At 54.0% G+C, this 55,493-nt stretch carries 66 protein-coding genes; 15 read left to right on the top strand and 51 right to left on the bottom strand.

Annotated features, from left to right (window positions below; all coding sequences use genetic code 11):
- The first annotated feature begins 194 nt into the window (after positions 1–194).
- Positions 195–3,047, top strand: coding sequence for an excinuclease ABC subunit UvrA (gene uvrA / locus IEV29_RS10220; protein ID WP_188381210.1), 2,853 nt, complete (start codon positions 195–197; stop codon positions 3,045–3,047).
- Between the two features lie 101 nt (positions 3,048–3,148).
- On the opposite strand, the gene IEV29_RS10215 is transcribed toward uvrA, so the two are convergent.
- The 5 genes from IEV29_RS10215 to IEV29_RS10195 form a co-directional block, all read right to left on the bottom strand.
- On the bottom strand, positions 3,149–4,066 hold the full coding sequence (locus IEV29_RS10215; protein WP_188381209.1) for an AEC family transporter: 918 nt from the start codon (positions 4,064–4,066) through the stop codon (positions 3,149–3,151).
- A gap of 79 nt (positions 4,067–4,145) precedes the next feature.
- Positions 4,146–5,045, bottom strand: a complete 900-nt coding sequence (locus IEV29_RS10210; protein ID WP_188381208.1) for an alpha/beta hydrolase — start codon at positions 5,043–5,045, stop codon at positions 4,146–4,148.
- Between the two features lie 59 nt (positions 5,046–5,104).
- Positions 5,105–6,640 carry an ArnT family glycosyltransferase gene (locus IEV29_RS10205; protein WP_188381207.1) on the bottom strand — a complete coding sequence of 512 codons (1,536 nt, stop codon included), beginning with the start codon at positions 6,638–6,640 and terminating at the stop codon, positions 5,105–5,107.
- Between the two features lie 72 nt (positions 6,641–6,712).
- Positions 6,713–7,090: a DMT family transporter gene (locus tag IEV29_RS10200; protein WP_188381206.1), complete on the bottom strand. Its 378-nt coding sequence runs from the start codon at positions 7,088–7,090 to the stop codon at positions 6,713–6,715.
- A 10-nt stretch (positions 7,091–7,100) separates the two neighbouring features.
- Positions 7,101–8,621, bottom strand: coding sequence for a UbiA family prenyltransferase (locus IEV29_RS10195; RefSeq protein WP_229726346.1), 1,521 nt, complete (start codon positions 8,619–8,621; stop codon positions 7,101–7,103).
- Positions 8,622–8,974: 353 nt separating this feature from the next.
- Between IEV29_RS10195 and IEV29_RS10190 the strand changes: the two genes are divergently transcribed.
- From IEV29_RS10190 to IEV29_RS10155, 8 genes are all read left to right on the top strand, one after another.
- A complete protein-coding gene (locus IEV29_RS10190) occupies positions 8,975–10,000 on the top strand; it encodes a KpsF/GutQ family sugar-phosphate isomerase (protein ID WP_188381204.1) in 1,026 nt (341 codons plus the stop codon).
- Between the two features lie 3 nt (positions 10,001–10,003).
- Positions 10,004–10,570: a KdsC family phosphatase gene (locus tag IEV29_RS10185; protein ID WP_229726345.1), complete on the top strand. Its 567-nt coding sequence runs from the start codon at positions 10,004–10,006 to the stop codon at positions 10,568–10,570.
- Entirely contained in the window at positions 10,567–11,163 is a 597-nt protein-coding gene (gene lptC, locus IEV29_RS10180) for an LPS export ABC transporter periplasmic protein LptC (RefSeq protein ID WP_188381203.1), read from the top strand. The genes IEV29_RS10185 and lptC overlap by 4 nt, the downstream gene beginning before the upstream one ends.
- A gap of 34 nt (positions 11,164–11,197) precedes the next feature.
- Positions 11,198–11,752 carry a lipopolysaccharide transport periplasmic protein LptA gene (gene lptA, locus IEV29_RS10175; RefSeq protein ID WP_188381202.1) on the top strand — a complete coding sequence of 185 codons (555 nt, stop codon included), beginning with the start codon at positions 11,198–11,200 and terminating at the stop codon, positions 11,750–11,752.
- Positions 11,752–12,492, top strand: a complete 741-nt coding sequence (lptB, locus tag IEV29_RS10170) for an LPS export ABC transporter ATP-binding protein (protein WP_188381201.1) — start codon at positions 11,752–11,754, stop codon at positions 12,490–12,492. The genes lptA and lptB overlap by 1 nt, the downstream gene beginning before the upstream one ends.
- A 17-nt stretch (positions 12,493–12,509) precedes the next feature.
- Positions 12,510–13,991: an RNA polymerase factor sigma-54 gene (locus IEV29_RS10165; RefSeq protein ID WP_188381200.1), complete on the top strand. Its 1,482-nt coding sequence runs from the start codon at positions 12,510–12,512 to the stop codon at positions 13,989–13,991.
- A gap of 93 nt (positions 13,992–14,084) precedes the next feature.
- On the top strand, positions 14,085–14,438 hold the full coding sequence (gene hpf, locus IEV29_RS10160; RefSeq protein WP_188381199.1) for a ribosome hibernation-promoting factor, HPF/YfiA family: 354 nt from the start codon (positions 14,085–14,087) through the stop codon (positions 14,436–14,438).
- A gap of 159 nt (positions 14,439–14,597) precedes the next feature.
- Complete coding sequence (locus IEV29_RS10155; RefSeq protein WP_188381198.1) at positions 14,598–15,689, top strand: enoyl-CoA hydratase/isomerase family protein; 1,092 nt, start codon at positions 14,598–14,600, stop codon at positions 15,687–15,689.
- A gap of 42 nt (positions 15,690–15,731) precedes the next feature.
- Here IEV29_RS10155 and IEV29_RS10150 read toward each other — a convergent pair whose 3' ends face one another.
- Genes IEV29_RS10150 through IEV29_RS10120 form a run of 7 tightly spaced genes read right to left on the bottom strand, consistent with a single transcriptional unit; the run spans position 15,732 to position 23,625 of the window.
- A complete protein-coding gene (locus IEV29_RS10150) occupies positions 15,732–16,892 on the bottom strand; it encodes a deoxyguanosinetriphosphate triphosphohydrolase (RefSeq protein WP_188381197.1) in 1,161 nt (386 codons plus the stop codon).
- Between the two features lie 17 nt (positions 16,893–16,909).
- A complete protein-coding gene (gene aroKB, locus IEV29_RS10145) occupies positions 16,910–18,571 on the bottom strand; it encodes a bifunctional shikimate kinase/3-dehydroquinate synthase AroKB (RefSeq protein WP_188381196.1) in 1,662 nt (553 codons plus the stop codon).
- A gap of 59 nt (positions 18,572–18,630) precedes the next feature.
- Positions 18,631–20,733, bottom strand: coding sequence for a type IV pilus secretin PilQ (locus tag IEV29_RS10140; RefSeq protein WP_229726344.1), 2,103 nt, complete (start codon positions 20,731–20,733; stop codon positions 18,631–18,633).
- Positions 20,730–21,263 (bottom strand): pilus assembly protein PilP, encoded by a 534-nt coding sequence (locus IEV29_RS10135; RefSeq protein WP_308632722.1) that lies wholly within the window; start codon positions 21,261–21,263, stop codon positions 20,730–20,732. Before IEV29_RS10135 ends, IEV29_RS10140 begins: the two co-directional genes overlap by 4 nt.
- Positions 21,260–21,919: a type IV pilus inner membrane component PilO gene (locus tag IEV29_RS10130; RefSeq protein ID WP_188381195.1), complete on the bottom strand. Its 660-nt coding sequence runs from the start codon at positions 21,917–21,919 to the stop codon at positions 21,260–21,262. The genes IEV29_RS10135 and IEV29_RS10130 overlap by 4 nt, the downstream gene beginning before the upstream one ends.
- A gap of 15 nt (positions 21,920–21,934) precedes the next feature.
- Positions 21,935–22,555: a PilN domain-containing protein gene (locus tag IEV29_RS10125; protein WP_188381194.1), complete on the bottom strand. Its 621-nt coding sequence runs from the start codon at positions 22,553–22,555 to the stop codon at positions 21,935–21,937.
- Positions 22,552–23,625 carry a pilus assembly protein PilM gene (locus IEV29_RS10120; RefSeq protein WP_188381193.1) on the bottom strand — a complete coding sequence of 358 codons (1,074 nt, stop codon included), beginning with the start codon at positions 23,623–23,625 and terminating at the stop codon, positions 22,552–22,554. The genes IEV29_RS10125 and IEV29_RS10120 overlap by 4 nt, the downstream gene beginning before the upstream one ends.
- Before the next feature lie 319 nt (positions 23,626–23,944).
- Between IEV29_RS10120 and IEV29_RS10115 the strand changes: the two genes are divergently transcribed.
- On the top strand, positions 23,945–26,296 hold the full coding sequence (locus tag IEV29_RS10115; RefSeq protein WP_188381192.1) for a penicillin-binding protein 1A: 2,352 nt from the start codon (positions 23,945–23,947) through the stop codon (positions 26,294–26,296).
- A 63-nt stretch (positions 26,297–26,359) separates the two neighbouring features.
- On the opposite strand, the gene cyaY is transcribed toward IEV29_RS10115, so the two are convergent.
- Positions 26,360–26,698 (bottom strand): iron donor protein CyaY, encoded by a 339-nt coding sequence (cyaY, locus tag IEV29_RS10110; protein ID WP_188381191.1) that lies wholly within the window; start codon positions 26,696–26,698, stop codon positions 26,360–26,362.
- A 26-nt stretch (positions 26,699–26,724) separates the two neighbouring features.
- Between cyaY and lptM the strand changes: the two genes are divergently transcribed.
- Positions 26,725–26,955 carry an LPS translocon maturation chaperone LptM gene (gene lptM / locus IEV29_RS10105; protein ID WP_188381190.1) on the top strand — a complete coding sequence of 77 codons (231 nt, stop codon included), beginning with the start codon at positions 26,725–26,727 and terminating at the stop codon, positions 26,953–26,955.
- Between the two features lie 5 nt (positions 26,956–26,960).
- A complete protein-coding gene (gene lysA / locus IEV29_RS10100; RefSeq protein WP_188381189.1) occupies positions 26,961–28,247 on the top strand; it encodes a diaminopimelate decarboxylase in 1,287 nt (428 codons plus the stop codon).
- Between the two features lie 48 nt (positions 28,248–28,295).
- Here lysA and msrQ read toward each other — a convergent pair whose 3' ends face one another.
- From msrQ to IEV29_RS10075, 5 genes are all read right to left on the bottom strand, one after another.
- Positions 28,296–28,922 carry a protein-methionine-sulfoxide reductase heme-binding subunit MsrQ gene (gene msrQ, locus IEV29_RS10095; RefSeq protein ID WP_188381188.1) on the bottom strand — a complete coding sequence of 209 codons (627 nt, stop codon included), beginning with the start codon at positions 28,920–28,922 and terminating at the stop codon, positions 28,296–28,298.
- Between the two features lie 42 nt (positions 28,923–28,964).
- A complete protein-coding gene (gene msrP / locus IEV29_RS10090) occupies positions 28,965–29,945 on the bottom strand; it encodes a protein-methionine-sulfoxide reductase catalytic subunit MsrP (RefSeq protein ID WP_188381187.1) in 981 nt (326 codons plus the stop codon).
- 136 nt (positions 29,946–30,081) lie between these two features.
- Positions 30,082–31,233, bottom strand: coding sequence for a c-type cytochrome biogenesis protein CcsB (gene ccsB / locus IEV29_RS10085; RefSeq protein ID WP_188381186.1), 1,152 nt, complete (start codon positions 31,231–31,233; stop codon positions 30,082–30,084).
- A gap of 127 nt (positions 31,234–31,360) precedes the next feature.
- A complete protein-coding gene (locus IEV29_RS10080; protein WP_229726343.1) occupies positions 31,361–33,487 on the bottom strand; it encodes a cytochrome c biogenesis protein ResB in 2,127 nt (708 codons plus the stop codon).
- Between the two features lie 128 nt (positions 33,488–33,615).
- Complete coding sequence (locus IEV29_RS10075) at positions 33,616–34,278, bottom strand: c-type cytochrome (protein WP_188381185.1); 663 nt, start codon at positions 34,276–34,278, stop codon at positions 33,616–33,618.
- A gap of 161 nt (positions 34,279–34,439) precedes the next feature.
- On the opposite strand from IEV29_RS10075, the gene yihA reads away from it, so the two are divergent.
- The 3 genes from yihA (at position 34,440) to IEV29_RS10060 (ending at position 37,542) form a co-directional block, all read left to right on the top strand.
- A complete protein-coding gene (yihA, locus tag IEV29_RS10070) occupies positions 34,440–35,132 on the top strand; it encodes a ribosome biogenesis GTP-binding protein YihA/YsxC (RefSeq protein WP_188381184.1) in 693 nt (230 codons plus the stop codon).
- 226 nt (positions 35,133–35,358) lie between these two features.
- Positions 35,359–36,369, top strand: a complete 1,011-nt coding sequence (gene hemB, locus IEV29_RS10065) for a porphobilinogen synthase (RefSeq protein WP_188381183.1) — start codon at positions 35,359–35,361, stop codon at positions 36,367–36,369.
- Positions 36,370–36,456: 87 nt separating this feature from the next.
- A complete protein-coding gene (locus tag IEV29_RS10060; protein ID WP_188381182.1) occupies positions 36,457–37,542 on the top strand; it encodes a magnesium transporter CorA family protein in 1,086 nt (361 codons plus the stop codon).
- Positions 37,543–37,607: 65 nt separating this feature from the next.
- Here the strand turns inward: IEV29_RS10060 and IEV29_RS10055 are convergent, their stop codons facing one another.
- From IEV29_RS10055 to IEV29_RS09895, 33 genes are all read right to left on the bottom strand, one after another.
- Positions 37,608–38,246 (bottom strand): peroxiredoxin, encoded by a 639-nt coding sequence (locus IEV29_RS10055; protein ID WP_188381181.1) that lies wholly within the window; start codon positions 38,244–38,246, stop codon positions 37,608–37,610.
- A gap of 110 nt (positions 38,247–38,356) precedes the next feature.
- Positions 38,357–40,093, bottom strand: a complete 1,737-nt coding sequence (gene dsbD / locus IEV29_RS10050; protein ID WP_229726403.1) for a protein-disulfide reductase DsbD — start codon at positions 40,091–40,093, stop codon at positions 38,357–38,359.
- A 91-nt stretch (positions 40,094–40,184) separates the two neighbouring features.
- The gene (cutA, locus tag IEV29_RS10045; RefSeq protein ID WP_229726342.1) at positions 40,185–40,496 is read right to left on the bottom strand and encodes a divalent-cation tolerance protein CutA; all 312 of its coding nucleotides are present in this window, start codon (positions 40,494–40,496) and stop codon (positions 40,185–40,187) included.
- A 229-nt stretch (positions 40,497–40,725) separates the two neighbouring features.
- A complete protein-coding gene (gene rplQ, locus IEV29_RS10040) occupies positions 40,726–41,121 on the bottom strand; it encodes a 50S ribosomal protein L17 (RefSeq protein WP_188381179.1) in 396 nt (131 codons plus the stop codon).
- 135 nt (positions 41,122–41,256) lie between these two features.
- Positions 41,257–42,234 carry a DNA-directed RNA polymerase subunit alpha gene (locus IEV29_RS10035; protein WP_188381178.1) on the bottom strand — a complete coding sequence of 326 codons (978 nt, stop codon included), beginning with the start codon at positions 42,232–42,234 and terminating at the stop codon, positions 41,257–41,259.
- A 93-nt stretch (positions 42,235–42,327) separates the two neighbouring features.
- Complete coding sequence (gene rpsD / locus IEV29_RS10030) at positions 42,328–42,951, bottom strand: 30S ribosomal protein S4 (RefSeq protein ID WP_188381177.1); 624 nt, start codon at positions 42,949–42,951, stop codon at positions 42,328–42,330.
- A gap of 171 nt (positions 42,952–43,122) precedes the next feature.
- Entirely contained in the window at positions 43,123–43,527 is a 405-nt protein-coding gene (rpsK, locus tag IEV29_RS10025) for a 30S ribosomal protein S11 (protein WP_188381176.1), read from the bottom strand.
- A gap of 40 nt (positions 43,528–43,567) precedes the next feature.
- A complete protein-coding gene (gene rpsM, locus IEV29_RS10020) occupies positions 43,568–43,933 on the bottom strand; it encodes a 30S ribosomal protein S13 (RefSeq protein WP_188381175.1) in 366 nt (121 codons plus the stop codon).
- 27 nt (positions 43,934–43,960) lie between these two features.
- Positions 43,961–44,074, bottom strand: coding sequence for a 50S ribosomal protein L36 (gene rpmJ / locus IEV29_RS10015; RefSeq protein WP_012081231.1), 114 nt, complete (start codon positions 44,072–44,074; stop codon positions 43,961–43,963).
- A 39-nt stretch (positions 44,075–44,113) separates the two neighbouring features.
- Positions 44,114–44,332, bottom strand: a complete 219-nt coding sequence (gene infA / locus IEV29_RS10010; protein ID WP_005663428.1) for a translation initiation factor IF-1 — start codon at positions 44,330–44,332, stop codon at positions 44,114–44,116.
- Between the two features lie 24 nt (positions 44,333–44,356).
- The gene (gene secY / locus IEV29_RS10005; RefSeq protein ID WP_188381174.1) at positions 44,357–45,688 is read right to left on the bottom strand and encodes a preprotein translocase subunit SecY; all 1,332 of its coding nucleotides are present in this window, start codon (positions 45,686–45,688) and stop codon (positions 44,357–44,359) included.
- A gap of 27 nt (positions 45,689–45,715) precedes the next feature.
- Positions 45,716–46,147 carry a 50S ribosomal protein L15 gene (gene rplO, locus IEV29_RS10000; RefSeq protein ID WP_188381173.1) on the bottom strand — a complete coding sequence of 144 codons (432 nt, stop codon included), beginning with the start codon at positions 46,145–46,147 and terminating at the stop codon, positions 45,716–45,718.
- Between the two features lie 26 nt (positions 46,148–46,173).
- The gene (rpmD, locus tag IEV29_RS09995; protein ID WP_229726341.1) at positions 46,174–46,353 is read right to left on the bottom strand and encodes a 50S ribosomal protein L30; all 180 of its coding nucleotides are present in this window, start codon (positions 46,351–46,353) and stop codon (positions 46,174–46,176) included.
- A 10-nt stretch (positions 46,354–46,363) separates the two neighbouring features.
- Complete coding sequence (rpsE, locus tag IEV29_RS09990; protein WP_188381171.1) at positions 46,364–46,882, bottom strand: 30S ribosomal protein S5; 519 nt, start codon at positions 46,880–46,882, stop codon at positions 46,364–46,366.
- Between the two features lie 12 nt (positions 46,883–46,894).
- Positions 46,895–47,257: a 50S ribosomal protein L18 gene (rplR, locus tag IEV29_RS09985; RefSeq protein ID WP_188381170.1), complete on the bottom strand. Its 363-nt coding sequence runs from the start codon at positions 47,255–47,257 to the stop codon at positions 46,895–46,897.
- A gap of 9 nt (positions 47,258–47,266) precedes the next feature.
- Positions 47,267–47,800 carry a 50S ribosomal protein L6 gene (gene rplF, locus IEV29_RS09980; protein ID WP_188381169.1) on the bottom strand — a complete coding sequence of 178 codons (534 nt, stop codon included), beginning with the start codon at positions 47,798–47,800 and terminating at the stop codon, positions 47,267–47,269.
- 10 nt (positions 47,801–47,810) lie between these two features.
- Complete coding sequence (gene rpsH / locus IEV29_RS09975) at positions 47,811–48,206, bottom strand: 30S ribosomal protein S8 (RefSeq protein ID WP_188381168.1); 396 nt, start codon at positions 48,204–48,206, stop codon at positions 47,811–47,813.
- A gap of 14 nt (positions 48,207–48,220) precedes the next feature.
- The gene (gene rpsN, locus IEV29_RS09970; RefSeq protein ID WP_188381167.1) at positions 48,221–48,526 is read right to left on the bottom strand and encodes a 30S ribosomal protein S14; all 306 of its coding nucleotides are present in this window, start codon (positions 48,524–48,526) and stop codon (positions 48,221–48,223) included.
- 7 nt (positions 48,527–48,533) lie between these two features.
- Positions 48,534–49,073 carry a 50S ribosomal protein L5 gene (rplE, locus tag IEV29_RS09965; RefSeq protein WP_188381166.1) on the bottom strand — a complete coding sequence of 180 codons (540 nt, stop codon included), beginning with the start codon at positions 49,071–49,073 and terminating at the stop codon, positions 48,534–48,536.
- A 6-nt stretch (positions 49,074–49,079) separates the two neighbouring features.
- Complete coding sequence (rplX, locus tag IEV29_RS09960; protein ID WP_188381165.1) at positions 49,080–49,394, bottom strand: 50S ribosomal protein L24; 315 nt, start codon at positions 49,392–49,394, stop codon at positions 49,080–49,082.
- Positions 49,395–49,403: 9 nt separating this feature from the next.
- A complete protein-coding gene (gene rplN, locus IEV29_RS09955; RefSeq protein ID WP_188381164.1) occupies positions 49,404–49,772 on the bottom strand; it encodes a 50S ribosomal protein L14 in 369 nt (122 codons plus the stop codon).
- A gap of 216 nt (positions 49,773–49,988) precedes the next feature.
- Positions 49,989–50,261, bottom strand: coding sequence for a 30S ribosomal protein S17 (gene rpsQ, locus IEV29_RS09950; protein ID WP_188381163.1), 273 nt, complete (start codon positions 50,259–50,261; stop codon positions 49,989–49,991).
- Positions 50,261–50,452, bottom strand: coding sequence for a 50S ribosomal protein L29 (gene rpmC / locus IEV29_RS09945; RefSeq protein ID WP_188381162.1), 192 nt, complete (start codon positions 50,450–50,452; stop codon positions 50,261–50,263). The genes rpsQ and rpmC overlap by 1 nt, the downstream gene beginning before the upstream one ends.
- Positions 50,453–50,464: 12 nt before the next feature.
- Positions 50,465–50,884: a 50S ribosomal protein L16 gene (rplP, locus tag IEV29_RS09940; RefSeq protein WP_188381161.1), complete on the bottom strand. Its 420-nt coding sequence runs from the start codon at positions 50,882–50,884 to the stop codon at positions 50,465–50,467.
- Positions 50,885–50,886: 2 nt separating this feature from the next.
- Positions 50,887–51,714: a 30S ribosomal protein S3 gene (gene rpsC / locus IEV29_RS09935; RefSeq protein ID WP_188381160.1), complete on the bottom strand. Its 828-nt coding sequence runs from the start codon at positions 51,712–51,714 to the stop codon at positions 50,887–50,889.
- Positions 51,715–51,723: 9 nt separating this feature from the next.
- Positions 51,724–52,056, bottom strand: a complete 333-nt coding sequence (gene rplV / locus IEV29_RS09930) for a 50S ribosomal protein L22 (RefSeq protein WP_188381800.1) — start codon at positions 52,054–52,056, stop codon at positions 51,724–51,726.
- Positions 52,053–52,328 (bottom strand): 30S ribosomal protein S19, encoded by a 276-nt coding sequence (gene rpsS, locus IEV29_RS09925; protein WP_007875308.1) that lies wholly within the window; start codon positions 52,326–52,328, stop codon positions 52,053–52,055. The genes rplV and rpsS overlap by 4 nt, the downstream gene beginning before the upstream one ends.
- A 10-nt stretch (positions 52,329–52,338) precedes the next feature.
- Positions 52,339–53,166, bottom strand: a complete 828-nt coding sequence (gene rplB / locus IEV29_RS09920) for a 50S ribosomal protein L2 (RefSeq protein ID WP_188381159.1) — start codon at positions 53,164–53,166, stop codon at positions 52,339–52,341.
- Entirely contained in the window at positions 53,166–53,483 is a 318-nt protein-coding gene (rplW, locus tag IEV29_RS09915; RefSeq protein WP_188381158.1) for a 50S ribosomal protein L23, read from the bottom strand. Before rplW ends, rplB begins: the two co-directional genes overlap by 1 nt.
- Positions 53,480–54,100: a 50S ribosomal protein L4 gene (gene rplD / locus IEV29_RS09910; protein WP_188381157.1), complete on the bottom strand. Its 621-nt coding sequence runs from the start codon at positions 54,098–54,100 to the stop codon at positions 53,480–53,482. Before rplD ends, rplW begins: the two co-directional genes overlap by 4 nt.
- A 3-nt stretch (positions 54,101–54,103) precedes the next feature.
- Positions 54,104–54,766 carry a 50S ribosomal protein L3 gene (gene rplC, locus IEV29_RS09905; RefSeq protein WP_188381156.1) on the bottom strand — a complete coding sequence of 221 codons (663 nt, stop codon included), beginning with the start codon at positions 54,764–54,766 and terminating at the stop codon, positions 54,104–54,106.
- A gap of 209 nt (positions 54,767–54,975) precedes the next feature.
- The gene (gene rpsJ, locus IEV29_RS09900) at positions 54,976–55,308 is read right to left on the bottom strand and encodes a 30S ribosomal protein S10 (RefSeq protein ID WP_188381155.1); all 333 of its coding nucleotides are present in this window, start codon (positions 55,306–55,308) and stop codon (positions 54,976–54,978) included.
- Between the two features lie 81 nt (positions 55,309–55,389).
- A partial coding sequence (locus IEV29_RS09895) for an EF-Tu C-terminal domain-related protein (RefSeq protein WP_507763460.1) occupies positions 55,390–55,493 on the bottom strand: 104 nt, incomplete at its 5' end.

Here is a 55,493-nt window from a genome sequence, read left to right as displayed (position 1 = left end):
TAGGTTGTCATCAAAAGCAGAGGAATCAGGCAGTTGCCGCAGTAACAACGACTTTTAATGCAAGAAAAGCATGCGCAACGAGGCTTTTACGAGGCGCTTTAAAACCCGTTATAGTATCAGGTTGACTCGCCGTAACCGGCTTGGCACCTTCACAAAAGGCGCCTGCCATCGAACCAGCCTGACTGAAAGAGTGAATGGAAGAAATTCGTATCCGGGGTGCGCGTACGCACAACCTGAAGAACATCAATCTGGACTTGCCCCGCAATAAACTGATCGTGATCACCGGCCTGTCCGGCTCGGGCAAATCGTCTCTTGCGTTTGACACCTTGTATGCAGAAGGCCAGCGTCGCTATGTCGAATCGCTGTCTGCTTACGCGCGCCAGTTCTTGCAGTTGATGGAGAAGCCGGATGTCGATCTGATCGAAGGCTTGTCGCCCGCCATTTCGATCGAGCAGAAGGCGACGTCGCACAACCCGCGCTCCACGGTCGGCACCGTGACAGAAATCCACGATTATCTGCGTCTCCTGTACGCCCGTGTCGGCACGCCTTACTGCCCGGATCATCCGGAAAATCCGCTGGCCGCGCAGTCCGTTTCGCAAATGGTTGATGCCGTACTGGCGATGCCGGAAGACACCAAGCTGATGATCCTGGCACCCGTGGTGGCCAATCGCAAGGGCGAACACCTCGATCTGTTCGAACAGATGCAGGCGCAGGGTTTTGTCCGGTTCCGCGTACAGAGCGGCACCGGCAACGCGCATATCTATGATGTCGATGCGCTGCCAAAACTCAAAAAGGCTGAAAAACACACGATCGATGTCGTCATCGATCGCGTCAAGGTGAAAGCCGATATCAAGCAACGTCTGGCAGAAAGTTTCGAGACCGCGCTGCGTCTGGCAGAAGGTCGCGCACTCGCCGTCGAAATGGATAGCGGTACCGAACATCTGTTCTCCAACAAGTTCGCCTGCCCGGTCTGCGGCTATGCGTTGCAGGAACTGCAACCACGCCTGTTCTCGTTCAACAATCCGATGGGTGCCTGCCCTGAATGCGATGGTCTCGGTCATATCGAATTCTTCGACCCGAAGCGCATCGTCGCCTTCCCCAATCTGTCTCTGGCCAGCGGCGCGGTCAAGGGTTGGGATCGGCGCAATCAGTTCTACTTCCAGATGCTGACGGCAATTGCCGATCACTATCAATTCGATATCGATCTGCCGTTCGAAAAATTGCCAGAGAAAGCGCAAGAAGTCGTGCTTTACGGGTCCGGCAAGGAAAAACTGCCGTTCAGTTATATCAACGACAAAGGCCGTGCCGTCATTCGCGAACACGAATTCGAAGGTGTGGTGCACAACCTGCAGCGGCGCTATCGCGAAACCGATTCGATGGCCGTCAAGGAAGAACTCGCCAAGTTCATCAATGAGAAGGAATGCCCGAGCTGCGCAGGTGCACGACTACGTGTGGAAGCACGTAACGTCAAGGTCGGCACCGGCAAACAGCAACGCGCAATCTATGAAGTGGCGGCTACGCCATTGCGCGACACGCTGGAATTTTTCCAGAAGCTGAAGCTGACCGGCGCAAAGAAGGAGATTGCCGATCGCATCATCAAGGAAATCGTTTCGCGCCTGACCTTCCTCAACAACGTCGGCCTCGATTACCTGTCGCTTGAACGGAGTGCCGATACCTTGTCCGGCGGTGAAGCGCAGCGTATCCGCCTGGCATCGCAAATCGGCTCGGGTCTGACCGGCGTCATGTATGTGCTCGACGAACCGTCGATCGGCCTGCATCAGCGCGACAACGACCGCCTGATCGCCACATTGCAGCATCTGCGTGACATCGGCAACAGCGTGCTCGTCGTCGAACACGATGAGGATGCGATCCGCTGTGCCGACTACGTGGTCGATATGGGCATCGGTGCCGGCGTGCACGGTGGTGAAGTGATTGCCGAAGGTACGCTGAAAGACATCCTGAAGAACAAGAAGTCGCTGACCGCGCAATACCTGAATGGCACCCTGTCGATTGAAGTGCCCAAGAAACGCACTGCACCGAATCCGAAAAAGCAGTTCGTCATCACAGGCGCTACCGGCAACAATCTGAAGAATGTATCGCTCGAACTGCCAGTCGGCTTGCTGACCTGCGTGACGGGCGTGTCGGGCTCGGGCAAATCGACGCTCGTCAATGACACGCTGTATCTGGCAGCCGCGCGCCATCTGTACGGTTCGCAAGCAGAGCCAGCCGCACATGAATCGATCAGCGGTCTCGAACATTTCGACAAGGTAATCTCGGTCGACCAGGCACCGATTGGTCGTACCCCGCGCTCCAATCCGGCAACTTACACGGGCCTGTTCACACCGATTCGCGATCTGTTTGCAACCGTCCCTGCTGCCAAGGAACGCGGTTATTCGGCCGGTCGCTTCTCGTTCAATGTCAAAGGCGGTCGCTGCGAAGCCTGTCAGGGCGATGGCGTGATCAAGGTGGAGATGCACTTCCTGCCAGACGTCTATGTCCCATGCGATGTCTGCCACGGCAAGCGCTACAACCGCGAAACGCTGGAAGTCGAATACAAGGGCAAGAACATCACCGAAGTGCTCGACATGACGGTGGAAGCGGCGCATGAATTCTTCCAGCCGGTACCGGTCATTGCGCGCAAACTGCAAACCTTGCTCGATGTCGGCCTTGGTTACATTCGCCTTGGCCAAAGCGCCACCACGCTTTCCGGCGGTGAAGCACAACGCGTCAAGCTGTCGCTCGAATTATCCAAACGCGATACCGGCCGCACGCTCTACATCCTCGACGAACCGACTACCGGTTTGCACTTCCATGACATCGCCCTGCTGCTCAAGGTGATCCACCGTCTGCGCGATCAAGGCAACACAGTCGTCATCATCGAGCACAATCTGGATGTCATCAAAACGGCTGACTGGCTGATCGACATGGGGCCGGAAGGTGGCGCTGGTGGTGGACAAGTCATCGGTGCCGGTACGCCAGAGGATCTGGCAAAGAATGAACGCAGCTTTACCGGCAAGTATCTGGGGCCATTGTTGAAGAAAAAATAAATGGTCTTGCCATGACAAAAAGCGAGCCTCATGCTCGCTTTTTTATTTTCAGTATTCCCGAACTAATCCGGATTCAATAGCGCCGCGATCAACCACCTGATTCAGACAGGCAACCCCATCCACAAACCAATTGGCACAAAGATCAGTGCAGCCAGATTACCGAGCAGAACGATGGACGCCACCTTGTCCGGTTCCTGCTGATATTGCTCGGCCATCATGAAACAGAACACCGCCGGCGGCAGTGCAGCAAACAAAAACATCTGTCCGCGCTGCTCCGCCGTCAGGCTGACGACATGATCAAGCAACCAGGCAATGATCAAGCCCCCCAACGGACAAACGATGGCACCCACCAGACCGATATGCCAGCTTTTGAGACGGACATCCATCATCCGCACGCCCAGCGCAAACAGCATGAGCGGAATGCATGCGTCGCCCAGCATCTTCATGGCAAGAAACAGAGGCGTGGGTAAAGGGATATGCACGATGGCGAACAAGGTGCCGACGATCATCGCAATCATCATGGGATTGGCCAGAAACTTCCAGCGCGAAACATGACGTTCGCTTTGTCGCTTGCCACTCTCCAGAATCTTGATGCCCACGGAAAAATAAATCAGATTACATGCCATGAACAAGGCGACTGCCGAGCCCAGACCGCTTGCGCCAAATGCCAGCACTGCCAGCGGCAATCCCATATTGCCGCAATTGTTGTACATCATTGGTGGCACAAAGGTACGGATGTCGTAATCAAACAGGCGCGCTACCGGCCAAGCAAGCAATCCTGATCCCAGCGAAATCAACGCACCTGCCATGATCAGCATGCCGTTATGCGCGATGTCAAAGTCCTTGGCGGCCAGCGCTGTAAAGACCAGCAACGGACACAAGACATCCATGCTGACCCGATTGACTGCCGTCATATCCGAACGCACTGTTTCGCCACGCAGGCGCGCATAGCCGTAACCTAGCGCGATGATGGCAAAGACCGGCAAGATAATGCCGAGTATGCGTTCGAAGATTTCCATTCATTGATTCCTGCAACAGGAAAAAAATGCCGGATGCGGGAGCCCCATCCAGCAACAGCAGGCATAGCTTATTGCATATTCATTGCTTGAGGGATGCGCCGGACCGACGACCGCCATCCGTCTTGACGAACCGCTCAATCTCTTCCAGCGTGGGGGCAAGCTGCCTGAATGGCCAGGCGAGGCTGGCAATCAGGCTTGCATGTCCGACATTGTTGAAATAAAGCTCACGAACCGGGACCCCGGCAGCACGCATCTTCTCCGCCAGTCCGCCCGTATTGCGCTTCGGATCAACCAGCTCGTCCTTGCTGGCCGCCATCAACAGGGCAGGCGGGGCCTTGCCAGTCACATGACGAATGGGTTGCGAATCAGGCGGCGAATCTGGATGAAAGAAAACCGGCTTCACATCCGGATTTTCTATCGGCAAAAAATCATAGGGCCCGGCCAGGCCAATCCAGCCACGCAATACAGAGGGCGATAGCGACATCTTGCCTAACCAGCGTTTGTCGAGCGCAATCATGGCAGCGTTGTAGGCTCCAGCGCTATGCCCCATCACATACACTTGCCCGGGGTCGCCACCAATATTTTTCGATTCGCGAATAGCCCATGCGACTGCGGCCGCACCATCTTCGACAAAAGATGGATAGCGCACTTGCGGATAAAGCCGGTAGTCAGGGATGACTGCAATCATGCCGCGTGAAGCAAGCGCCTCGCCAACGAAGGCATAGTCACGGCGATCACCGGCATTCCAGCTCCCGCCATAAATGAAAATCACGATCGGTGCCGGCGCTTGCCTATCCTTTGGCGTGTAGACGTCCAGCTTCTGGCGCGGATCGTCGCCAAATGCCACATCACTTCTTTTGCTATAGGTATTCGACGTTGTGACAGCGTTGAGTACCTTGATCGGCGCGCACGCTGTCAAACCGCCCATGACGACCAGTGCGGAAATAACGATCAACGCTGTTTTAGTAAAAGCAGGCATCTATGGGCGTTTCAATGTTTGTGCATCCATTAAAACAGATGCATGCGCACCTCGGTCAATCAACGGATGATTCGAGGGAAATCGTAACGTTCAAGGAAGCCGCATCCGTACATCGGCAAAAAGTTCGGGATGCGATAGTACTGCTGCCAGACCGATTTCAGAATGCGCTCACGGAATACATCGTAATTGAAATCCTTGCCATCGGCATACCAGAATGACACGCCATCGACCTTGAACTCATGCACCGTCACGGATGAAAAGTAAGGTGCCAATTCCTTTACATTAATCGCACGACGATCAAAGATGCGAATTGGCTTGCCGGCATACTCGCGAAAATCAACAATCAGGTCATCCTGACGGGCGTGATACTTGCCCGGACCAAAGGTCGGCAGATACTCATCGGCGTGGTACGACAGAATGGCAGAAGGCGTAAAAAACCGCCCCATGATCTTGCCGTCTGCAGGCAGATCCTTGCGCAAGAAGTTAACGATGCTTTTTGTTTCGCGATGAAACACGATATCGTCATGCAGCGCAAAACCCTGCCACATCGATGTTGGTGCAATCATCAACGCCACCATGACGGCAAGTGGCGGCAGCGAATACAAGGCCGACCAGATTGCATAGCGACGCAGGTCGCCGGCCCCCGTAATCAAACCGGCAAACAGATACAGAAATGGCATGAAGCCCAGCACCCAATGCAGCCCAATGGATTTTTCCTGCGACATGAAGAGGAAGATGGCAAACGGCACGACAAATAACGTGACGAGCACGCCGTGCTGAATCAGCAATCGCCCTGCTCGCAACACACGCCATAAGACCCATGGCGTAATCAGATACAACATCATCACCAGATATTGCACGATCGTTTCCCATGACCAGTGGGCACCTTCATTGCGATTGACCAGATTGAACATCACGTTGGTCCAGCAGTGATAGGCATTGAATACCATCGTGAGCGCAAACAACGGCGCAGAAAACGCGGCGATGATGATCAGGTTGATCCAGCCACGCCACGAACGACAGAAGTACACAAAGTAAGCAATCGCCAGCAGACCGGCAAAATACTTGGACAGCAAAGCGCAACCCAGAAACAAGCCCGTCGGCACAAACCACCAGCGCTTGCTGTCATGCACGCCACGTACAAAGCAATAGCCGGAGAGGAACATGAAGAAAATCAGCGGCGTATCGGTGGTCACCAGATTCAGCAACAGCGTGAATGGCAGCAGCAGGAAAACCGATCCCAGCCACCATGCCGCCCCTTCCTGCGATACCGGCAGCATGCGACGCAACAGGTCGACCATGCCGAGTGCAATCACGCTCCATAATAGAACGGTAAAGAAGCGCACCGACAAGGTCGATGACGACACGCTATTGAGCAGATAAATCCACCAGCCGATCATCGGTGGGTGGTCGGAATATCCCCAGGCCGGATGCACACCCAGTTGATAGAAATACGCCTCGTCACCCGTCATCGGGAACATCGCTGCCAGCCACAACTTCAACAGCAGCGTCACGATAAAGACGCGCCAGAAAATCTTGCGTGCGTGTTGCGGGTCAGCGTCGGCATACAACGCGCGCGTCAAATCCAGTTTCATTTGATTCTTTCAAAACTCTTTAATCGGCCCCATGCAAACGCTTGATGATGCGTCCGGACCGGGTTTTACTTACTATGCTTTTACTGCCAGAACGAGTACACCGGCGATCACCAGCGCTACGCCCGCAATCTTGTAGAGGCTGACAGATTCGCCAAGGAGGAAGATCCCGGCCAATGTCGTCAGAACGACACCCAGCGAAATCAGTGGATAGGCCATGCTGACCTCCAGCTTGCCCAGCACCAGCAACCACAGGCCGGCGCTCGCACCAAAGCAAACCATGCCCCCCCAGATCAAGGGACTCGTCACGGCTAGCCAGAATACCGATGGCAAGCCATGCGTCATCGCCTGTTGCATCGCCGGAGCCGACATCCCCATCTTGAGCAGCACCTGTGCCGTAGCCGTCAGGCAGACACAGAACAATGCCAGTCCCCATGCACCCAGCTGACTCATACCGCAATCCTCATTTCCAGCCCCCGATCGAGGCAATCAGCGCCACAACGGCAGCCAGGAATCCCACCACCCAGCTCGCGCGATCGGTAATGGCAAACAGCAGCGGATCGTCGTGGATTTCCATACGCGAAATTTTCAGCCACAGGCGCATGATCCAGAACAGCATCAGCGGCAAGATCAGCCACAGAATGTCTGAATGCGGATAAAGCTGCCCGTTGTCCTGGCGGTCGATATACAGCGCCAGCAGCATGACAGCGACAAAACCGCTCGCGATTCCCATCGAAATCAGATATTGCAAATCACTGGTGCGATAACCACGACCAGCCGCCGTGGTACGGCCATCTTCATTCATGAATTCCAGTTCTGCACAACGCTTGACCAGCGCCAGACTCAGGAACATGAACAGCGACACGGCGAGCAACCAGTTAGAGATCACGACATCGCTGACTTCACCGCCCGCGATGATGCGATGCGTATACAAAGATGCCAGAATCAGCACGTCGACAATCGCGATCTGCTTAAGGCGTGCCGAGTAAGACAAGGTCACGACCACATACAAGACCATCAAAAGAAAGAATGGCAGCGAGATCCAAAAGGCCAGCAGGAATGACAACGGCAACAACGTGCCGACCAGGCCAAGACCAAATGGAATCGATAATCGCGCCGAAGCAAATGGTCGCTTGTGTTTGCGCGGATGTGCGCGATCCGATGCCAGATCAAACAAATCGTTGATCACATAGGTTGCCGACGCACACATGCCAAACGCGATAAAGGCATACAAGGTCATCAACCAGCGATCCGGATTGAGCTCATGCGCGGCCAGCAAGGGCACGAAAATCAGACCGTTCTTTGCCCATTGGTACAAACGCAGGGCCTTGAATGTCAGCAGTAACGGGACTGGATGTGGATCAATCACCATTGCTGGCGTGCGCAATGCCTGCGCACGACGCACAATCGCGGGAGAAGCATTGACGACGATGACTTCCGCAGCGTGCGCCCAGACCGCCAGATCCGGTGCCGCATTGCCCGCATAGGCAAACCCACCATCACCGGCATCGGCCTGAATCGCCTGTAACTTGGCGCGCGATTTGAGATTGAGCGTCGTATCGCTCCCCAGTACCGCATCAAAAATACCCAGATGAGCAGCGACCTGCCGCACCAATCGACGATCGGAAGCGCTCGCCAGCACCAGTCGCCGGCCACGCGCATGCTGCTCTCGCAACCAGCTCAACAAGGTGTCGTTATAAGGGAGCAGCGACACGTCCAGTGCAACCCGCTCGGCAATCTGCGCCTTTAAATAGCCGCGACCACGCAGCAGCCAACCCAAACAGGCAAACAGGTAAAAAGGATTGCGTTTGATCAGCAATAAAAAAGACTCGAACAGCAAATCGCTGTAGGTCAGCGTGCCGTCGAGATCGACATAGACCGGCAAGCCGACAGGGTTGGCGGCAACGCCTTGCGAGCCATCCACCTGGGTGGAAGCCTGCATGCGCGCAACAGGACGCGGAGATGTACCTGGGGAAACGCTCAAATCACCACCTGGAAGCAAAGGTTAGGTCTGAAGGAAAGACAGGTCGGTTTGTATCGCGACGCCTGCCGTCGCTGTCGCAACAGGAAAGAGCCGTGCTGCGATTCCATGTTCCATGGAGGTGCCAGTCCGACCTTGCTTCAGGCAAAAGCTGACTGGCTGGCAATTTTCCGATTTCGTACGCATAGCGTCAACCTTTGCCGCGCTGCGCCACTGTGTCGTCAGACAGCGCATGTTGCCAAGACGCGTCGTCGCTCACCCTTTGCCCGCGATCTTCTTCATTTCTGTCGACGTCATTCTATTTAGTTTATGTCTGGCAGGTTTTTTGCTTTATGAATTCAGCTATACTTTGGGGCATGACCGCTCCAAAAGCTCCTATTCTCCCTTCCGGTCTCGACGCAACGCGTGCCGAGCGAGCCTTGCGATATGGGCGCGAGACGCTGCAAATCGAGGCCGACGAGATTCTTTCCTTGAAGCAACGCATGGAGGGCGACAGCGCACCTTTCCTGCGCGCCGTCGATTTGCTGTTGCATTGTGAAGGCCGCGTCGTCGTATCCGGCATCGGCAAATCCGGCCACATTGCGCGCAAGATTGCCGCAACGCTGGCATCGACCGGTACACCCGCCCTGTTTGTCCACGCGGCAGAAGCCTCGCATGGCGATCTTGGCATGATTACCGCCAAGGATGCACTGATTGCCATTTCCTATTCCGGTGAAGCGGGTGAATTGCTGGCCATCGTGCCCATCATCAAGCGCATGGGCGCCAGCCTGATTGCCATTACCGGCAACAACAACTCCAGCCTGGCCAAGCTTGCGGACGTGCATTTGAACGCCAGCGTGCAGAAGGAAGCCTGTCCGCTCAATCTCGCGCCAACCGCAAGCACGACCGTCACGCTTGCGCTCGGCGATGCGCTGGCCGTGGCCCTGCTGGATGCACGTGGTTTTGGCGAGGAAGATTTCGCGCGCTCACACCCGGGCGGCGCCTTGGGTCGTCGACTATTGACCCATGTGCGTGACGTCATGCGCACCGGCGACGCCATCCCGACCGTGTCGGCCGACGCTACCGTCTATGCCGCCTTGCTGGAAATCAGCCGCAAAGGCATGGCGATGACCGCCATCGTGGATGCAGAAGGTCGTGCTATCGGGGTGTTCACGGACGGCGATTTGCGCCGCTTGATTGAAAACGTGCAGGATTTTTCCAAACTGACGATTGCCGAAGTCATGCATCGCGGGCCGCGCAGCGTGCAACCGGAACAGCTGGCGGTCGAAGCTGTCGAGCTGATGGAACAATTCCGCATCAATCAGTTGCTGGTGACCGATGCCGACAACCGTCTGGTCGGCGCTTTGCACATCCATGATCTGACCCGCGCGAAAGTAATCTGAGTCATGACAGCCTCCCCGTCGCACGCCACCGCTAATGACATACACATGGCCGACGCCATGCGTCGGGCGCAACGCATACGCCTCATGATTTTTGATGTTGACGGCATCCTGACCGATGGCAGCCTGCACTTCAGCCCGGATGGCGAAGTCATGAAGACCTTCAACGTCCTTGATGGTCATGGCATCAAGCTGCTGCAGCAATCCGGCGTTGCGACGGCCATAATCAGTGCTCGCCAGTCTCCCATCGTACTCAAACGTGCGACTGACCTGGGTGTACAACATGTTTTTCAGGGCGCACACGATAAACGCGCCATCTTTGAATCGCTGTTGAACAAAACCGGCATGCAGGCGGAAGATTGCGGCTTTGTCGGTGATGACGTCATCGATCTGCCCATTCTGTTGCGCGTCGGCTTTGCTGCCAGCGTACCGAACGGTCACGCAGAAGTGCAATCGCGCGTGCACTACATCACCAGCGCTCACGGCGGTCGCGGCGCCGCACGCGAATTGTGCGACCTGATCTTGCGTGCGCAAAACAACTACGAGGCGGCGCTCGCGCCGTATCTGGCATGAAGGCAGTACGCCCGGCAAATACCATGCGGCTCGTCATTCTGGTCGTCCTGGCCGCGAGCCTTGCGCTCGGCAGCTTGTGGCTGGTCGAAGTCATGCGCCGCCAGACGGAAGACATCATGCCGGCTGCCGCACGCACCGACCCTGACTTCTACGTCGAAAAATTCAATTTCGTCCGCATGGACAAAAATGGCGCTGCTCGCTACAACGTGACTGGCACGACGATGCATCACTTTCCTGGCGATGACTCGTACCTGATCCAGAACCCGGTAGTGCACAGCTACGGCGTCGATCGTCCGCCGATGGTCAGCCGCTCCAAGCGCGCCACCATTCAGAACAACAATACCGAGGTGCACATGTATGACGATGTGCACATTGATCGTCCGGCGTCTGCCAAGGCACAACGCTTTCAGCTAACGACATCCTATTTGCTGTTATTGCCGGATGAAGATGTCATGAAGACACCCAAGCCCGTCACCCTGCAGCTTGGTGGCTCGACGCTCAATGGCGTTGGCATGGTTGCCAACAATGCCACGGGCGAGTTCAAGTTGTCTGGCGATGTCAGAGGCATGTATCAACCAGCGACAAGAAACTGACCCGCACGTTTGCGCTTACTCACCAGAGAATGATATGAATCGATTTCTGCCCGCTCTTATCCTCGTCGCCCTCTTCGCTGGCAGCGCTGCACATGCAGAAAAGGCGGATTCCACCAAGCCGACCAACGTCGAAGCCAACAAGATGGAATACGACGATGTCAAACAGATCAACACCTTCACCGGCAATGTGGTACTGACACGCGGCACAATCCGCATGACCGCAGGCCGCATGGTTGTGAGGCAGGATCCGGAAGGCTATCAGTTCGTCACACTGTACGCACCGCAAAACGGACTTGCCACATTCAAGCAACGACGCGATGGCGGTAACGATCAATGGATCGAAGGCAAGGCCGAACGCATTGAATACGACGACAAGACCGAGATCATGAAACTGTTTGTCCGCGCCAGCATGCGTCGCCTGGAAGGCAGCAAGTCGACGGACGAAGTCACAGGCGAATACATTTCCTACGATACCCGCGCCGAATTCTTCACCGTACACAACACGGCCAGCGGCTCGAGCAAGGAAGGGGGCGGACGCATCCGTGCCACCATCCAGCCACGCACCACACCACAAGGCGGGGGCAACTGATGTCGAGCAAACTGATCGTCAAAGGGCTGCAAAAAAGCTACGGCGCACGTCAGGTTGTGCGTGATGTTGGCTTGCAGGTCGAAAGCGGCGAAGTGATCGGTCTGCTGGGTCCCAACGGTGCCGGCAAGACAACGTCCTTTTACATGATCGTCGGGCTGGTACCATCGGATGCCGGCGTGATCGAACTGGATGGCGTGGACATTTCACGTCGTCCGATCCATGAGCGTGCCGTACTCGGCCTGTCTTATCTGCCTCAGGAAGCTTCCGTCTTTCGCAAGCTGAGTGTCGAGGATAATATTCGCGCTGTGCTGGAGCTGCAACACGTCAATGGCAAATCGATCAGCAAGGAACAGATCGAGCAACGTCTCGACACCTTGCTCGCCGATCTGCAGATTGAAAAACTGCGTGAGAATCAGGCCATGTCGCTGTCTGGCGGTGAACGCCGTCGTGTCGAGATCGCGCGTGCACTCGCCACCAATCCACGCTTCGTTCTGCTGGACGAACCGTTTGCCGGCGTCGATCCGATTGCCGTGATCGAGATTCAACGCATCGTGCGCTTTTTGAAAGAGCGTGGCATCGGTGTGCTGATCACCGATCACAACGTGCGCGAGACGCTTGGCATTTGTGACCGCGCCTACATCATCAACCAGGGTGCCGTGCTGGCCAGCGGGCGCCCTGACGACATCATCGAGAATGAATCGGTCCGCCGCGTTTATCTTGGTGAACACTTCCGCATGTAAAGGGAAGATCAGGACTCATGAAGCAATCTCTGCAACTCCGTGTTTCTCAGCATCTGGCATTGACGCCCCAGTTGCAGCAATCGATCCGGTTGTTACAACTGTCGACGCTCGAACTGCATCAGGAGCTGGAGCAGATCCTTGCAGAGAATCCGATGCTGGAACGTACCGACGATCCGCTCGATCATGCGACCCGCCTGCTGGCAGACGGCGCGCTGGGGGCGTCCGGCATTGCCACCGAAGGCGCCAGCCTTGAAGCAAACACCGCGCAACCCGAAAGTGAAACCAGCGGCGAGGGTAGCAGTAGCGATGGTAGTGATCCTGCAGATGGCGGCACTGAAAGCGACTGGAGCTTTGATGATGTTGCGCGCACATCCAAGGCACCGGAAGACGACGATGGTCGCCCGCAACTGGAAGCACACGAAACGACACTGCGCGAGTATTTGCTTGAGCAGGTTTCACTGACCGTACGCGAACTGCGTGATCGCGCTCTGCTTGAACTGATCATCGATGCACTGGATGACAACGGTTATCTGGAAGAGTCACTGGAAGAAATTCACGCACGCCTGCCCGAAGAACTGGAGATCGAGCCGGAAGAATTGCAAATTGCACTCAATCTGCTGCAAAGCTTTGATCCGCCCGGCGTCGGTGCACGCACGCCATCAGAATGTCTAGCATTACAGATCCGCCGCTTTCCGAAAGTGCCAATGGTCACGCGCCGTATGGCATTAGAAATCGTTGAGCAGCATCTGACCTTGTTTGCCCAGCGGGACTTCAACAAGTTGCGCAAGGCATTGAACTGTGACGATGAGGATTTGCGCGAAGCACAAGCCATCATCAAGCAATGCAATCCGCATCCCGGCGCCTCGTTTGCCAGCGATGCATCCGATTATGTTGTTCCCGATGTGATCGTCAAACGCACGCGCAATGGCTGGCAAGTCATGCTCAATCACGATGTGATGCCTCGCCTGCGCGTCAACAGCATGTATGCCAATATTCTCAAGCAGAGTAAAGGCGAAGGGACGCTGGGTTCGCAACTGCAGGAAGCAAAGTGGCTGATCAAGAATATGCGACAGCGCTTCGATACGATTCTGCGCGTTTCGCAGGCAATCGTGGAACGCCAACGCAATTTTTTCTCGCACGGTGCAGTCGCGATGCGCCCTCTTGTCTTGCGCGAAATTGCTGATACACTGGGTTTACACGAGAGCACAATTTCTCGTGTCACGACGCAGAAGTACATGCTCACACCGCACGGAATGTTTGAACTGAAATATTTCTTCGGTAGCCATGTGGCAACAGAAACCGGCGGCGAAGCATCGTCGACTGCGATCCGAGCATTGATCAAGCAACTGATAGGAGCCGAAGACCCGAAAAGTCCATTTTCAGATAGCAAGATTGCAGACATGCTGGCTGAACAGGGGATGGTGGTAGCACGGCGCACTGTCGCCAAATACCGCGAAGCCCTGAAGATTCCTCCAGTCAATCTGCGAAAATCGTTATAGATATCGTCCTTGTAGTTTCTGTTCTACCTTGCTGTGTTCACGCACTGCAACTTGGTGTGTCGAACCTCCAGTGAGTCATCATAGGAGCACTGTATGAATCTCACCATCAGCGGACATCATCTTGAATTAACCCCAGCGATCCGTGAATATGTACACGGTAAACTGGAGCGCATCAAACGCCATTTCGATCACGTCATCGACATTGCCGTGATCCTGACAGTCGACAACCTCCCAGAGAAAGAAAAGCGCCAACGAGCGGAAATCAACTTGCGAGTACGCGGCAAGGATTTGCATGCGGAAAGCATCGCCACCAATTTGTACGCGGCGATTGATACCTTGATCGACAAACTGGATCGACAAGTCATTAAATACAAAACAAAACAGCAGGATCACTCCAAAGATGCGATCAAACGCATGCCAGACGCGAGCGAGATGCTGACAAGCTGATCCGCATGCATGCAAACCGGCATCGTTCGGAAAAATAGTAAAGGGCGCCAATAGCGCCCTTTTTCATTCACATGAAAGAAAGAAGGACGTCGCCCAACGTCTTCTGTGCACAAGGCAAACTCGCTAGAATGTGCGCTTTCCTTTCTTCTTCCGCATCTCATGTCAGCAGACATTCTTGTTTCTTCCGATCATCGCCTCGCTCGCCTGACACTGAATCGGCCCGCCGCAATGAACTCCCTTTCACTGGACATGGTGCGCACGTTAGCGGCATCGCTACAAGACTGGCAAACGGATGAGAATATCCACGCGGTGTTGATCGACTCCAGCACGCCCAAGGCATTCTGCGCCGGCGGCGACATTTACTTTTTTCATGAAGTTGCTTGCGCCGGCTTACAAGGCGGCAGCGCGCTACTGGAAGATTTTTTCACCGAAGAATACACGCTCAACCATCTGATTCATCATTACAACAAGCCTTACATAGCCATTCTCGATGGCATCGTCATGGGCGGCGGCATGGGCATCACGCAGAGCAGTGCCCCCACTTGCATCCGCATCGTGACGGAACGCACACGTATGGCCATGCCTGAAGTGAAAATCGGACTCTTCCCGGATGTAGGCGGCGGCTATTTCTTGTCACATCTATCCGGGGAGATCGGTACCTATCTTGGCCTTACTGGTGAAATCATCGGTGCTGCAGATGCCTTGCACGCTGGATTGGCGCATGTGTTTGTACCCCGCAAGGCCTTACCCGATCTTGTTCGTATCCTTGGATCCGTCTCGGACCGGGATTATGCAGCCGCCATCACAGCCTTTGCCGCGCCCTATCAGACGCAAATCAGCCCCGATGAATGCGTGCTCGCCAAGCATCGTGCCGATATTGATCGTCATTTTTCGTACGACACCGTTGAGGAAATCGTGCGCTCGCTGCAAGCAGACGCCACGCCATTTGCGCAAAAGACGCTGGAGAATTTGCTGCAACGCTCCCCTTTGATGGTATCCGTCACGCTGGAACAAATTCGGCGTGCCAAGACGATGAGCATCGCTGACTGCCTGCGCATGGAGCGGACAATGGTAAGACGCTGCTTTGAACATGGCGAAGTCGTGGAAGGCATACGTGCCCTCGCGATCGACAAGGATCAGCAACCGCAATGGCGGCCTGCCTCTTTTGAGGCCGTAACAAAAGAAATGATTGCACCATTCTTCACGGCGGCATGGTCAGACTATGCACATCCATTGCGGATGCTGGCGTAACGGACACGCCAAATATCGTTCCGTTGACGCGTTAAATACGTCTTACATCTCGTCGATGAGAAACAGGCGTTTGTGTTCACGAATCGCGTATCGATCCGTCATGCCGGCAATGTAATCCGCAATTTGACGTGCCTGCATCGTTATCAACTTGGCTGAGTCCGCATGCGTGCCTGCATCCGTCACTTGATAGTCGGGTGGCAACAAGGTCGGCTCACGCATGAAGGCGTCAAACAATTCGGCAACGATGCGACGCGCCTTGCTGGTCATGCGATTGACCTGATAGTGCCGATACAGATTTTCTCTAAGAAACCGTTTAAGCAACGTCGCTTCCGCATGCATTGCATCGGAGAAGGCAATGAGCGGCTCCGCATTTCTCACGTCCGCAGCACTGTTGACGCCAGCATCCCTGATACGTTGCAAGGATGTCTGGATCAGATCCACAATCAGCGCATTAATCATGCGTCGTATTGTTTCATTGATTGCACGTCGACCGGCGATTCCCGGATACGCATGCTCCACCTCATCACGATGACGCGCGTACAAGTCGATCTCATCCAGTTGACCGGTCGTCAACAATCCAGAGCGCAATCCGTCATCGATGTCATGGTTGTTATAGGCAATTTCATCTGCCAAATTGGCAAGTTGCGCTTCCAGTGAAGGCTGCTTCTTCTCGATGAAACGCACGCCGACATCCCCCAACTTGCGCGCGTTCTTCAGAGAGCAATGTTTGAGTATGCCTTCCCGCGTTTCAAAGGTGAGATTCAATCCATCGAATGCGCCATAACGCTGTTCCAGCGCATCGACCGTACGCAGGCTCTGCAGGTTATGCTCAAAGCCGCCATAGTCCTGCATGCAGGCATTCAATGCATCCTGTCCGGCATGACCGAAAGGGGTATGGCCAAGATCATGCGCCAGCGAGATCGCCTCGACGAGATCTTCATTCAGACGCAGATTGCGCGCAATGGATCGGGCAATCTGCGCAACCTCGATGCTGTGGGTCAGACGGGTACGAAACAGATCGCCTTCATGATTAACGAATACCTGCGTCTTGTATTCGAGTCGGCGAAACGCGGTGGAGTGGATGATGCGATCGCGGTCACGCTGAAATTCCGACCGTGATGCCGGTGCAGGCTCATCGAAACGGCGGCCCTCGGACTGTGCCGAGCGTGATGCGTAGGGAGCCAGATGCGCTTCGATATCCATGCAGACCTGTGTGTTGATCAAACCGTGCAGGCCGCCAGTGTCTGCAGCAAGGTTTCTTGCGGCACGGACATGATCACCGTCGTACCCAGCGGCTTGAGCAAGATAAACTTGATTTGCCCGCCTTCATTCTTCTTGTCGACTTCCATCAGTTCGAGCCAGCGCTCATTGCCCAGATTGGGCGCCACGGTTGGCAAGCCAGCCGCCTTGACCACGGCAACAATGCGATCACGACTTGCAGCATCGATGAAACCAAGCCGGCACGACATATCGGCCGCCATCACCATGCCGCAGCCGACCGCCTCGCCATGCAACCAGACGCCATATCCCATTCCCGCCTCAATGGCATGACCGAAGGTATGCCCGAAATTGAGAATGGCACGCAACCCGCCTTCACGTTCATCTTGCCGCACGACATCAGCCTTGATTTCGCACGAGCGGCGGATCGCATAGGCCAATGCGTCTGGATCACGCGCCCGTAGTTTGGCCATGTTGGCCTCGATCCAGTCAAAGAATGGTGCGTCAATAATTGCGCCATGCTTGATGACTTCGGAAAGTCCGGCCGACAATTCGCGATCCGGCAAGGTATTCAGCGTCAAGGTATCGGCAATGACGGCTTGCGGCTGATAAAACGCGCCGATCATGTTCTTGCCAAGCGGGTGATTGATCCCCGTCTTGCCACCTACCGACGAATCGACTTGCGACAGCAGGGTGGTAGGGATCTGCACAAAAGGAACGCCGCGCATGTACGCGGAAGCCGCAAATCCCGTCATGTCGCCGATGACGCCACCACCCAGCGCGATCAGGGTTGTCTTGCGATCACATTTCTCCGCCAGCAGAACATCAAAAACCTTCATCAGGTTTTCCCAGTTCTTTTCTTCTTCACCATCAGGCAGGATGACCGATGTTACTTTTTTACCAGCAGCAGCCAAGGTGAACATCAGCTGTTCCAGATACAACGGCGCGACCACTGTGTTGGTCACGATGGCAACCCGTGATCCGGCGATCTTGTCTGCCACGATTTCTGGATTGTCCAGCAGCGACTGTCCGATGGTGATCGGGTAGCTGCGATCACCCAGATCAACCTGCAAGACTTGGGATGTGGACGGCGGGAGGGTCATGGTATTCGCTATTTGAGGCGTTTGTTGAGTTGCGGAAACCGTCGTCTCGACTTTTTGTTCCAGCTGCGACAGAATGGCATGCATCAAATATTGTACGTTAGGACGCCCGGTATCGACGACGAAGTGTGCCACTTCGTTATAAAGCGGATCTCGCACGCGCGTAAGCTCTTCCAGCGTCTTCCTTGGATCACCCTTTTGCAGAAGCGGGCGGTTTTTATCGTGGCTGGTACGTTGTAGCAGACTGTGGACACTGGCCCGCAGGTAGATAACGGTGCCACGGGTATGCAGATAAGCGCGACTTTCGGGATTGAGAATCGCACCGCCGCCGGTTGCCAAAACAATATTATCCTGCGCGGTCAGATCGCGGATCACCTCAGCCTCGCGGCGACGGAAGCTGGCTTCGCCTTCGATTTCAAAAATCAGGGGAATGGTTGCGCCGGTACGCGCTTCGATTTCATGATCCGAATCGACAAAGCGCTTGTTGAGCTTTTTGGCAAGCGCCTTGCCAACCGTTGTTTTGCCAGCCCCCATCAGGCCGACGAGAAAAATGTTTCCAGCCACTACCACACTCTTTCACACCAGACGCAGCAGCCGACATGGCGCTGCCTACATCCGGCATCCTACCTGATTGCCACCTTATCGTTGAGAATTTTAGGTGACAGGAAAATCAGCAGCTCCGTTTTCAGACGCTCTTTACCGGTAGTTTTGAACAAATTGCCAACAACCGGGATGTCGCCAATCAAAGGCACCTTGTAAATCTGATCATTGTCAGTTTGCGTAAAGATGCCGCCAATCACAACGGTCCCGCCGTTTTCGATCAACACCTGCGTACGAACATGCTTGGTATCGATGGCAAGACCGACCGGTGTATCGCGTCCCACGCTATCCTTGGTCACGTCCACATCAAGAATGACATTGCCATCCGGTGTAATTTGCGGCGTGACTTCCAGCTTCAGATTCGCCTTCTTAAAGGCAATGCTGGTCGCACCACTGCTGGTTGCTTGCTGATAAGGCAATTCCTCACCCTGTTCAATCAAGGCTTTCAACTGGTCCGCCGTGATGACACGTGGGCTGGAGATAATTTTGCCCTTGCCATCGGCTTCCAATGCCGACAATTCCAAGCCGATGAATCGTGTCGCCGCCGAATTGAACAAGGTCAAGGCGACAGAGCCTGCCGCATTGCCGCTGATTGCACCTGCCGGAAGATTGACCGCACTGTTACCGAGCGTAGGAAGAGCGCCCCCCGTACCCGCAGCGGATTGATTACCGCCCAATTGATAGCTGCCCGAACGGCTGCCGAAAGAAAGTTTGGCGCCAAGGTTACGGCTAAAGGTATCCGTCGCCTCGACGATACGGGCTTCGATCATGACCTGGCGGCTGGCGATGTCCGTTTTCTGCACAAGCGCACGGACTTCGTCGAGTTTGGAAGCAATGTCCGTGACAAACAACTGGTTGGTACGTGGATCAACCACTGCACTGCCGCGTTTGCTCAGAATGCTGCGGTTGCCACTATCGATACCAAATACCTGTTTGAACGCTTCGGCTTTCTGATAATTGAGCTGGAATGTTTCGGTACGCACGGGCTCGAGTTCAGCAATCTGTGCGCGCTGTTCCAGCTCCAGTTTCTCCTTGGTCAGCAATTCATCGCGAGGGGCAATCCACAGAACCGTGCCGTTCTTGCGCATATCCAGGCCTTTGGCCTGCATCACGATATCCAGTGCCTGATCCCATGGCACATCCTTCAAGCGCAATGTCAGGTTACCGCTGACCGTATCGCTGGTAATGATGTTGAGGCTGGTGAAATCTGCAATGACCTGCAAAACCGCACGCACATCAACATTCTGGAAATTCAGCGACAGCTTTTCACCGCGATAGTTTTGCGTGCCCATGCCAAGTCGATTCGGCTCTTCCCGAATCGGCTTGACCTCGATCACCAATTGCGTGTCACTCTGATACGCACTATGTTCCCATGCACCTTTGGGTTCGATCAGCATGCGCACATTGTCACCCTGCTGCTGCGTCGTGATGAAATCGACTGGTGTGCCGAAATCCGCCACATCCAGACGACGGCGCAATACCTGCGGCAGGCTGGCCTTGAGGAAATCGACTTCGACACGATTGCCGACCTGGCGTACATCCACCGCAATCTGGTTGCTTGGCAAGTCAATGACAACACGCCCTTCACCATTGGATCCACGACGGAAATCGATATCTCGCAAGGCTTGCGGGCTAATAGCCGTTGAGACGACTGGTTGCGGCACAGGCAAACCAGCTGCAGTCAACGGGGTCGCCGGGCCACCGGAACCTTCGATCGTCACAACGACAACATTGCCCTCTACCGTTGTCGCATAGTTCAGCGACTTCTGCATATTGAATACCAGACGCGAACGCTCTCCTGCCTGCACAACATTGACGTTACGCACATCCCCCAAACCAATCTCCTGCAATCCCTTGCCGGTCGCATTGGCGGTATCGGCAAAATCAAGGGCAATCCGTGCAGGACTGGTGATCGAAAAACCGATCGGTGGCGTCGTCACCGGATTTTTCAATGCAACTTTAACCACGACATTCGTGCCTTGCTGCGTGGAGCTGATCGACTGGATTTCGTTAGACGCCGCGAATACCGCACCACTTACCAAAGTAAGGCAGGCAAGCGCAAACGCGCGCTGCATCGTGTACAGGATGCCCTGCGTGCGGGAATAGTATTTATGCTGCGCGATCATTTTTGCATCTCCTGCAATTCAAGCTTGGCTTCACGTTCGACCCACTCGCCCGCGGCGTCCTGTACGGTTTCTTTCAAATGCACTTCGGTATCGGTGATGTTGGTCACCAGACCAATATTCTTGCCGATGTAATTGCCGACCTTGACCTGGTAAATCGTTTTATCAACCTGAATCAATGCATACCTCATGCCCGGCTTGGACAAGGTCCCCACCATGCTCAGCATGTCCAGGGGATAGCTTTCCAGCGGCTCACTGCGCCGGTCGAAATTGGGTTGAATGCCACTGCCCTTGCCGGCCTTGGCCAGAGCAATAGCGAGCTTGTTCGGACTATAGGGATCTTCGCGCCCTTTCGCGTCATAGATATAAGGCGAGAATTTTTTCGGTTCGGATAACGGTTTGACCAAAGCACGACTTTGCGCACGCGTCTGATCCATCCACTGCCGCACATCATCCGTATTGCTGCCGCCACATGCACTCAATAAAATCGCAAACGAGCATGGCAATAGAAAATGAGAGAAAGGCTTCATCATTTGCGCGCGCCTTTCTTTTGGTCTGCCGCTGCTTTACGTTGCGTGGCGATTTCTTCGTCATCCAAATAGCGGAACGTTTTCGCGACCGCATCCAAAGTTAATTCGCCTCCGCTGCCTGCGACCAAATTCAGTTTATTAAGTGTGACAATCCGGGGCAAATTCGCGATATCACTCGTAAATGCACCAACGTCGTGATAATTGCCGGTTACCTTGATTTCAATTGGCAGTTCCGCGTAGTAATCGCGCACAACAACCTGCCCCGGCTTGAATAACTGGAACTGCAATCCACGGCCCAAGCCCGCCTGATTAATATCGGAAAGCAAAGCATCCATTTCCGCTTTACTTGGCAACTGTTTCTCAAGCGTCGAGACGTACTGGTTCACTTGCTCCTTCTGCTTACGCAAAGCATCCAGATTCACCGCCTGTTGCACCTTGATCTTGTAGGCATCGCGCAAGGTCGTCTCTTCTGCTACGGCGCGATCAATTTCATCCATTTGATCGCTCCAGTACAAAAACCAACCGACTGCGATGACCGCAAATGCAACACCAATCGCACAAAGCACACGTGGAACGATGGGCCATTGTCCCGGATGCAAACCATTCAGACCGCGAAACTGCGCGCTGACGGACTCACCAATATTTTTCAGATCTGCCATGGTGTGACTCTCATATCAGGGACGCTGCGCAGCCGTTACGGCAACCGGAACATCTGCGTCAGGAGCAGCCGCGATATCACGAGGCCGACGGATTTCGACGTTGACGATGAAGTCAAACACGCGTTTGGCATCTTTGCCTTGCCCCAAACCCACGGAGCGAATTTCGATCAGGTCCGGTTTTTCAAGCCAGGGAGAACGATTGCCCAGGTTACGCAATAGCTCTGAAACACGCTCATTCGACTGCGCATATCCATTGATACGCACGCGCTGTCCGTCTTGATGAAATGATTTCAGATAGACGCCTTCCGGAACTTGCTGCGCCAATTCATCCAACAAATACACGGGCTGATTACGATCAGCCTGCAAATCCTCTACGGCCTGCTGACGCGCCTTCAATGCTTCGATGTCACGCTTGAGGCCGGCGACCTCCTTGATCTGAACATCGAGGCGCGCATTCTCGGCTCGGATAAACTGGTTACGCTGCTCTTGCGTGGAAAGGTAGCTGGCGAAATATCCGCCTACGGCGATCACGACCAATGCCCCGGCAAGCGCGCCCAGCAACATCAATGCGACAAAGGCCTGCTTGCGCAGTTTGCGTGCTTCCTCGCGGTGGGGAAGCAGATTAATCTTGATCATTGATCAAACCTCCGCATCGCCAATCCACATGCAACCAGATAGGCTGGCGCTTCTATACGGAGTTGCTTTTCACGTACATTGCTACCCAACTGCATACCCGCAAACGGACTAATCACGGAGGTCGAAATCTTGGTACGGGTGGCTACCGTCTCAACCAGTTGCGGAATGTTGGCGCAACCACCAGCCAGATAAATCTGGTCCACGCGGCTGTACGGTGTCGAGGTAAAGAAAAACTGAATCGCGCGCGTCACTTCCTGCGCAGCGTTTTCAAGAAAAGGCTCAAGGATTTCCTTTTGATAGCCATCAGGAAGATCGCCACTCTTTTTCTTGATCTCGGCTTCTTCATAAGAGAAGCCATAATTACGGACAATATCCTGTGTCAGCTGATGACCACCAAAAGGTTGCTCGCGCTCATAGATCAGTTCACCGTCCTGCAGGATCGATACATGCATCACGTTGGTGCCAATCTGGAACGCGGCAAGAATCTGGCCTTTGCCGATTTTTTGACGTGCGATGCGATCTATGGCTGCGCGTGCTGCATAAGATTCGATATCCATCACAGTCGGCTTCAGCCCTGCCGCCTCCGCAACGGCAACACGGTCTTCGACTTTTTCCTTGCGGGTGGCGGCCAGCATCACATCCACATCATCCGGCGAATTCTCGACAGGGCCGATCACATCGAAATCCAGACGAACTTCGTCAAGCGCAAACGGGATGTACTGGCTTGCCTCGGTTTCCACCTGCAATTCCAGATTTTCTTCAGAAAGATTACTTGGGAGGGTGATTTTCTTGGTGATGACAGAAGCCGGCGGCATGCCCATGGCAACCAGCTTGACGCGTGTTCCGCTTTTCCTCCAGGCGCGTGCAATCGCATCCGACACCTGATCGATGTTCTCGATGTTGCCATCGACCACTGCCCCTCGTGGCAGCGGCTCTGAAGCAAAACACTCGAGCTTCAGACTTTTCCCGGCTTCCGACAACTCAACCAGCTTCACACCAGAGCTGCTGATATCAAGACCGATCAACGGCGGGCTTTTCCGACCGAACAAGGCGCCAAAATCAAAGGCCAAGTTGTTTCTCCCTGAATCGTCTTAATAGATGGAACGCAACGCTTTTTGATTTGTCGAAAAATTCAACCTGAATTACGTGGTCAAAAATTAGCAAAAAGCGTTTAAAAACTGATAATTAGCATGCCTTTGTGAAACATTGCTTCAAATCGTAGCCCCAAGCGTTGGAAACTGTAAAGCAATTTCCAACCGGCAATTTGCAATGCGTTGCCAAAAGTCCACTCGGCAAATGTGACCCAAATGTGTCGTTTTCCACGCATCCTCAATATCGTTTCCAGACGCGCCGCTATAATGGCCCGCACATTGAAATTACATTTCCGGCATGGCTTCCAAAAAATCTGCATCTGAAGGCAAATCCCCCAAACCGAATCGAAGTGCATCCGCCGTTGCCCTGCGCTGGGGCTTGGGCGTGATTGGTTTACTCGCTGGCCTGGGCACCATCTGCGGTCTGATCGTGGTCTTTGCATTGGCCATGGCCTACCCGAATCTGCCTGCACTTGATTCAATCACCGAATATCGCCCCAAAATCCCTTTGCGGATTTTCTCGGCAGATAACGTCCTTATCGGCGAATTTGGCGAAGAAAGACGCAATCTTGTCCGTATCGACGAGATTCCGGACATCATGAAAAAAGCGGTACTGGCGATTGAGGATGACCGCTTTTTTGAGCACAGTGGGGTGGACTACATTGGCATTGCCCGTGCCGCGCTCCACAATCTGAGTGGCGGTGCGCGTCAAGGCGCCTCGACTATTACGCAGCAAGTCGCGCGTAACTTCTTTTTATCCAGCGAACAAACCTTCAAACGCAAGATTTACGAAGTACTGCTGGCATGGAAGATCGAACACAATCTGTCCAAAAACCAGATTCTCGAGATTTACATGAATCAGATCTATCTGGGTCAGCGCGCGTATGGGTTTGCGTCCGCTGCCCAGATTTACTATGGCAAAAAACTGCAGGACATCTCGATCGCGGAAGCCGCCATGCTGGCCGGCTTACCCAAAGCACCTTCTGCCTACAACCCTGTGGTCAACCCCAAACGCGCCAAAGCACGTCAGCAATACATCCTGCAACGCATGTACACGCTTGGCTACATCAGCGAACCACAGTATTACGCTGCGCGCGACGAGGAGCTGAAGACCAAAACCAGCAGCAGCGAGTTCGGCATTCACGCTGAGTACGTGTCGGAAATGGCGCGTCAGCTCGTCTATGAGCAATTCAAGGAAGAAACCTATACGCGCGGCCTGAACGTCTTCACCACCATCACCAAAGCCGATCAGGATGCTGCTTATCTGGCCGTACGCCGTGGCATCATGGCTTACGAGAAGCGTCAAGCTTATCGTGGCCCGGAAAATTTTATCGACATCCCCGATAGCAAGGAAGAAGCGGAAGATACGATCGAGGTCGAACTTGCCAATCACCCGGACAGCGACGATTTGGTCGCAGCCGTCGTACTTGAAGCCACACCCAAATTGATTCGCGCTGCCCTGATTTCCGGCGAAGAAATCCAGATTCAGGGCGAGGGTCTGCGCTTTGCCGCGCAATTGCTGAGCGATAAAGCACCACCAAACAAACGCGTCAGACGTGGTGCCGTCATTCGTGTCATGCAAGAAGGCAAGAACTGGAGCGTCACGCAAATGCCGGAGGTGCAATCTGCCTTCGTTGCCGCCGACACCAAGGATGGCGCCATCCGCGCGCTGGTAGGCGGTTTTGATTTCAATCGCAGCAAATTCAATCACGTCACGCAAGCATGGCGGCAACCTGGTTCGTCTTTCAAACCGTTCATTTATTCCGCCTCGCTGGAAAAAGGCTTGTCACCATCAACCGTCATCAACGATGCGCCCATCAGTTTTAGCAGCGGCACGACCGGCGGCCCGCCATGGGAACCAAAGAACTACGACGGCAAATACGATGGTCCGATGACCATGCGCAAAGGGCTGACGAAATCCAAGAACATGATTTCGATTCGTATCCTGCACAAGATCGGCGCGAAGTACGGTCAGGAATACATCACGCGCTTCGGCTTTGATTCGGCGAAAAACCCGCCATATCTGACGCTCGCACTCGGCGCCGGCGCGGTCACCCCCTTGCAAATGGCCGGAGCTTACGCCGTGTTCGCCAATGGCGGTTACAAGATCAATCCTTACCTGATTTCAAAAATCACGGATGCCAATGGTCGCCTGCTCTCGCAAGCCAAACCCGATCTGGCTGGCGACGAGAATAATCGCGTCATTGACGCGCGCAATGCGTTCCTGATGGACAGCATGCTCAAGGATGTCGTGAATTCGGGCACAGCAACGCGCGCCCTGTCGCTCAAGCGTACCGATCTGGCGGGCAAAACCGGTACCACCAATGACTCGTTTGATGCATGGTTTGCCGGTTATCAGCCCGAACTGGTCGGCGTGGCATGGATCGGTTTTGATCAACCGCGCAATCTGGGCAGCCGTGAAACCGGTGGCGGCCTCGCATTGCCAGTCTGGATCGGCTACATGGAGAAAGCCCTCAAAGGCGTGCCAATGGCCGAGCGGCAAGTGCCGGAAGGCATCATCATGGCCAATGGAGATTACTTCTATGCAGAAAATCCGCCCGGCCTTGGTGTCAGAAGCCTGGATGTCCCCGGCATGACGGGATCAGACAGCGCGCCAACACGCGACGAAGTAAAGAACGAATTGTTCTAACAAAAAGGGAAGCGCATGCTTCCCTTTTTTATTGCTCCGCAAACAAACGCTTGGCGCAGATGATCAGCCCTGCTTGCGCAACTGTACCTGCACACCACCTTGCTCACTGACCGCCTGTGACAGCACTGCAAAGAATTCGGAACCGTCGCGCGTATTGATCCAGTCGCGGCCCTGCTGCTTGAAATGAAACCCGCCTGAACGAGCAGCCAACCACAACTCCTGCATCGGCGCCTGGCTATTCACGATAATTTTCGAGCCGTTATCAACCAGCTCGATTTCCAGGACATTGCCGCTGCGCGCGCATTCCACATCCAGCACATCCTGCTCCGCCAACTCTTCCAGCACAGCCTCAATATGGTTCAGCGTGGCCTCCGCCTGCTTCAGGAATTCCGATTCGGTCATGCTACACTCCAACACGTTTTTATTGATTGTCGTTTTATTTCACCCAAACCGAGATTCTAATCGTGAAGTCCCCTTTCGGCTTGCGCCGCATTATGCCTTCATTTTCCATCCTGCTTAGCATTGCTGTTTTCAGCATGCTGACCGGCTGTGGACAAAAAGGCCCGCTGTTTCTGCCTCCGGAAGGCAATCAGGAAAACGCCAAACCGGTCGTTCCCGCCGTGACGCTGCCTGATTCTGAAACATCCATTTCAAGATAATTTACATGTCGCATTTTTCTTATCGGAACGGCATCTTGCATGGCGAAGATGTTCCACTGAACACGATCGCGCGCGACTTCGGCTCGCCGACTTATGTCTATTCCAAGGCAGCACTGACCGAACATTTCCGCGCATATGCCGATGCCTGCAAGGCCAATGGCCGTGATGACACCAGTTCACTGGTTTGCTATTCCGTCAAATCGAATTCCAACATCGCCGTACTCAACCTGTTGAACAAACTGGGCTCGGGGTTCGATATCGTTTCCGGCGGCGAGCTGTTACGCGTACTTGCTGCAGGTGGTTCGCCACGCAAAGTCATTTTCTCCGGCGTCGGCAAGTCGCGCGAAGAAATGCGTCTGGCGCTGTCGCATGACATTCTGTGCTTTAACGTTGAATCGATTCCGGAACTGCACCGCCTGAATGAAGTCGCGGCAGAACTCGGCAAGCGAGCGCCCATTTCACTGCGTGTCAATCCGAACGTCGACGCCAAAACACACCCGTACATCTCGACCGGCCTCAAGGACAACAAGTTTGGTGTGGCATACGAAGATGCGCTGGAAACATATCGTGTCGCGGCATCTCTGCCGCATATCGACGTCACCGGCATCGACTGCCACATCGGTTCGCAATTGCTGGATGATGCACCGCTGCTGGAAGCCGTCGACAAATTGATCGAGCTGATCGACACGCTGGCCGCCGAAGGTATCCATGTACATCATCTCGACATCGGCGGCGGCATTGGCATCAACTACAACAATGATCAACCGGTTGCCGTGGGTGACTACCTGTCACGTCTGTTCGCCAAGATCGATGCATGGCGCAAGGCAAAGTACGACAACGCGCCAATCAAGGTCTTGTTCGAGCCAGGTCGCTCCATCGTCGGCAATGCCGGCATCCTGCTGACCGAAGTGCAATTCATCAAGCACGGCGAGACCAAGAATTTTGCAATCGTCGATGCGGCAATGAACGACCTCATGCGGCCAGCCATGTACGAAGCATGGCATGGCGTCCAGACCGTCAAACAAACGACCGATGACAATGCACCCGTTTATGATGTCGTCGGACCGGTCTGTGAATCCGGTGACTGGCTCGCACGTGATCGTGCTTTAGCCATCGAGCAAGGTGATTTGCTCGCCATCATGTCCGCTGGTGCATACGGTATGACCATGTCTTCCAACTACAACACGCGTGGTCGCGCAGCCGAAGTCATCGTCGACGGCAAGGAGGTACATCTGATCCGCAAACGCGAATCCCCTGCCGATCTGTTTGCCCTGGAATCGTTGCTGCCTTAAATAAAAAAGCCGATCAGATGATCGGCTTTTTTATTGGATGCACGGACTCTACGCATTCCCGCCTGTATGTGACTTTCGCACGGCCCAGACCAGACGCAATCCCAGCATTACCAGAACAATCAAGCCGAAAATCAAAGGCTGCTCCAGATCATTCTTGCCCGCCTTCATCCACCAGTAATGCAGAATCGCCAACGGTGCGATCACGTAAATCAGGCGATGCAGCCATAGCCAGCGTTTGCCGCCTAGTCGCTTGACCATCGCGTTCGTACTCGTCACTGCAAGCGGGATCAGCAGCACAAATGCGGCAAACCCTACCGCAATGAATGGTCGCCTCACCACATCTCTGAACATTTCACCCAGATCAAAGAAATGATCAAACCAGAAAAACGTCGTGAAATGCAACGTCGCATAAAAGAAGGCGAACAAACCCAACATGCGTCGGAAACGGATCAGCCAGTTCCATTTCAACAAGCGGCGCAGTGGCGTAATGAGCAAGGTCAGGCACAGAAAATACAACGCCCAATCCCCGGTATTGCGCGTAATGAACTCAATCGGGTTCGCGCCCAACTGGTCCGTGAAGATGGAAAGGACGAGACGCAGAAAAGGCAGCAATGCCAGACCAAAAACCAGTGTCTTTGTAACTGCCAACTGCCGTGCCGAAAGATGGGAAAGCATGCTGTGTCCAATCGGATGCTGTATATGGCAGCATCCGATCCTTTAATAGAATTTCTTGAGATCCATGCCGCGATAGAGCGAAGCAACCTGCTGCTCGTAACCGTTGAACATCAGTGTCGGTCGCTTCTTCGTGAAGAAACCGTCCTCGCCAATGCGACGCTCGCTAGCCTGCGACCAGCGCGGATGATCAACCTGCGGATTCACGTTCGAAAAGAAACCGTATTCGCTTGGCGCAGCGCGATTCCATGATGTTCTCGGCTGCTCTTTGACAAAACGAATCGCCACGATCGACTTGGCTGATTTGAAACCGTATTTCCATGGCACGATCAGCCTTACCGGTGCGCCATTCTGGTTCGGCAATACCTCACCATACATGCCGAAGGTCAGCAACGTCAGCGGGTGATTGGCTTCATCGATACGCAGCCCCTCGGTGTATGGCCAATCCAGCACCGGACGTCGCAATCCGTTCATGCTTTCCTTGTCGGCCAGCGTGACGAATTCCACATATTTGGCATTCGACGTCGGCTCGACTTTCTTGATGATTTCGGCAAACGAATAGCCGATCCACGGAATCACCATCGACCAGCCTTCCACACAGCGCAGGCGATACACACGCTCTTCCAGAGTTGCCACTTTCAGCAGACTATCGATATCCAGCGTCATTGGCTTGTTGACCTCGCCTTCAATCCTTACCGTCCAGGGACGCGTCTTGAGCGACTTGGCATAACGTGCCGGACTTTCCTTATCCGTACCGAACTCGTAGAAATTGTTGTACGTCGTCGCGTCCTTGTAGGGTGTTTGTTTGTCCGCAAGCACATAGGCCGAATTCGATTTGGCCGCGAGCTTTGTGGCAGCATTTTGCGCAAACGCCTCACGCGACAGCATCTCCATCAGGCCGGTACCAGCAACGGCGCCCAGGGCCACCTTTTGCATGAAGGCGCGACGCGATTCAACAATCGCTCTGGGCGTGATTTCGGAAGGGAATGGCAGGTCAATGCCATTGGAGGGACGTTTGATCAACATGACAACGCCTTTCAATGCGTAGGGTGCGCATGCAAGTAAGAGATGATTCAGACTTGTCGCCGAACACGGAAGTTCATTGCGGAAACACTATTTCAACTGCGTCCATTGATCATACGCGCACCAGCATCAAGCGTCTTTACAGCTCTCCGTAGGAATGCAAACCCGACAAGAACATGTTGACACCGAGGAAAGCAAACGTGGTGACCAGCAGGCCGACAATCGCCCACCAAGCCGCTACCTGTCCACGCAAACCCTTGATCAAGCGCATGTGTAACCATGCAGCGTAATTGAGCCAGACGATCAAGGCCCAGGTCTCTTTCGGGTCCCATGACCAGTAGCCTCCCCACGCTTCTGCAGCCCACAAGGCACCCAGAATCGTGGCGATGGTAAAGAATGCAAATCCTACCGCAATGGCCTTGTACATGATGTCATCCAGCACTTCGAGTGCTGGCAGACGATCAACAAAAATCCCTTTGGCTTTGAGCAAATAGGCAATCGCGACCATCGCCGCCAGTGCAAAGGTACCGTATCCGATGAAGTTGGCCGGCACATGAATTTTCATCCACCAACTTTGCAGTGCAGGTACCAGCGGCTGAATTTCGCCCGCGTCGCGCGACACCATGTACCACAACAGGAAGGCAACCGCTGCGGCGATCACCAGCAAAACGAACGGGCCGAGCTGACGCGTCGCATATTCCTGCTCGTAATACAGATAGAACAAGGCAGTCACCAGACAGAACAGGATGAACACTTCATACAGATTGGAAACCGGAATATGTCCGATGTCCGGGCCGATCAGATACGACTCGTACCAGCGTACCAGCATACCGACAAAGCCCATCAAGACAGCCGCCCAGCACAAGCGGCTACCGATCGATGCCCCCGTCGGGGACCGTGCAATCAGGCCGCCCCAGTAGAACACGGTCGACAGAATGAACAGCATGCTCATCCAGAGAATGGCCGACTGGCTGGAGAATAGATATTTCAGGAAAAACCGCTGCTCGGCAGCAACCAATGTGCCGTCATAAAGCGAAATGGCAAACAGACTCAGCACAGCCATCAATGCCGTCAGCCAGCGCACTGATTTCCAGTGCCAGCCCAGCCATGTAAACGTGGGTACCGCCAGCAACAGGATGGCTTCTTCATAGACATCCATGTGATGACCAAAGCGGCGCAATGCGTACACAGCACCGATCAGCCAGGCCGCTGCGTAAAGCCAGTCAATTGCTGTCAGCCGCCGGAAATATCCGACAGGTTGCGCATAGGTCTGCTTTTGAACCACATCCATGCCTTCTCCTTTTTCGGTAACGTGTCTGACGACACCTGCCTGATGCACCTGTTGATTTCGGACGGCATTCGCGGTGCTTCTTTTGCTTTAAATCATCCTGTTACAACTGACGCCATATCGCAACTACTTAACGCGACGCCGACTGTGTCAGCTTATCCTGCAGTGACGCAAATTCTTTCTCAAAATCCAGTGTCTGTCTTTGCGTACTCATCGCCATGATGGCATGACTTGACTGGGATGTATCCGACTTGATCCACACCCACATGCGACGCTCACGGATATAAAACATCGAGAACACACCCAGCGTCAATAACAGGCAGCCAAGATAGACAATATTCTTGCCCGGCGAGCGCGTGATTTGGAAGACCGAGGCCTTCACTTCCTCAAATCCCTGCAATTGCAAGTAAACCGGAGAGCCGTAGAAGAAGGCATCGGAATAGGCATTGGCGGCCAGTTGCAAAAAACGGCCATGACGCTCTTCGGCCACCATCGGCGCCAATCCATCTTGTTGCCGCGCCAGTTGCCACAGATCCCATAAGCTGCCATTGAGGATCTTCATGAAAATATCGGCCGCCTTTTCCTGCTCCTGCGGCGGGATACGCTCAAGAAATTGCGACACGGCCACATAACCCGCACTATTGTCGTCACCGGCGAAAATCGTCAGCCCGCGCAGCGCCGACGCTTGCAATTGATCGCGCAAGCCACCCGCTGCTGCACGCGCATCCGGCAAGGCACGGCGCGCATATGCAGCCGCCGCCTTCTCACGCATCGACGGTGTCAGAATCGCGTTACGCAAGCGCATCCACTCATCGACCGCATCATTGTCATCAGCCGGAATCCGCAGGAAGCGGAACGGCTCGGACGGTGACTCGCGCATACCTGCCAGAAAGACATACGCACCATCCACTTCTACCGGTTGCATGTAGTTGTGATATTCGCGTGCCTGTCCGTTACGATCGCGCAGCTTGTATTGCACGCTCGGTCCAACGTTCTTGAACTCGCGCACATCGGCCATTTTGGCAGCCGATCCGAGATGGCGATCCAGACTGGCGGTAAAGCGCTGATTGAAACCCTGATTCGGATTCACGGCACGGACGTCCTGACCATCCTGCATCATGTTCTCGACGTTAAAGGGCCGGAAACCCGACCACTCAATGCTGTAGTGATCGCCATAAGTTTTATCCAGCTCGGTCGCGCCACCAACTTCGCCCGTCAACTCGAATGGCTTGTTTGCACTGCCCCGCATGGGATAACCACGCAACTGCAGGCGACTGCCACCGTCCTCAAAACTCGATTGATACACCGCCATGCCGCGATAAATCAGCGGCTCGTTGACCTTGATGGTGGCGGGAAAGGAATGACCGTTTTCGTGATCGGTAACCGTCACTTCGCTGACAAACAACTTCGGCATGCCGGTCGAGTAATACTCGATGATGAACTTCGATAGCTGAATCGAAAAAGGCAGATCCTGGATCAGCACGCCATCTGCTTGCGGAATGATCGCCGTACTGCTGGCACCACCTTCCGGAATCATGGTGTTGCCGCGAAAGCTGGGATTACCGACGCCAAGGCGATGTTCGGCAGGGATCTCGGCAATCAGACCATTACCCGCAAACGAACTCTTGTCGAACACCATTTTCTGAAAACGAATCGGCAAGTCCGAATCAAGCAGGCCGCCGACACAGATGATGACAATCGAAGCATGCGCAAAAATGTAGCCCCATTTGTTGGCCGTCCCCTTGCGGGCCGCGATCAGGGTGCCGCCGTCTTTTTCGATCACCTTGGCGCGATAGCCGTGATGCCCGATACGCGCCACAGTCTGCGCGACCAGGACATCACGCTCGCAATCGGCCTGCCACTCCGTACGATGGGGGAAATTGCGCAAGGACTGCTCGCGCACATTGTCACGCCAGCTGCGCATATCCCGCAGCATCTTGGGTGTATTACGAATCAGGCACAGAGAGGTGGAAATCACGAGAAAACCCATGATCACCAAAAACCACCATGCCGAATACACGCTGTACAAACCCAGCTTGCCGAACAGTTCAAACCAGAACGGGCCGAACTGATTGACATAGTTCGACATCGGCTCACCCTGCTTGAGCACCGTACCAATGACGGAAGCAATCGAGATCAGCGTCAGCAAGCTGATGGCGAAACGCATCGATGACAACAGCTCGACACTTTCCGCCAGCCAGCGACGATGCGTGTTCAACTGCCAACCGGCGGTACTGGTTTCCGTCTCCATCGTCATCCGCTACTGTGCTCCTTGATCTCTCTGCCCTGCATGTCGCAGCATTTTACTGTCTTGCCTGCATTTTCCAGCGCTGCAGAGATGAAAAAGGGCAGCCATGCTGCCCTTTTGAATTGTCGATGGAAAACTTACTTCAGGCCGGCCACATAATCGGCCACCGCTTTGATTTCCGCATCCGACATGCGCTGCACAATCTGTGTCATCTGCTCGCTATTCTTGCGCGCACCAGAGCGGAATGCCATCAACTGCGCTTCGGTATAAGTCTGATGTTGTCCGGCCAATCGCGGGAATTGTGCCGGAATGCCTGCTCCGTTTGCGCTATGACAGGCCGCGCAGGCTGGCACATGCTTCTCGGCGATACCGCCACGGAAGATTTTTCTCCCGAGTTCGACGGAATCCTTGTTGCGCGCAGCGCCCGGCGACGGTTTTGAGGATTTGGCCAGATACGCGACGATATTCTGGATATCTTCCTCGGTCATGCCTTTGGCAATCGGCTCCATGATCGGATTATGCCGGTCACCATTCTTGAAATTGACGAGCTGCTTGTGAATGTAGGCACCGACTTGGGCCGACAGTTTGGGGTTTTCCGGAAGAGACGCATTGCCGGCAGGGCCATGGCATGTAATGCAGGCTGTCACATTACGAGCGTTGTCGCCCATGTTATAGAGCATTTCGCCCTTGGCAGGATCAGGCTTGGTAGCGGGTGGAGGTTCAGCGGCGTAAGCCGACGAAACAACCAGCAGCATGGCGGCAAAAAAAGACTGTACGACCGGTAGGCAAACACGATTCATTCGGACACCTTGAAGACTTAATATTAAAATCTGCCAGGTTGGCAACCGTTTTAGCAACTACTGAGGTGCGACTTTCACTCCCTTGGGCGACGCGATGCAACGCCGCATTGTACAATAGCTTTTCGGCATTTTTGCCAGCCCGCAGCTTTTTATCCCATCCTATGTCCCAACTTTGGCAAGCCCGCTTCTTCACCACGGTGAATCATCTCCGTGATTTGCCAAATACGCAAGTTCCTGAAATTGCCTTTGCAGGCCGCTCCAACGCAGGCAAATCGACGGCGATCAACATTCTGGCCAATCAAAAGAAACTTGCCTTTGCATCGAAGACGCCAGGCCGTACCCAACACATCAACTTTTTTTCCATCGGCGGCGCCCATGTCGGGCAGCACCGCAAGGATGCCACGAAGGTCGATGAAATCCGCGCATTGCTGGTCGATTTACCCGGTTATGGTTACGCAGAAGTATCCGGCTCTGCCAAATTGCACTGGCAAGCGCTGCTCGGCGACTATGTTCAACGCCGCGAGCAACTGGCTGCATTGGTCTTGATTGTCGATTCACGTCGCCCCTTCACCGACCTCGACATTCAGATGCTGGAATGGTTTGCACCAACCGGCAAGCCAATTCATTGCCTACTGACGAAAGCAGACAAGCTTAACCGCAATGAGGCGACGAATGCGCTGCGTGCTGCACGCACTCTGCTCGACAGCTATGTCGATGAAGAAGGGCAATCCTTTCCCTTCACGGCGCAATTGTTTTCATCGTTGAAACGCACCGGACTGGAAGAGGCCAACGACAAGATTCTGTCTTTGCTGGGACTGGATCGGGATGATGGGCCAGACGCCGATTCCCAATAGTCCAGACGAAAAAAAGCCCTGGAGAAAGGGGAGTATCTCCAGGGCAATAACGCCATCTCGCAGTACGAGTTGGCCCCGCTCAGGGAGGAGAAGCGGGAGATGCAAAGCATCTGCTACTAGGATGAAACTACCGCAGAAAAGTTTCGCTTTTTTCGCATATTTTTTACAGTCGCATTAACATCGGCGCAACGTCGCCCTGAATGCCTTTTCCCATTGCGAGAATGTCATGACCAAACCTACACCACCCGCTTTTCCCGCCATTCGCATGCGCCGTATGCGCAAGGATGCATTCTCCCGCGCCATGATGCGCGAGCACACGCTGTCACCAGCCGATTTGATCTATCCGGTCTTCATTACCGAAGGCGAAAATCATCGCGAAAAGATTTCTTCCATGCCAGGTGTCGAACGCTTGTCAGTTGATCAGTTGCTCAGCGTAGCGGAAGAATGTGTGGCGCTGAACATTCCGGTACTCGCCTTGTTCCCGGTCATTCAGGCATCGTTGAAAACGCCCGATGGCATTGAAGCAACCAATCCGGACGGCCTCGTACCACGCGCCGTGCGCGAACTGAAGAAACGTTTCCCAGAGCTCGGTATTCTGACCGATGTTGCTCTCGATCCCTATACCAGCCATGGACAAGATGGCGTACTCGATCCAACCGGCTATGTGCTCAACGACGAAACGTGCACGATCCTCACGAAACAGGCACTGACACAAGCCGAGGCAGGTGTCGATATCGTCGCACCATCCGACATGATGGATGGCCGAATCGGTGCCATCCGTAACGCGCTGGAGTCGCATCACCATACCTATACGCGCATCATGGCGTATTCCGCCAAATATGCATCGGCATTCTATGGGCCGTTCCGTGATGCGGTCGGCTCCTCCGCCACGCTCGGCAAGAGCAACAAGATGACGTATCAGATGGATCCAGCCAACAGCAACGAAGCGCTGCGCGAAGTGGCGCTGGATCTGGCGGAAGGCGCCGACATGGTGATGGTCAAACCGGGCATGCCGTATCTCGATATCGTGCGGCGCGTGAAAGACGAATTCAAGGTTCCGACATTTGCCTATCAGGTGAGCGGTGAATACGCGATGATCAAGGCCGCTGCACAGAATGGCTGGCTCGATCATGACCGTACCATGATGGAATCCATGATCGCCTTCAAACGTGCTGGTGCCGATGGAGTGCTCACTTACTTTGCACTAGATATTGCCCGCCGCCTGAAACAAGGCTGACGATTTACCTGTCAATGATCTGACAATAGAATTCAAGGACGGCAGTTGTTTCAACTGCCGTCCTTTTTTGTGGAGATCGCTGCCGAAATGAACATCTATCACATCAGTGAACGTCAAGTGGTGCAACTCGACGTCGCGCCGACCACACGACCAGAGCAAGGTTATCTCTGGTTGACGACGACCCATGATGAATTAATGACCGATCCGGAAGGCTGGCGCAATCATATCGAACAGATCACCGGCATCCGCATCTATGATCTGCACCTGCAGGATGCCATCAATCAAAAACACCCATCCTACTTCGATTCAACACAAGATTACGCCATGGTCGTGTTTCGCAAGCTTGCCTTGCCGGTCGAACAAGGGGTAGCCAACGACAGCAACGCTGCATCGGCGCTGGAGAAACTGCGCACGCAACCGGTCACCTTCCTGCTGGCTGACCATGTGCTGATCACCGTGCACGCAGCCAATAGCCGTACGATCGAAGCCATGCGCACACGCCTGCTGGAATATCGCTATCGGCCCGAGAACGGTACCCAATATCATCGTCCTGCGGCATCGCCCGCAGAACTCGCCTTGCGCTTACTGAATACGATGGTCGATCAGTATCTGGATCTGCGACAGCCCTTGACTGCGCAGATTGATCGTTGGCAACGTGCATTACTGCATCCTCGTCGTCCCTTCCGTGACTGGAATGCACTATTGGATGCACGCATCGAATTGCGCAAGCTTGATCATTTGTGTGAGGAGCAACACGATGCCTTGCGTGAGTTACGCGATTACTTTGTCGACAGTGAAGGCGAAGGCACGCATGGTCGCGCCAAGGATCTGTTACTGGTGCGCGTGCATGATGTCATGGAGCACATCACCCGCACACTTACGCATGCCCGCCGACTGGAAGCCTCTCTCGAGTCCGCGGTACAGATTCACTTCTCAGCAATGGCACATCGCACCAGCGAGATCATGCGCACACTGACAGTAATCACCGCCCTCTTCATGCCACTCACCTTGATCACCGGCATCTTCGGCATGAACTTTGTCAGCATGCCGCTACTGCAAGATCATCAGGGATTCTGGATCACGATTGGCGGTATGTTGGTCATCATGATTGGCTTGCTGATTTTCTTCCGCCGCAAACATTATCTGGAAGATCGCATACTGGATCGCAAGTAACTCTCTTTCATCCCCCCAAATAAAAAAGCGTCCGTATGGGCGCTTTTTTATTGCATCACCAAACCTTACTTGTTTGGCTGCGGTGTGACACGCAGATAAGGACGCTCTGCCTTGAAACCCTTTGGATACTTCTGCTTGATCACTTCTTCATCCTGCACCGTGAGCGGAATGATGACATCGTCGCCATCTTTCCAGTTACCTGGCGTTGCCACTGTGTAGCCGTCCGTCAATTGCAATGCATCAATCACGCGCAAGACTTCATCAAAATTACGACCGGTGCTCATCGGATACGTGATGGTCAGCCGAATCTTTTTCTGCGGGTCAATCACAAACAAAGAACGCACGGTTGCCATCGCGGATTGATTCGGGTGAATCATGTCGTACGCTGTGGCAACAGACTTATCCGCATCTGCCACGATGGGAAAGCCGACTACCGTCTTTTGCGTTTCTTCAATATCTTTGATCCAGGACAGATGCTTGTCTGCCGGATCCACCGACAAGGCAATCGCCTTGACGTTGCGCTTGTCGAACTCTGGCTTCAGTTTGGCCGTCAGGCCAAGCTCTGTCGTGCACACGGGCGTGAAGTCCGCAGGATGCGAAAACAGCACCACCCACGAGTCGCCTGCCCATTCATGAAACTTGATTTTGCCGATTGAGGAATCCTGTTCGAAATCGGGAGCGGTATCGCCCAGACGTAATGTCATTTGCCTTCTCCTTTTATTGACCAATGTTTGACTATAAGCGCATCACCTGCTTTTACAAACTACAAATAGGCACTAAACAAATAACGACAAGCTATGAACATGCGTTTTTTTCAGAATGAACGTATCAATTCCAGCGACTCCGTAAACTTCGTTGCATTCTGGAATCCAATCACCCGTCCGCCTTTGATCTCGTTACCGGCCTTGTCAAAGAAAATAATGCCGGGTGGACCGAACAAATTGAAACGTCGCAACATGGCTTTGTCATCCGCATCATTTTTCGTCACATCCACTTGCAGCAGCACCATTTGATCCAGATGCGCACGCACTTGCGGCTGAGTGAAGGTGAATTTCTCCATCTCGATGCAGGAGACGCACCAGTCTGCGTAAAAATCCAGCATGACGTGTTTGCCATTCGACCGGGCTAACGCTTTCTCCAGATCATCCAGTGTCTTCACACGTTCGAACCGGACGTTATCGTGCGCTTCGTCTCGCAGATGGCCGAGTGGCGCCAGCACATCGCGTCCACCGGTTGCCACACCCGCAAGCTGGAACAGCCCGCACGCGAGGAAGAACAGCCCGCATGCTTTCGCAATCCAGCCAGCGCGCGCCCACAACAGGTAGGCGCCGTAACCAATACCCAGTGCCGCCCATCCCAGCATGAATGCAGCATCGGGTACCACGGGCGATACCATCCACAGTGCAACGCCTAGCATCAGCACGCCGAAGAAACGTTTGACGTCATCCATCCAGCCGCCAGCGCGCGGTAACAGGGTGCCGGCTGACAGGCCGAGCAGCAACAAAGGGACGCTCATGCCCATTGCCATCGAAAACAATGCACTTGCACCGACAACAACATCGCGCGTCTGACTGATGTACACCAAGGCGCCCGCCAATGGCGCGGCAACGCATGGCCCGACAATGAGCGCCGATAACGCCCCCATTGCAAACACACCCGACAGCTTGCCTGCTGTTTGGCGTCCCGATGTCCCGCTCAATCGGGACTGGATTGCTGCCGGCATCTGCAACTGATATACATCGAACATCGCTAGCGCAAGACCGACCATCAGCAAGGCAAACGCCGTCAGTACCCAGGGCTTCTGCAAGGTGGCCGCCAGGCCTTCGCCAATCAAACCTGCCGCCGTACCCAGTGCGGTGTACACAATCGCCATGCCCAGCGAATACACCATCGCCAGCAAGAACCCCCGTTTGCGACTGACCTGTGCGCCTTCGCCAACAATGATGCTGGACAGAATCGGCAGCATCGGCAACACACAAGGCGTAAACGCCAGGCCAAGCCCGAGCAGAAAGAACAGAGGTGCAATCATTAGCAGACGACCGCTTTGCAGCGAACGCTCGATACGCCCCATCTCCGTCTCGTTTTCCGCTAGTTTTGGAGGAGTGAGCCCCGCAATGGCATTCTCAGCCATGCGGACCGCGGCACTACCGTCCAGTGGTACGCGCAACAGCGCCGTCATGGGCGGATAGCACAACCCTTGGTCCGAGCACCCCTGGCTAGTCGACGCAAGCACAAACGGCTGGTCCGCCTGCACGGGAATGTGGATACGTACCTCTTCCCGATACGTCTCCACTTCTTTCTGGAAGGTTTCATCAAACTTGACCTTGCCATCCGGAATGGCTGGCGTGTTTAGTACAGCCTCTTCCGATAGGAAGCCAAAGGCTTGGCGGTACATGTAATAGCCGTCTGCAATTTGATAACGCACCTCCAGGGTGCTGGCGTCCGTCATGCGCGCCGACACCACAAACGCCTTATCCGGCTCCAGAAACTGCGGTGCAGCCCGCGTAGGCAGTATGCTCGCGACGAACAATAAAACCGTGCAAAGCAGCATGACAAGCAAGCGTTCGTACGCCGGCCAGTTGCCTGTGTCATGGTGTGGCATCACTGCCTTGAGAAATCGGGAAGTCATCAACGCGACGGGCTCACGCATGGGAGCTGGGCGCTGTCACATCCCGCACCCAGTTCAGATAAATCGGCAAACCTGCCTGGACTGACACGGCGATGATTTCCGGCACATCGTACGGATGGGCGGCTTTGATCGCCGCTTCCACTTGCTGATAACGCGCAGCGGATGTCTTGATCTGTAGCGGAATCTCGCTAGTCTCTTCAATCGTGCCTTGCCAGCGATAAATGGAGAGGACGGGCTGACCAATGCTCACACATGCGGCGACGTTGCCTTCCACCAGCGCGCGTGCAATGGTGCGTGCCGTTTCGATGTCGGGGGCAGTTGTCATGATCAACACAACAGGAGACGGAGTTTGCATGCGAGTGTTGGCGTTGAGATGGATAAAAATGCAATGCTTACGAGCAGCACAATGTCTTTCCTATGATGCCAGAGCGCGCATTCGGTTCGTCTCGTCGCCCGACGTCAAGGCATCATGTTGCCACAAGCCGTTAGATTGGCGCACACAAAACAAAAGCCAGGCAATTGCCTGGCTTTGCTTGATATCGATACAGGATCGATTATTCGCCGCTGTTGTCTTCCACAGCTTCGGTGTTTTCTGGACGATCGACCAGTTCAACGAATGCCATCGGTGCGTTATCGCCAACGCGGAAACCCATTTTCAGGATACGCAGGTAGCCGCCATTGCGGTTTGCATAACGTGGGCCCAGTTCCGAGAACAATTTGCCGACGATTTCACGATCACGCAGGCGGTTGAATGCCAGGCGCTTGTTCGCCAGCGTATCGGTTTTACCGAGGGTCAGGATAGGCTCGACAACGCGGCGCAGTTCCTTTGCCTTTGGCAGTGTGGTTTTGATCGCTTCATGACGCAGCAGGGAAACGGTCATGTTGCGGAGCATCGCGAGGCGGTGCGAAGAAGTACGGTTCAGCTTGCGAAGGCCGTGACGGTGACGCATGGTATTTCCTTTCAGTTAGTTTGAATCCAGTTCTTCTATCGTCACAATAAGTGACGCGGACCGGTAGAAATCGAATTATACAGACAGAGACAACAAACACGGCGTCCGCCAAGCGAACGCCGTGGGTTACAGCAATTACTTCTCGAGACCGGCTGGTGGCCAATTTTCCAACTTCATGCCCAGCGTCAGACCACGGGATGCCAGCACTTCCTTGATTTCGTTCAGGGATTTGCGGCCGAGGTTTGGCGTTTTGAGCAGTTCGTTTTCGGTGCGCTGGATCAGATCGCCGATGTAGTAGATATTTTCGGCTTTCAGGCAGTTTGCCGAACGGACGGTCAGTTCCAGATCGTCGACCGGACGCAGCAGGATTGGATCAACCGCAGGAGCACGCGATGGTGCATCTGCAGGTGCTTCCGTACCTTCCAGCGCAGCGAAGACGTTCAGCTGATCAACCAGCACGCGCGCCGATTGACGGATCGCTTCTTCCGGCGTGATGACGCCGTTGGTTTCGATATTGATAACCAGCTTGTCCAGATCGGTACGCTGTTCCACACGGGCGGATTCAACAGCATACGAAACGCGACGGACTGGCGAGAACGATGCGTCGAGGATGATGCGACCGATGGTCTTGTTTGCATCTTCCGACAGACGACGGACGTTACCTGGCACATAACCACGGCCTTTTTCAACCTTGATCTGCATGTCCAGCTTGCCGCCAGCAGTCAGGTGAGCAATCACGTGATCCGGATTGATCAGTTCAACGTCGTGTGGCAATTCGATATCGGATGCCAACACAGCGCCTTCGCCTTCCTTCTTCAGGATCAGGGTGACGTCGTCACGGTTGTGCAGTTTGAACACGACACCTTTCAGGTTCAACAGCAGATCAACCACGTCTTCCTGTACGCCGTCCAACGACGAATATTCGTGAACAACGCCGGCGATCGTCACTTCGGTTGGTGCATAGCCGACCATCGACGACAGCAGAACGCGGCGCAGCGCATTGCCCAGAGTGTGACCGTAACCACGTTCAAATGGCTCCATCACGACTTTTGCGTGACCGGCACCAAGTGCTTCAACTTCAATAATACGAGGCTTCAACAAGCTGTTTTGCATGAAATGTCCTTTTCAATACCCTCGGCTCATTACACCGATAAGGCTGATGGCATTACGAGAAAAGCCCACCAGAAGGTGGGCCGGGAAAATCGATTAGCGGGAATACAATTCGACGATCAGCGATTCGTTGACGTCTGCAGCGATTTCGCTACGGTCCGGTGCGGACTTGAAGGTGCCTTCCATCTTCTTGGCATCAACCGACACCCACGATGGCAGACCAACTTGCTCAGCCAGCGACAACGATTCAACGATACGCACTTGCTTCTTGGCTTTTTCACGAACGGCAACAACGTCGCCAGCCTTGACTTGGTAAGAAGCGATGTTGACGACGATACCGTTGACGGTCAGTGCCTTGTGCGAAACCAGCTGACGTGCCTCAGCGCGGGTCGAACCGAAACCCATGCGATAAACAACGTTGTCCAGACGTGCTTCGAGCAACTTCAACAGGGTTTCACCGGTGTTGCCTTTACGACGATCTGCTTCAGCGAAGTAACGACGGAACTGACGTTCCAGCACGCCGTACATGCGTTTTACTTTTTGTTTTTCACGCAACTGGTTGCCGTAGTCCGAGGTACGGGCACCCGAGGTGCGGCCGTGCTGACCTGGCTTGGAGTCGAGTTTGCATTTCGAGTCGAGCGAACGACGTGCGCTCTTCAGGAAAAGGTCGGTACCTTCACGACGGGAGAGTTTTGCTTTTGGTCCGATATAACGTGCCACGAGAATTTCCTTTTAAATATATGACGCCCCGAATGAATCTTCTGACGAAAACCAATTCATTAGGCGCTAGTCTGATCAGCCTGCAATCAGACAGTGGGCTTAAGAACAAAACCCGCCAAGGTCATTGGCGGGCGAGATATGCTACAGGAAAACCTGTCGCAGGAACAGCAATTAGATACGACGGCGCTTTGGTGGGCGGCAGCCGTTGTGCGGAACTGGCGTCACGTCCTGGATCTGGGTGATTTTGATACCCAGGTTGTTCAGTGCGCGAACAGCCGATTCACGGCCTGGGCCTGGGCCCTTGATACGCACTTCCAGATTCTTGATGCCGTATTCGATCGCAACTTTGCCAGCAGCTTCAGCGGCAACCTGCGCAGCGAACGGGGTCGACTTACGCGAACCCTTGAAGCCTGCACCACCCGACGTTGCCCACGACAAGGCATTGCCTTGACGATCGGTGATCGTGATGATGGTGTTGTTGAACGAAGCATGCACGTGTGCGATGCCTTCAGCAACGTTCTTTTTTACTTTCTTACGCGCACGTGCTGCTGCAGCGTTGTTGGATGCTTTTGCCATAATTCTTTCCTTGAATCCGACGAGTCAAACTGCGACTGGATTATTTCTTCAGCGATTGAGCTGCCTTACGCGGACCTTTACGGGTACGCGCATTGGTACGGGTACGTTGACCGCGTACTGGCAGACCACGACGATGACGCAGGCCACGATAGCAACCCAGATCCATCAAACGCTTGATGTTCATCGAGAGTTCACGACGCAGATCGCCTTCGACGATGAACTTCGCGATTTCGTCGCGCAGCTTTTCGAGTTCGTTATCGTCCAGATCCTTGACCTTCTTGGTCGTCGGAACGCCCGTGGTGTCGCAGATTTGTTGCGCGCGTGGACGGCCGATACCATAAATTGCGGTCAGACCGATTACGGTATGTTGATGATTGGGTACGTTTACCCCAGCGATACGTGCCATTCGTTATTCCTCAATCAATAACGTTAATTAACCTTGGCGCTGCTTATGGCGCGGTTCGATGCAGATGACGCGAACGACGCCCTTGCGCTTGATGATTTTGCAGTTGCGGCAGATCCGCTTGACTGATGCGAGCACTTTCATGTTTGCCCTCTTCCTTACAGTTCTGATTCGTTTTTAAAATTACTTGGTACGGAATACGATCCGTGCCCGGCTTAAATCATAAGGCGTCAGCTCTACCGTCACCTTGTCACCAGGAAGAATGCGGATGTAGTTCATACGCATTTTTCCGGAGATGTGACCGAGCACTACATGCCCATTTTCCAACTTGACTCTAAATGTTGCATTTGGAAGATTCTCAAGAATCTCACCCTGCATCTGAATAACGTCGTCTTTTGCCATTCGCTTGTCCGTTTTCCTGCGCGCTTAGCGCGTCGGAATACCACCCTTGAAATTTGCCTTGCGGAGCAACGATTCGTACTGCTGAGACATCACGTAGTTCTGTACCTGCGCCATGAAGTCCATCGTCACAACCACAATAATCAGAAGCGAGGTTCCACCGAAGTAGAACGGTACCTTCCAACGTGCAATCAAGAACTCAGGCAACAAGCAAACCAGCGTTATGTAGACCGCACCAGCCAACGTCAAGCGAGTCAGAATCTTGTCGATGTAACGTGCCGTCTGATCACCAGGACGAATACCCGGAACGAAAGCGCCGCTCTTCTTCAAGTTATCTGCCGTTTCTTTGCTATTGAATACCAGCGCGGTATAGAAAAAGCAGAAGAATACAATCGCTGCCGCATACAACAAGGCATGAATCGGTTCGCCGGGCGCCATCGAGGCAGCCAGATCCTTGAGAAAGCGTACTGCAGGATTGCTTGTCTCACCGGATGTAAACCAGCTCGTAATCGTTGCCGGGAACAGAATGATCGACGATGCAAAGATCGGCGGAATCACACCTGCCATATTCAGCTTCAGTGGCAAATGACTGCTTTGACCACCGTAAATCTTGTTACCCACCTGACGCTTGGCATAGTTCACCAGAATCTTGCGCTGACCGCGCTCGATGAACACAACCAGATACGTTACGGCAGCCACCACCACGCAGATCAGAATTGCAGCCAACGCGCTCATCGAACCCGTACGTACCAGCTCAAACAATCCCGCAATCGCGCTTGGCAAGCCAGCAGCGATACCTGCAAAAATGATGATCGAGATACCGTTACCCAAACCGCGTTCGGTGATCTGCTCACCCAGCCACATCAGGAACATCGTGCCGGTAACCAGCGTGATGACCGTTGTGATACGGAATGCCATGCCAGGATCAATCACCAGGCCAATCTGCGATTCCAGCGCAACCGCAATGCCGAGTGCCTGGAACGTTGCCAGCACCAAAGTGCCATAGCGGGTGTACTGCGTAATCTTGCGACGACCGGATTCGCCTTCCTTCTTCAGCGCTTCCAGCTGTGGCGACACAACCGTCATCAGCTGCATGATGATCGATGCCGAGATATACGGCATGATGCCCAGTGCAAAAATCGTGAAACGGGACAAAGCACCACCGGAGAACATGTTGAACATGCCCAGAATGCCGCCCTGATTTTGCTTGAACAACTGCGCCAGCTGCTCCGGATCAATTCCCGGAACAGGGATATGCGCGCCGATACGGAATACGACCAATGCACCAAGCAAGAACCAAAGACGTCCCCACGGAAATCCGCTGGCAGCGCCCTTGGCAAGCTGAGGAGTAGTAGCCAATTATTACTCCCTGATCAGACTACAGATTTACGCAACGGAACCACCGGCTGCTTCGATCGCTGCTTTTGCACCTTTGGTTGCGACCAGACCTTTGAGCGTCACTTTCTTGGTGATCTCGCCGGACAGGATCACGCGCACTGCACGTGCCAATTCGCCAACCAAACCTGCTTGCTTCAATGCGACGATATCGATTTCTGCAACTGGTAATGCTTCCAGATCGGACAAGCGCACTTCTGCTTTGTACGGCGTTGCCAGCGATTTGAAACCGCGTTTAGGCAAACGACGTTGCAGAGGCATCTGACCGCCTTCGAAGCCGACTTTATGGAAGCCGCCCGAACGGGACTTTTGACCTTTGTGACCACGACCGGACGTTTTGCCCAAGCCGGAGCCGATACCGCGACCAACGCGACGCTTGGCGTGCTTTGCGCCGGCTGCTGGTTGAATGGTGTTCAATTCCATGATGTTCTCCGTGTGCGAGCCGAAGCTTACGACACTACTTTCACGAGGTACGATACTTTGTTGATCATGCCGCGCACTGCCGGCGTGTCTTCCAACACCGATACCGAGTTGACGCGACGCAGGCCCAGACCACGAACCGTTGCACGGTGGGTTTCACGCGTGCCGATCAGGCCTTTAACCAGTTTGACTGTGACTGTATTTGCCATTGCGCTCACCTTAGCCCAGGATTTCTTCAACGGATTTGCCACGTTTGGCAGCAATTTCCGATGGCGTATTCATTTTGGACAAACCGTCCAGCGTTGCACGAACCATGTTGTAAGGGTTGGTCGATCCGGTGGATTTCGCCACAACGTTCGTTACACCCATTACTTCAAAGATTGCGCGCATAGGACCGCCCGCGATCACACCGGTACCGTCTTTGGCTGGCAGCATCAGAACGGAAGATGCGCCGTGTTTGCCGGTTACCGTGTGTTGCAGCGTGCCGTTTTTCAAGGTGACTTTAATCATCTTGCGGCGTGCTTCTTCCATTGCCTTTTGCACAGCAACTGGCACTTCTTTCGATTTGCCTTTGCCCATGCCGATACGGCCATCGCCATCACCAACAACAGCCAATGCGGCGAAACCCATGATACGACCACCCTTGACCACTTTGGTCACACGGTTGACCGCGATCATTTTTTCGCGCATGCCATCATCCGGCTTATCGCTTTGCATTTTCGATTGCATTTTTGCCATGACGATTCTTCCTTAGAACTTCAGACCGGCTTCGCGTGCAGCTTCTGCAACTGCCTTGATGCGGCCGTGATAACGGAAACCGGAGCGATCAAACGCGACTTCGGCAACTCCTGCTTTCAACGCTTTCTCTGCAACACGCTTACCGACCAGCGTTGCTGCGGCAACGTTGCCGCCAGCACCGGATTGACCAGCCAGTTCTTTACGAACTTCCGCTTCGAGCGTCGAAGCCGAGGCCAGAACTTTCGAATCCGGACCGATAACCGTAGCGTAAATGTGCAGATTGGTACGATGCACAGCCAGGCGATTCACTTTCAGCTCGGCGATTTTCGCGCGAGTTTGGCGACCGCGGCGCAGACGTGATTGTTTCTTATCCATCGTCAACCCTTACTTCTTCTTGGTTTCTTTGAGAACAACCACTTCATCCGCATAGCGAACACCCTTGCCTTTGTATGGCTCAGGCGCGCGGTAAGCGCGGACTTCGGCTGCAACCTGACCAACACGCTGACGATCGATCCCTTTGATCAGGATCTCGGTTTGCGTTGGCGTTTCAACCTTGACACCCGCTGGCATCTGGTGAACAACCGGATGCGAAAAGCCCAGGGACAGATTCAGCTTGTCGCCTTGTGCTGCAGCACGGTAACCCACGCCAACCAGAGTCAGCTTTTTCTCGAAACCTTTGGTGACGCCGTTAACCATGTTGTTAACCAATGCGCGGATGGTACCGGACATGGCGTTAGCTTCGCGGCTATCATCAGCAGCGCTGACATTCAGCGTGCCGTTGTTGTTTTCGATTTTGACCAGACCGCTCAGAGCTTGCGTCAGCGAGCCCAGCGGACCTTTCACAGTGATTTGCTCTGCGCTGATGGTCGCTTCCGCGCCACTTGGCAGTGCAATCGGCATTTTACCTACACGTGACATCTTGCACTCCTTAGGCGACGTAGCAAATCACTTCACCACCGACACCGGTAGCGCGCGCTTTGCGATCAGTCATGACGCCTTTTGGGGTCGACACAATGGCCACGCCCAAGCCGTTCATGACGTTTGGAATTTCATCCTTGCCTTTGTAGATGCGCAGCCCTGGACGGGACACGCGCTCGAGGCGTTCGATGACTGGACGGCCGGCATAATATTTCAGACCGATTTTCAGTTCGGCTTTGCCTGCGTCTTCCGTCACGGCGAAATCTTCAATGTAACCTTCGTCACGCAAAACATTCGCGATCGCGACTTTGACCTTGGACGATGGCATGGCCACCGAAGTCTTTTGCACGACTTGCGCATTGCGGATACGGGTCAGCATATCGGCGATAGGATCGCTCATACTCATTGCTTATTCTCCTATTACCAGCTGGCTTTAGTCATACCCGGAATCTCGCCACGCATGGCGGTTTCGCGGAGCTTAATACGGCCCAGACCGAACTTGCGGAAAGTGCCACGTGGACGACCGGTCAATGCGCAACGATTACGTTGACGCGTTGGATTCGAGTTACGTGGCAGCGCCTGCAATTTCAGACGTGCTTCGTAACGCTCTTCTTCCGACTTCGATTGGTCATCAATGATTGCCTTCAACTCAGCGCGCTTGCCGGCGTATTTCTTCACCAGGTTTGCACGCTTTTGTTCACGGTTAATCAGCGCCAGTTTTGCCATGGCAACCTCAGTTTCTGAACGGGAATTTAAATGCGGCGAGAAGCGCTTTTGCTTCTTCGTCGGTCTTTGCGGTCGTCGTGATAGAAATGTTCATACCACGCAGCGCATCAATCTTGTCGTACTCGATCTCGGGGAAAATGATCTGCTCTTTCACACCGATGTTGTAGTTACCACGACCATCGAATGCCTTGCCCGACACGCCACGGAAATCGCGCACGCGAGGCAGCGCAACCGTAACCAGACGATCAAGGAATTCATACATCTGCGCACCGCGCAAGGTAACCATGCAACCGATTGGGTAACCTTCACGGATTTTAAAACCCGCGATTGCTTTACGCGCCTTGGTCACGACCGGCTTTTGGCCAGCGATCTTGGTCAGATCACCAACTGCATGCTCGATTACTTTTTTGTCAGCAACTGCTTCCGACAGACCCATGTTCAGGGTGATCTTCAACAGACGCGGCACTTCCATCGGCGACTTGTACGCGAACTTCGACGTCAGGTCGGCAACGACTTTTTCTTTATAGAATTCTTGGAGACGGGCCATGATCTCTTAACCCTTTACAACTTCGCCGTTCGACTTGAAAACGCGGACTTTTTTACCGTCCACATCTTTGAAGCCAACGCGATCTGCCTTGCCGGTTGCCGCATTAAACAATGCAACGTTCGACACATGAATTGGCATCAACTTATCGACGATGCCGCCGGTTGCACCCGTCATCGGATTAGGCTTGGTCGCTTTTTTAGCAACATTCACGCCTTCGACAACCAGGTAATTAGCGTCCACACGACGCTGCACGACACCGCGCTTACCTTTATCTTTGCCGGTCAGCACAATGACTTCGTCGCTTTTACGAATCTTATCCATCACGACTCCTTACAGAACTTCAGGCGCGAGAGAAACGATTTTCATGAAGCGCTCGGTGCGCAGCTCACGTGTAACCGGTCCAAAAATACGCGTACCAATTGGCTCCAGCTTTGCATTCAGCAAAACTGCCGCATTGCCGTCGAACTTGACCAGCGAGCCATCTTGACGACGAACACCTTTGGCAGTACGCACAACAACTGCGTTATAGATTTCGCCCTTTTTCACGCGACCACGTGGCGCAGCAACCTTGACCGTGACCTTGATCACATCACCGATGCTTGCATAACGACGCTTGGAGCCGCCGAGCACCTTGATGCACAGGACTTCACGAGCGCCCGTGTTGTCGGCTACTTCGAGCCGGCTTTCAGTTTGAATCATAGTATTTTCTTTCCCAACTTAACCCGCTTTGCGCACGATGCGTCGTCGCGGTCAGTCTTGGTCTCGGCAACCCGCAGACGGGCTGATGAGGTGGACGTTTTTCAAAACTTCGATTAGTACAACTCTTCGGCACTAACTTTACTGCTTTTCCTGCGATATTTTGCAGGAACGAAGCCCGCCATTATGTACGACAAACGGCGGGCTTGCAACAACTAATTAAACTACTTGTGCAACCTGTACAACACGAGTCACGGTCCAAGCCTTGGTTTTGGAAATCGGACGACCTTCTTGAATTTCGACGGTGTCGCCTTCCTTGGCCTGATTTGCCTCGTCATGTGCGTGATACTTGTTCGAACGCACGATGATCTTGCCATACAGCGGATGCTTGACGTGACGCTCGATCAGCACGGTGACGGTTTTATCCATCTTGTCGGAGACAACCTTGCCAATCAACGTACGCTTGAGCGCTTGTTTTGCCTGATCGTTCATTATTTGGCGTCCTTCTGGTTGATAACCGTTTTGACACGTGCGATGTCGCGACGTACCTTCTTCAACTGGGCGGTGTTGCTCAATTGCTGGGTTGCGATCTGCATACGCAGACCGAACTGCGCCTTGAGCAGATCGTTCAGTTCCTTGGTCAAAGCCGCTTGGTCTTTGTCTTTCAGTTCAGATGCTTTCATGTTAGCCCCTTATTATTGGCCGACTTGACGGACAACGAACGTGGTAGGCAAAGGCAGCTTCGCTGCAGCCAAGCGGAACGCTTCACGCGCCAAGCTTTCATCCACACCATCCATCTCGTACAACATTTTGCCTGGACGAATCTCGGCAACGTAGTATTCCGGATTACCTTTACCGTTACCCATACGGACTTCAGCAGGTTTATTCGAAATTGGCTTATCCGGGAAAATACGGATCCAGATACGGCCGCCACGTTTGATGTGACGCGTCATCGCACGACGTGCAGCTTCAATCTGACGTGCGGTGATACGACCACGGCCAACTGCTTTCAGACCGAATTCGCCGAACGACACAGCGGTGCCGGTGCCATGCGAAATACCGGTATTACGGCCTTTTTGCTCTTTACGATATTTTCTGCGTGCTGGTTGCAGCATGATTATTCTCCTGCTTTCTCAGCCGTTGCGCCTTCAGCGTCCGGCTTCTTGGCACGAACACGCTTGGCAGCAGGAGCAGCACCTGGCGCTGCGCCTTCTGGACGTGCAGTACGTGGACGGCTTGGCTTGCCATCGTCACGACGTGGGCCACGACGTTTCTTGTCATCATCAGCTGCAACATCAACGACTGGAGCTTCGCCGCTTGCGAGGCGATCGCCTTTGTAAACCCAGACCTTGATACCGATGATGCCGTAGGTGGTTTCTGCTTCGCCAAAACCGTAGTCGATATCTGCGCGCAGGGTGTGCAGAGGCACACGACCTTCACGATACCACTCGGTACGGGCGATCTCGATACCGTTCAGACGACCGGACGACATGATCTTGATACCTTGCGCGCCCAGACGCATCGCGTTCTGCATCGCGCGCTTCATGGCGCGGCGGAACATGATACGTTTTTCGAGCTGTTGCGCGATCGAATCGGCGATCAGTTGCGCATCGGTTTCCGGCTTGCGGATCTCTTCGATGTTGACGTGCACCGGCACGCCCATCATCTTGGTCAGCGCCGACTTCAACACTTCGATGTCTTCGCCTTTTTTACCAATCACAACACCTGGACGCGAGCTGTAAATCGTGATGCGCGCGTTCTTGGCAGGACGCTCGATAACGACGCGACCAACAGATGCGTTTTTCAGTTTCTTTTTCAGGTAAGCACGAACCTTGAGGTCTTCAGCAAGCATGCTGGCAAAGTTGCCATTGCCAGCGTACCAGCGCGAACCCCAGTTACGCGTAACCGCGAGGCGGAAACCGGTTGGATGAATCTTCTGTCCCATCGCGACTCCTTAGTTACCGACAGTCACGTAGATGTGACAGGATTGTTTAGAGATGCGATCACCACGACCTTTTGCACGCGCGGTAAAGCGCTTGAGGATCGGGCCCTTTTCGACGTAGATCGTTTTCACGATCAGTTCGTCGATATCAGCACCGTCATTGTGCTCTGCGTTAGCGATAGCGGATTCCAGCACCTTCTTGACAATCGCAGCGCCTTTTTTAGGGCTGAACTGCAAAATGTTCAAAGCTGCATCGACTTTCTTGCCGCGAATCAGATCGGCGATCAAGCGACCTTTCTGATCCGACAGGCGCACGCCTTTGAGGATAGCTTTAGTTTCCATTATTTCTTAGCCTTCTTGTCAGCAGCGTGGCCCTTGAACGTACGGGTCAGCGCGAATTCGCCAAGCTTGTGACCAACCATGTTCTCGGAAACATACACCGGCACGTGTTGCTTGCCGTTATGCACCGCGATCGTCAGGCCGATGAAGTCAGGCATGATGGTCGAACGACGGGACCAGGTTTTGATTGGCTTTTTGTCTTTGGTCGCTTGCGCGGCTTCGACTTTTTTCACCAGGTGGGCATCGCAAAACGGCCCTTTTTTCAATGAACGTGTCATGTCTTATCCCTTATTTCTTGCCGCGGCGCGAGACGATCATGGAAGTCGTACGCTTGTTGCTGCGCGTCTTCTTGCCTTTGGTCTGCTGGCCCCACGGAGATACTGGGTGACGACCTGCCGCCGTTTTACCTTCACCACCACCATGTGGGTGATCAACAGGGTTCATGACCACACCGCGAACGGTAGGACGAACACCGCGCCAGCGCATTGCACCAGCCTTACCGATTTTACGCAGGCTGTGCTCGGCGTTACCGACTTCACCAACCGTTGCACGGCATTCAACGTGGATGCGACGCACTTCACCCGAACGCAGACGAACCTGAGCGTAGGTACCTTCACGCGCCATCAACACAACGCCAGCACCTGCAGTACGGGCGATTTGCGCGCCTTTGCCAGGCAGCATTTCGATGCAGTGAATGGTCGTACCAACAGGAATGTTGCGAATTGGCAGTGCATTACCTGGTTTGATCGGCGCTTCCGAACCGCTCAACAGTTGATCGCCAACCGCCAAACCTTTGGTTGCGATGATGTAACGACGCTCACCATCCGCGTACAACAGCAACGCAATGTTTGCCGTGCGGTTTGGATCGTATTCGATACGCTCCACTTTCGCAGGAATGCCATCCTTGTTGCGTTTGAAATCGATCACGCGATAGTGATGCTTGTGACCACCACCGATATGGCGGGTGGTGATATGGCCGTTGTTGTTACGACCGGCCGTTTTCGATTTCTTTTCGAGCAAGCCTGCAAATGGGCGGCCTTTGTACAGATCGTTATTAACGACCTTGACCATGCCACGACGACCAGGCGAGGTCGGCTTGACTTTAACGAGTGCCATTATTTAGCCTCCTCGGTGAAATTGATTTCCTGGCCAGGCTTGAGGCTCACGAAAGCACGACGGGTGTGGTTACGACGACCACTGAAACGACCCGAGCGCTTTTGCTTACCTTGGCGGTTTGCAACTTGCACAGATTCAACTTCAACCTTGAACAGCAGTTCGACCGCAGCCTTGACTTCCAGCTTAGTTGCATCCGGCATGACGAGGAAAACGACTTGTTCGTTTTTCTCGGCAACAAACGTTGCCTTCTCGGAAATGACCGGCGCCAGCAGCACTTTCATCAAGCGCTCTTCGCTAAATTTCTGAATCGCGCTCATGCCAGCATCTCCTCAATCTTGGCCAATGCCGGTTTCGTGATCAGCACTTTCTTGAAGAACACGAGCGAAACAGGATCAGCGTGACGCGGCTCGCAAACCAGCACGTTCGGCAGGTTGCGGGACGCCAACAACAGGTTTTCATCCAGGTTGTCGGTGATGACCAACACGGAATCCAGACCCATACCTTTCAGTTTTTGCGACAAGAGCTTGGTCTTTGGCGCTTCTACCGACAGGTCTTCGATGACGGAGAGACGGTCTTCGCGAGCCAGTTGCGAGAGAATCGAGCAGACACCTGCGCGATACATCTTCTTGTTGACTTTGTGCGAGAAGTTTTCGTCAGGCGAGTTCGGGAAAATACGACCACCACCGCGCCACAGAGGCGACGACGACATACCGGCACGAGCACGACCCGTACCTTTTTGACGCCATGGTTTTTTTGTCGTGTGGTGAACTTCCTCACGATCCTTCTGCTTGCGATTACCGCTGCGAGCATTGGCTTGATAGGCAACAACGATCTGATGGATCAGCGCTTCGTTGTAGTCGCGACCGAAAATGGTATCCGGCGCAGCAACGTTCGATGCAGCTTGACCTTGATCATTCAGGAGCTTGAGTTCCATGAATTAAGCCCCCTTCTTTGCTTTGACTTTAACAGCCGGCGATACAACAACCTGACCGTTTTTCGCACCAGGAACAGCGCCTTTAACCAACAGCAACTGACGCTCAGCGTCAATGCGTGCGATTTCGAGGTTTTGCGTGGTGCAGGTGACATCACCCAGATGACCCGTCATGCGCTTACCAGGAAAAACACGACCCGGATCCTGCGCCATACCGATGGAGCCTGGAACATTGTGGGAGCGCGAGTTACCGTGCGTTTGCCGACCGGAAGCGAAGTTGTAACGCTTGATGGTACCGGCATAGCCTTTACCGATCGACACGCCTTGCACGTCGACCTTCTGACCGACTTCGAACAAGCTGACTGGCAGAACATCACCAACCTTCAACTCGGAAGCAGCGTCAGCAGCGATACGGAATTCTTTGAGCATCGTGCCAGCTTCGACACCTGCCTTGGCGAAATGCCCGGCAGCAGCCTTGTTGACACGGGACGCACGGCGGGAGCCGAATGCGACCTGGACAGCCGAATAACCATCGGTGTCAGGCGTTTTGATTTGCGTCACACGGTTGTTTGACACGTCGAGCACGGTCACAGGGATCGAATCCCCGTCATCCGTGAAGATGCGCATCATACCAACCTTGCGACCCAAGAGGCCTTGGTTTTGGTTCATTTTTTCTCCATTCCCACCTACGATTGGGCGGGGCTGATGTATTTGAAACTACAGGAACTGCAAGCGCCGCAAGGACTCCAAAAACGGAATCCTTGACGAAGCCGAAAATTATAACGCGGGAATCAAGCTCTTACAACCAACAATCAGAAACTTGTTGTTTCCGCGCTGAAAACGCCTGCGTTGCCTTTCGGCCATGCAGGCATTGTCAATTACTGCAATTTGATTTCGACGTCGACGCCAGCTGGCAGATCGAGTTTCATCAAAGCGTCAACAGTCTTGTCGGTTGGATCAACGATATCCATCAGGCGAACGTGCGTGCGGATTTCGAACTGATCGCGCGAAGTCTTGTTGACGTGCGGCGAACGCAGAACGTCGTAACGCTGAATGCGGGTTGGCAGAGGAACAGGGCCCTTGACAACAGCGCCGGTACGCTTGGCGGTATCAACGATTTCGAGTGCCGACTGATCGATCAGACGGTAGTCGAATGCTTTCAGGCGGATACGGATTTTCTGGTTTGGAGCAGACTTTGGTGCGGTCGACATGTTTATTCCTTAAAAGAGCGAACCGCGAGCGCGTTGCTCGCGGCAATAAAGTGCGGCATTGCTGCCGCCTTGCAAATCGAATTACTCGATGATCTTGGCCACAACACCAGCGCCGACGGTACGACCGCCTTCACGGATTGCGAAACGCAGACCTTCTTCCATTGCGATCGGGTTGATCAGCTGAA

It is taken from the genome of Oxalicibacterium faecigallinarum, from assembly GCF_014635705.1.
Classification (GTDB): domain Bacteria; phylum Pseudomonadota; class Gammaproteobacteria; order Burkholderiales; family Burkholderiaceae_D; genus Oxalicibacterium; species Oxalicibacterium faecigallinarum.
This window is presented reverse-complemented; position numbering and strand designations above follow the sequence as displayed.

What these genes read in the sequence shown, in the direction of transcription:
- uvrA (WP_188381210.1), top strand. Translation starts at nt 195, where the DNA reads ATGGAAGAAATTCGTATCCGGGGTGCGCGTACGCACAACCTGAAGAAC.
- IEV29_RS10215 (WP_188381209.1), bottom strand. Translation starts at nt 4,066, where the DNA reads ATGGAAATCTTCGAACGCATACTCGGCATTATCTTGCCGGTCTTTGCC.
- IEV29_RS10210 (WP_188381208.1), bottom strand. Translation starts at nt 5,045, where the DNA reads ATGCCTGCTTTTACTAAAACAGCGTTGATCGTTATTTCCGCACTGGTC.
- IEV29_RS10205 (WP_188381207.1), bottom strand. Translation starts at nt 6,640, where the DNA reads ATGAAACTGGATTTGACGCGCGCGTTGTATGCCGACGCTGACCCGCAA.
- IEV29_RS10200 (WP_188381206.1), bottom strand. Translation starts at nt 7,090, where the DNA reads ATGAGTCAGCTGGGTGCATGGGGACTGGCATTGTTCTGTGTCTGCCTG.
- IEV29_RS10190 (WP_188381204.1), top strand. Translation starts at nt 8,975, where the DNA reads ATGACCGCTCCAAAAGCTCCTATTCTCCCTTCCGGTCTCGACGCAACG.
- IEV29_RS10185 (WP_229726345.1), top strand. Translation starts at nt 10,004, where the DNA reads ATGACAGCCTCCCCGTCGCACGCCACCGCTAATGACATACACATGGCC.
- lptC (WP_188381203.1), top strand. Translation starts at nt 10,567, where the DNA reads ATGAAGGCAGTACGCCCGGCAAATACCATGCGGCTCGTCATTCTGGTC.
- lptA (WP_188381202.1), top strand. Translation starts at nt 11,198, where the DNA reads ATGAATCGATTTCTGCCCGCTCTTATCCTCGTCGCCCTCTTCGCTGGC.
- lptB (WP_188381201.1), top strand. Translation starts at nt 11,752, where the DNA reads ATGTCGAGCAAACTGATCGTCAAAGGGCTGCAAAAAAGCTACGGCGCA.
- IEV29_RS10165 (WP_188381200.1), top strand. Translation starts at nt 12,510, where the DNA reads ATGAAGCAATCTCTGCAACTCCGTGTTTCTCAGCATCTGGCATTGACG.
- hpf (WP_188381199.1), top strand. Translation starts at nt 14,085, where the DNA reads ATGAATCTCACCATCAGCGGACATCATCTTGAATTAACCCCAGCGATC.
- IEV29_RS10155 (WP_188381198.1), top strand. Translation starts at nt 14,598, where the DNA reads ATGTCAGCAGACATTCTTGTTTCTTCCGATCATCGCCTCGCTCGCCTG.
- IEV29_RS10150 (WP_188381197.1), bottom strand. Translation starts at nt 16,892, where the DNA reads ATGGATATCGAAGCGCATCTGGCTCCCTACGCATCACGCTCGGCACAG.
- IEV29_RS10140 (WP_229726344.1), bottom strand. Translation starts at nt 20,733, where the DNA reads ATGATCGCGCAGCATAAATACTATTCCCGCACGCAGGGCATCCTGTAC.
- IEV29_RS10135 (WP_308632722.1), bottom strand. Translation starts at nt 21,263, where the DNA reads ATGATGAAGCCTTTCTCTCATTTTCTATTGCCATGCTCGTTTGCGATT.
- IEV29_RS10130 (WP_188381195.1), bottom strand. Translation starts at nt 21,919, where the DNA reads ATGGCAGATCTGAAAAATATTGGTGAGTCCGTCAGCGCGCAGTTTCGC.
- IEV29_RS10125 (WP_188381194.1), bottom strand. Translation starts at nt 22,555, where the DNA reads ATGATCAAGATTAATCTGCTTCCCCACCGCGAGGAAGCACGCAAACTG.
- IEV29_RS10115 (WP_188381192.1), top strand. Translation starts at nt 23,945, where the DNA reads ATGGCTTCCAAAAAATCTGCATCTGAAGGCAAATCCCCCAAACCGAAT.
- cyaY (WP_188381191.1), bottom strand. Translation starts at nt 26,698, where the DNA reads ATGACCGAATCGGAATTCCTGAAGCAGGCGGAGGCCACGCTGAACCAT.
- lysA (WP_188381189.1), top strand. Translation starts at nt 26,961, where the DNA reads ATGTCGCATTTTTCTTATCGGAACGGCATCTTGCATGGCGAAGATGTT.
- msrQ (WP_188381188.1), bottom strand. Translation starts at nt 28,922, where the DNA reads ATGCTTTCCCATCTTTCGGCACGGCAGTTGGCAGTTACAAAGACACTG.
- msrP (WP_188381187.1), bottom strand. Translation starts at nt 29,945, where the DNA reads ATGTTGATCAAACGTCCCTCCAATGGCATTGACCTGCCATTCCCTTCC.
- ccsB (WP_188381186.1), bottom strand. Translation starts at nt 31,233, where the DNA reads ATGGATGTGGTTCAAAAGCAGACCTATGCGCAACCTGTCGGATATTTC.
- IEV29_RS10080 (WP_229726343.1), bottom strand. Translation starts at nt 33,487, where the DNA reads ATGACGATGGAGACGGAAACCAGTACCGCCGGTTGGCAGTTGAACACG.
- IEV29_RS10075 (WP_188381185.1), bottom strand. Translation starts at nt 34,278, where the DNA reads ATGAATCGTGTTTGCCTACCGGTCGTACAGTCTTTTTTTGCCGCCATG.
- yihA (WP_188381184.1), top strand. Translation starts at nt 34,440, where the DNA reads ATGTCCCAACTTTGGCAAGCCCGCTTCTTCACCACGGTGAATCATCTC.
- hemB (WP_188381183.1), top strand. Translation starts at nt 35,359, where the DNA reads ATGACCAAACCTACACCACCCGCTTTTCCCGCCATTCGCATGCGCCGT.
- IEV29_RS10060 (WP_188381182.1), top strand. Translation starts at nt 36,457, where the DNA reads ATGAACATCTATCACATCAGTGAACGTCAAGTGGTGCAACTCGACGTC.
- IEV29_RS10055 (WP_188381181.1), bottom strand. Translation starts at nt 38,246, where the DNA reads ATGACATTACGTCTGGGCGATACCGCTCCCGATTTCGAACAGGATTCC.
- dsbD (WP_229726403.1), bottom strand. Translation starts at nt 40,093, where the DNA reads ATGCTGCTTTGCACGGTTTTATTGTTCGTCGCGAGCATACTGCCTACG.
- cutA (WP_229726342.1), bottom strand. Translation starts at nt 40,496, where the DNA reads ATGACAACTGCCCCCGACATCGAAACGGCACGCACCATTGCACGCGCG.
- rplQ (WP_188381179.1), bottom strand. Translation starts at nt 41,121, where the DNA reads ATGCGTCACCGTCACGGCCTTCGCAAGCTGAACCGTACTTCTTCGCAC.
- IEV29_RS10035 (WP_188381178.1), bottom strand. Translation starts at nt 42,234, where the DNA reads ATGCAAAACAGCTTGTTGAAGCCTCGTATTATTGAAGTTGAAGCACTT.
- rpsK (WP_188381176.1), bottom strand. Translation starts at nt 43,527, where the DNA reads ATGGCAAAAGCATCCAACAACGCTGCAGCAGCACGTGCGCGTAAGAAA.
- rpsM (WP_188381175.1), bottom strand. Translation starts at nt 43,933, where the DNA reads ATGGCACGTATCGCTGGGGTAAACGTACCCAATCATCAACATACCGTA.
- rpmJ (WP_012081231.1), bottom strand. Translation starts at nt 44,074, where the DNA reads ATGAAAGTGCTCGCATCAGTCAAGCGGATCTGCCGCAACTGCAAAATC.
- infA (WP_005663428.1), bottom strand. Translation starts at nt 44,332, where the DNA reads ATGGCAAAAGACGACGTTATTCAGATGCAGGGTGAGATTCTTGAGAAT.
- rplO (WP_188381173.1), bottom strand. Translation starts at nt 46,147, where the DNA reads ATGGAATTGAACACCATTCAACCAGCAGCCGGCGCAAAGCACGCCAAG.
- rpmD (WP_229726341.1), bottom strand. Translation starts at nt 46,353, where the DNA reads ATGGCAAATACAGTCACAGTCAAACTGGTTAAAGGCCTGATCGGCACG.
- rpsE (WP_188381171.1), bottom strand. Translation starts at nt 46,882, where the DNA reads ATGGCAAAAATGCAATCGAAAATGCAAAGCGATAAGCCGGATGATGGC.
- rplR (WP_188381170.1), bottom strand. Translation starts at nt 47,257, where the DNA reads ATGGATAAGAAACAATCACGTCTGCGCCGCGGTCGCCAAACTCGCGCG.
- rplF (WP_188381169.1), bottom strand. Translation starts at nt 47,800, where the DNA reads ATGTCACGTGTAGGTAAAATGCCGATTGCACTGCCAAGTGGCGCGGAA.
- rpsH (WP_188381168.1), bottom strand. Translation starts at nt 48,206, where the DNA reads ATGAGTATGAGCGATCCTATCGCCGATATGCTGACCCGTATCCGCAAT.
- rpsN (WP_188381167.1), bottom strand. Translation starts at nt 48,526, where the DNA reads ATGGCAAAACTGGCGCTGATTAACCGTGAACAAAAGCGTGCAAACCTG.
- rplE (WP_188381166.1), bottom strand. Translation starts at nt 49,073, where the DNA reads ATGGCCCGTCTCCAAGAATTCTATAAAGAAAAAGTCGTTGCCGACCTG.
- rplX (WP_188381165.1), bottom strand. Translation starts at nt 49,394, where the DNA reads ATGGATAAGATTCGTAAAAGCGACGAAGTCATTGTGCTGACCGGCAAA.
- rplN (WP_188381164.1), bottom strand. Translation starts at nt 49,772, where the DNA reads ATGATTCAAACTGAAAGCCGGCTCGAAGTAGCCGACAACACGGGCGCT.
- rpsQ (WP_188381163.1), bottom strand. Translation starts at nt 50,261, where the DNA reads ATGAACGATCAGGCAAAACAAGCGCTCAAGCGTACGTTGATTGGCAAG.
- rpmC (WP_188381162.1), bottom strand. Translation starts at nt 50,452, where the DNA reads ATGAAAGCATCTGAACTGAAAGACAAAGACCAAGCGGCTTTGACCAAG.
- rplP (WP_188381161.1), bottom strand. Translation starts at nt 50,884, where the DNA reads ATGCTGCAACCAGCACGCAGAAAATATCGTAAAGAGCAAAAAGGCCGT.
- rpsC (WP_188381160.1), bottom strand. Translation starts at nt 51,714, where the DNA reads ATGGGACAGAAGATTCATCCAACCGGTTTCCGCCTCGCGGTTACGCGT.
- rpsS (WP_007875308.1), bottom strand. Translation starts at nt 52,328, where the DNA reads ATGACACGTTCATTGAAAAAAGGGCCGTTTTGCGATGCCCACCTGGTG.
- rplB (WP_188381159.1), bottom strand. Translation starts at nt 53,166, where the DNA reads ATGGCACTCGTTAAAGTCAAGCCGACCTCGCCTGGTCGTCGTGGCATG.
- rplW (WP_188381158.1), bottom strand. Translation starts at nt 53,483, where the DNA reads ATGAGCGCGATTCAGAAATTTAGCGAAGAGCGCTTGATGAAAGTGCTG.
- rplD (WP_188381157.1), bottom strand. Translation starts at nt 54,100, where the DNA reads ATGGAACTCAAGCTCCTGAATGATCAAGGTCAAGCTGCATCGAACGTT.
- rplC (WP_188381156.1), bottom strand. Translation starts at nt 54,766, where the DNA reads ATGAACCAAAACCAAGGCCTCTTGGGTCGCAAGGTTGGTATGATGCGC.
- rpsJ (WP_188381155.1), bottom strand. Translation starts at nt 55,308, where the DNA reads ATGTCGACCGCACCAAAGTCTGCTCCAAACCAGAAAATCCGTATCCGC.